Source organism: Parachitinimonas caeni (assembly GCF_030129945.1).
Taxonomy (GTDB): domain Bacteria; phylum Pseudomonadota; class Gammaproteobacteria; order Burkholderiales; family Chitinimonadaceae; genus Parachitinimonas; species Parachitinimonas caeni.
This window is the reverse complement of sequence record NZ_JARRAF010000003.1, coordinates 1-57,671: the sequence shown is the minus strand read 5'-3', so window position 1 is coordinate 57,671 and position 57,671 is coordinate 1. Positions and strand designations below refer to the sequence as shown.

General features: G+C 56.6%; 40 protein-coding genes and 2 pseudogenes (1 of these 42 running past the window's edge). 21 read left to right on the top strand and 21 right to left on the bottom strand.

The window, feature by feature from the left end:
• The 7 genes and pseudogenes from glmS to PZA18_RS03220 all read left to right on the top strand — a co-directional run.
• Positions 1–1,093, top strand: partial view of a glutamine--fructose-6-phosphate transaminase (isomerizing) gene (gene glmS / locus PZA18_RS03245; protein ID WP_284099354.1) — the 3' portion only. The gene continues 734 nt to the left of window position 1, outside the view; 1,093 of the gene's 1,827 nt are visible here — the last part of the coding sequence; its start codon lies off the left edge, out of view; the stop codon is at positions 1,091–1,093.
• 132 nt (positions 1,094–1,225) lie between these two features.
• Positions 1,226–2,044, top strand: coding sequence for a TnsA endonuclease N-terminal domain-containing protein (locus PZA18_RS03240; RefSeq protein ID WP_284099353.1), 819 nt, complete (start codon positions 1,226–1,228; stop codon positions 2,042–2,044).
• On the top strand, positions 2,028–4,103 hold the full coding sequence (locus PZA18_RS03235) for a Mu transposase C-terminal domain-containing protein (RefSeq protein ID WP_284099352.1): 2,076 nt from the start codon (positions 2,028–2,030) through the stop codon (positions 4,101–4,103). The genes PZA18_RS03240 and PZA18_RS03235 overlap by 17 nt, the downstream gene beginning before the upstream one ends.
• Positions 4,100–5,755 (top strand): AAA family ATPase, encoded by a 1,656-nt coding sequence (locus PZA18_RS03230; protein WP_284099351.1) that lies wholly within the window; start codon positions 4,100–4,102, stop codon positions 5,753–5,755. The genes PZA18_RS03235 and PZA18_RS03230 overlap by 4 nt, the downstream gene beginning before the upstream one ends.
• An 8-nt stretch (positions 5,756–5,763) precedes the next feature.
• A pseudogene (locus PZA18_RS25445) lies at positions 5,764–6,213 on the top strand (TniQ family protein); the annotation flags it as partial.
• An 87-nt stretch (positions 6,214–6,300) separates the two neighbouring features.
• A complete protein-coding gene (locus PZA18_RS03225) occupies positions 6,301–7,275 on the top strand; it encodes a TnsD family Tn7-like transposition protein (protein WP_284099350.1) in 975 nt (324 codons plus the stop codon).
• 3 nt (positions 7,276–7,278) lie between these two features.
• The gene (locus PZA18_RS03220) at positions 7,279–8,874 is read left to right on the top strand and encodes a Tn7-like element transposition protein TnsE (RefSeq protein WP_284099349.1); all 1,596 of its coding nucleotides are present in this window, start codon (positions 7,279–7,281) and stop codon (positions 8,872–8,874) included.
• 500 nt (positions 8,875–9,374) lie between these two features.
• Here PZA18_RS03220 and PZA18_RS03215 read toward each other — a convergent pair.
• Together PZA18_RS03215 and PZA18_RS03210 are read right to left on the bottom strand one after the other, a co-directional pair.
• Positions 9,375–10,096: pseudogene (locus PZA18_RS03215) on the bottom strand (IS5 family transposase); the annotation flags it as partial.
• Positions 10,097–10,298: 202 nt separating this feature from the next.
• Positions 10,299–10,976, bottom strand: a complete 678-nt coding sequence (locus tag PZA18_RS03210; protein WP_284099348.1) for a Wadjet anti-phage system protein JetD domain-containing protein — start codon at positions 10,974–10,976, stop codon at positions 10,299–10,301.
• 51 nt (positions 10,977–11,027) lie between these two features.
• On the opposite strand from PZA18_RS03210, the gene PZA18_RS03205 reads away from it, so the two are divergent.
• Positions 11,028–12,211, top strand: a protein-coding gene (locus tag PZA18_RS03205; protein ID WP_284099347.1) for an IS3 family transposase whose coding sequence is annotated in 2 segments (ribosomal slippage) — positions 11,028–11,295 and positions 11,295–12,211 — 1,185 coding nt in all. Because the reading frame shifts where the segments join, the coding sequence is not laid out codon by codon here.
• On the opposite strand, the gene PZA18_RS03200 is transcribed toward PZA18_RS03205, so the two are convergent.
• From PZA18_RS03200 to PZA18_RS03180, 5 genes are all read right to left on the bottom strand, one after another.
• Positions 12,170–13,222, bottom strand: a complete 1,053-nt coding sequence (locus PZA18_RS03200; RefSeq protein WP_284099346.1) for a hypothetical protein — start codon at positions 13,220–13,222, stop codon at positions 12,170–12,172. The two genes, PZA18_RS03205 and PZA18_RS03200, sit on opposite strands and share 42 nt — an antisense overlap.
• 370 nt (positions 13,223–13,592) lie before the next feature.
• On the bottom strand, positions 13,593–14,552 hold the full coding sequence (locus tag PZA18_RS03195) for a ComEC/Rec2 family competence protein (protein ID WP_284099345.1): 960 nt from the start codon (positions 14,550–14,552) through the stop codon (positions 13,593–13,595).
• Between the two features lie 30 nt (positions 14,553–14,582).
• Positions 14,583–15,758: a patatin-like phospholipase family protein gene (locus PZA18_RS03190; RefSeq protein WP_284099344.1), complete on the bottom strand. Its 1,176-nt coding sequence runs from the start codon at positions 15,756–15,758 to the stop codon at positions 14,583–14,585.
• Positions 15,755–18,070 carry a ThiF family adenylyltransferase gene (locus PZA18_RS03185; RefSeq protein WP_284099343.1) on the bottom strand — a complete coding sequence of 772 codons (2,316 nt, stop codon included), beginning with the start codon at positions 18,068–18,070 and terminating at the stop codon, positions 15,755–15,757. The genes PZA18_RS03190 and PZA18_RS03185 overlap by 4 nt, the downstream gene beginning before the upstream one ends.
• Positions 18,071–19,207 carry a hypothetical protein gene (locus tag PZA18_RS03180; RefSeq protein ID WP_284099342.1) on the bottom strand — a complete coding sequence of 379 codons (1,137 nt, stop codon included), beginning with the start codon at positions 19,205–19,207 and terminating at the stop codon, positions 18,071–18,073. It lies immediately after the preceding gene.
• A 130-nt stretch (positions 19,208–19,337) separates the two neighbouring features.
• On the opposite strand from PZA18_RS03180, the gene PZA18_RS03175 reads away from it, so the two are divergent.
• Entirely contained in the window at positions 19,338–20,243 is a 906-nt protein-coding gene (locus PZA18_RS03175) for a helix-turn-helix transcriptional regulator (protein WP_284099341.1), read from the top strand.
• A gap of 818 nt (positions 20,244–21,061) precedes the next feature.
• On the opposite strand, the gene PZA18_RS03170 is transcribed toward PZA18_RS03175, so the two are convergent.
• Positions 21,062–22,933, bottom strand: a complete 1,872-nt coding sequence (locus PZA18_RS03170; RefSeq protein ID WP_284099340.1) for a beta-1,3-glucanase family protein — start codon at positions 22,931–22,933, stop codon at positions 21,062–21,064.
• A 325-nt stretch (positions 22,934–23,258) separates the two neighbouring features.
• On the opposite strand from PZA18_RS03170, the gene PZA18_RS03165 reads away from it, so the two are divergent.
• Entirely contained in the window at positions 23,259–23,999 is a 741-nt protein-coding gene (locus PZA18_RS03165) for an ATP-grasp domain-containing protein (protein WP_284099339.1), read from the top strand.
• A gap of 38 nt (positions 24,000–24,037) precedes the next feature.
• Positions 24,038–24,268, top strand: a complete 231-nt coding sequence (locus PZA18_RS03160) for an ATP-grasp domain-containing protein (RefSeq protein WP_284099338.1) — start codon at positions 24,038–24,040, stop codon at positions 24,266–24,268.
• A 36-nt stretch (positions 24,269–24,304) separates the two neighbouring features.
• Here the strand turns inward: PZA18_RS03160 and PZA18_RS03155 are convergent, their stop codons facing one another.
• Together PZA18_RS03155 and PZA18_RS03150 are read right to left on the bottom strand one after the other, a co-directional pair.
• On the bottom strand, positions 24,305–26,746 hold the full coding sequence (locus PZA18_RS03155) for a YbcC family protein (protein ID WP_284099337.1): 2,442 nt from the start codon (positions 26,744–26,746) through the stop codon (positions 24,305–24,307).
• 12 nt (positions 26,747–26,758) lie between these two features.
• Positions 26,759–28,276: an NADH-quinone oxidoreductase subunit L gene (locus PZA18_RS03150; RefSeq protein ID WP_284099336.1), complete on the bottom strand. Its 1,518-nt coding sequence runs from the start codon at positions 28,274–28,276 to the stop codon at positions 26,759–26,761.
• Between the two features lie 91 nt (positions 28,277–28,367).
• Here PZA18_RS03150 and PZA18_RS03145 point away from each other — a divergent pair, with 91 nt between their 5' ends.
• On the top strand, positions 28,368–29,258 hold the full coding sequence (locus PZA18_RS03145; RefSeq protein ID WP_284099335.1) for a LysR substrate-binding domain-containing protein: 891 nt from the start codon (positions 28,368–28,370) through the stop codon (positions 29,256–29,258).
• Positions 29,259–29,578: 320 nt separating this feature from the next.
• Here the strand turns inward: PZA18_RS03145 and PZA18_RS03140 are convergent, their stop codons facing one another.
• The 4 genes from PZA18_RS03140 to PZA18_RS03125 form a co-directional block, all read right to left on the bottom strand.
• Entirely contained in the window at positions 29,579–30,439 is an 861-nt protein-coding gene (locus tag PZA18_RS03140; protein ID WP_284099334.1) for a M48 family metalloprotease, read from the bottom strand.
• Between the two features lie 18 nt (positions 30,440–30,457).
• Positions 30,458–31,222, bottom strand: a complete 765-nt coding sequence (locus PZA18_RS03135) for an SH3 domain-containing protein (RefSeq protein ID WP_284099333.1) — start codon at positions 31,220–31,222, stop codon at positions 30,458–30,460.
• On the bottom strand, positions 31,219–33,075 hold the full coding sequence (locus tag PZA18_RS03130) for an adenylate/guanylate cyclase domain-containing protein (protein ID WP_284099332.1): 1,857 nt from the start codon (positions 33,073–33,075) through the stop codon (positions 31,219–31,221). Before PZA18_RS03130 ends, PZA18_RS03135 begins: the two co-directional genes overlap by 4 nt.
• Before the next feature lie 135 nt (positions 33,076–33,210).
• Positions 33,211–33,936: a YebC/PmpR family DNA-binding transcriptional regulator gene (locus tag PZA18_RS03125; protein ID WP_284099331.1), complete on the bottom strand. Its 726-nt coding sequence runs from the start codon at positions 33,934–33,936 to the stop codon at positions 33,211–33,213.
• 327 nt (positions 33,937–34,263) lie between these two features.
• Between PZA18_RS03125 and PZA18_RS03120 the strand changes: the two genes are divergently transcribed.
• On the top strand, positions 34,264–41,256 hold the full coding sequence (locus PZA18_RS03120; RefSeq protein WP_284099330.1) for an AAA family ATPase: 6,993 nt from the start codon (positions 34,264–34,266) through the stop codon (positions 41,254–41,256).
• 5 nt (positions 41,257–41,261) lie between these two features.
• Positions 41,262–42,170, top strand: coding sequence for a diguanylate cyclase domain-containing protein (locus PZA18_RS03115; protein ID WP_284099329.1), 909 nt, complete (start codon positions 41,262–41,264; stop codon positions 42,168–42,170).
• 54 nt (positions 42,171–42,224) lie between these two features.
• Here the strand turns inward: PZA18_RS03115 and PZA18_RS03110 are convergent, their stop codons facing one another.
• From PZA18_RS03110 to PZA18_RS03095, 4 genes are all read right to left on the bottom strand, one after another.
• Entirely contained in the window at positions 42,225–43,451 is a 1,227-nt protein-coding gene (locus PZA18_RS03110) for an oxygenase MpaB family protein (protein ID WP_284099328.1), read from the bottom strand.
• A 724-nt stretch (positions 43,452–44,175) separates the two neighbouring features.
• Positions 44,176–44,739 (bottom strand): GNAT family N-acetyltransferase, encoded by a 564-nt coding sequence (locus PZA18_RS03105; protein ID WP_284099327.1) that lies wholly within the window; start codon positions 44,737–44,739, stop codon positions 44,176–44,178.
• Between the two features lie 118 nt (positions 44,740–44,857).
• On the bottom strand, positions 44,858–45,178 hold the full coding sequence (locus tag PZA18_RS03100) for a c-type cytochrome (protein ID WP_284099326.1): 321 nt from the start codon (positions 45,176–45,178) through the stop codon (positions 44,858–44,860).
• Between the two features lie 12 nt (positions 45,179–45,190).
• Positions 45,191–45,517, bottom strand: coding sequence for a c-type cytochrome (locus PZA18_RS03095; RefSeq protein WP_308447321.1), 327 nt, complete (start codon positions 45,515–45,517; stop codon positions 45,191–45,193).
• 954 nt (positions 45,518–46,471) lie between these two features.
• On the opposite strand from PZA18_RS03095, the gene PZA18_RS03090 reads away from it, so the two are divergent.
• Complete coding sequence (locus tag PZA18_RS03090) at positions 46,472–47,395, top strand: MerR family transcriptional regulator (RefSeq protein WP_284099325.1); 924 nt, start codon at positions 46,472–46,474, stop codon at positions 47,393–47,395.
• A gap of 16 nt (positions 47,396–47,411) precedes the next feature.
• On the opposite strand, the gene PZA18_RS03085 is transcribed toward PZA18_RS03090, so the two are convergent.
• A complete protein-coding gene (locus PZA18_RS03085) occupies positions 47,412–48,200 on the bottom strand; it encodes a class I SAM-dependent methyltransferase (protein ID WP_284099324.1) in 789 nt (262 codons plus the stop codon).
• Here PZA18_RS03085 and gloB point away from each other — a divergent pair.
• The gene (gene gloB, locus PZA18_RS03080; RefSeq protein ID WP_284099323.1) at positions 48,199–48,957 is read left to right on the top strand and encodes a hydroxyacylglutathione hydrolase; all 759 of its coding nucleotides are present in this window, start codon (positions 48,199–48,201) and stop codon (positions 48,955–48,957) included. The genes PZA18_RS03085 and gloB overlap by 2 nt on opposite strands.
• Before the next feature lie 164 nt (positions 48,958–49,121).
• Positions 49,122–51,020, top strand: coding sequence for a lytic transglycosylase (locus tag PZA18_RS03075; RefSeq protein WP_284099322.1), 1,899 nt, complete (start codon positions 49,122–49,124; stop codon positions 51,018–51,020).
• A 169-nt stretch (positions 51,021–51,189) separates the two neighbouring features.
• On the opposite strand, the gene PZA18_RS03070 is transcribed toward PZA18_RS03075, so the two are convergent.
• Together PZA18_RS03070 and PZA18_RS03065 are read right to left on the bottom strand one after the other, a co-directional pair.
• Positions 51,190–51,672 (bottom strand): GAF domain-containing protein, encoded by a 483-nt coding sequence (locus tag PZA18_RS03070; protein ID WP_284099321.1) that lies wholly within the window; start codon positions 51,670–51,672, stop codon positions 51,190–51,192.
• A gap of 49 nt (positions 51,673–51,721) precedes the next feature.
• Positions 51,722–52,378: a response regulator gene (locus PZA18_RS03065; RefSeq protein ID WP_284099320.1), complete on the bottom strand. Its 657-nt coding sequence runs from the start codon at positions 52,376–52,378 to the stop codon at positions 51,722–51,724.
• Between the two features lie 616 nt (positions 52,379–52,994).
• Between PZA18_RS03065 and thrS the strand changes: the two genes are divergently transcribed.
• The 4 genes from thrS to PZA18_RS03045 all read left to right on the top strand — a co-directional run.
• Positions 52,995–54,899 (top strand): threonine--tRNA ligase, encoded by a 1,905-nt coding sequence (thrS, locus tag PZA18_RS03060; RefSeq protein ID WP_284099319.1) that lies wholly within the window; start codon positions 52,995–52,997, stop codon positions 54,897–54,899.
• A 179-nt stretch (positions 54,900–55,078) separates the two neighbouring features.
• Positions 55,079–56,392 carry a sensor histidine kinase gene (locus PZA18_RS03055; RefSeq protein WP_284099318.1) on the top strand — a complete coding sequence of 438 codons (1,314 nt, stop codon included), beginning with the start codon at positions 55,079–55,081 and terminating at the stop codon, positions 56,390–56,392.
• Between the two features lie 118 nt (positions 56,393–56,510).
• Entirely contained in the window at positions 56,511–57,269 is a 759-nt protein-coding gene (locus tag PZA18_RS03050) for a LytR/AlgR family response regulator transcription factor (RefSeq protein WP_284099317.1), read from the top strand.
• Positions 57,270–57,364: 95 nt separating this feature from the next.
• A partial coding sequence (locus tag PZA18_RS03045; RefSeq protein WP_284099316.1) for an IS5 family transposase occupies positions 57,365–57,671 on the top strand: 307 nt, incomplete at its 3' end.

Genomic DNA, 57,671 nt, shown 5'->3' with positions numbered 1-57,671 from the left:
GGGCTCATACAGCCACTTCATGCAGAAGGAAATCCACGAACAGCCCAAAGCCTTGGCCGATACCATTGAGCCGATACTGGAAGAAGGCTTCTCGCCCGCCTTGTTCGGCGCAGCGGCGGCCGAAGTGCTGCCCAAGGTCGAAGGGGTGCTGATTCTGGCTTGCGGCACCAGCTACTATGCCGGCATGGTGGCGCGCCACTGGATCGAATCGATTGCCAAGCTGCCGTGCCAGATTGAAATTGCCTCGGAATACCGTTACAGCGAAACCTTTGCCAAGCCCAACTGGCTGGTTGTCACCATCTCGCAGTCCGGCGAAACCCTCGACACGATGGAGGCACTCAAATTTGCCTTCAGCCTGGGCCACGACAAATCGCTGTCGATCTGCAATGTGCGCGAAAGCGCCTTGCCGCGCGCGTCCAATCTGGTCTTCTATACCCGCGCGGGCGCTGAAATCGGGGTAGCGTCAACCAAGGCCTTTACCACCCAGCTGGTGGCCCTGTTTGCGCTGGCAGCAACGCTGGCCAAGCTCAAGGGTCAACTGTCGGTTGACCAGGAAAAGCAGCATCTCGATGCCCTGCGCCTCATCCCCGGCAGCGTGCAGCATGCGCTCAACCTCGAACCGCAAATCAAACTGTGGGCCGAGCGCTTCTACAGCAAGCACCATGCCCTGTTCCTTGGTCGCGTTCTGCATTACCCGATCGCTCTGGAAGGTGCGCTCAAGCTCAAGGAAATTTCCTACATCCACGCCGAAGCCTATCCGGCAGGCGAACTCAAACATGGCCCGCTGGCGTTGGTTGATCAAGACATGCCTATCGTCGTGATCGCTCCTAACGATGCCTTGCTGGAAAAGCTCAAATCCAATATGCAGGAAGTCCGCGCCCGTGGTGGTGAGCTGTTCGTGTTTACCGACCTCGACAGCCACTTTACCGAGTCGGAAGGCGTCAACGTCATCCGCACCCCGCGCCACGCCGGCGTGCTCAGCCCGATTGTTCACGCCATCCCGGTGCAACTTTTGGCCTACCACACCGCCCTGCAACGTGGCACCGACGTCGATAAACCCCGCAACCTCGCCAAGAGCGTAACGGTAGAGTAGCCGCTGATTCGCAATCGGGCACGCTGTGGGATACAAATAAAGTTGGAGACTTTGAAATAAAGATAGTAACTTAAAATAAATCTGGTAACTTTTTCATGCGTCTTTACGCCATGTAGGCTGGAGGTGTGGAGTATGAGCAGTTTCGATCTGGATCCCCGTTCCCGAAAATGGATAAAGCAGGGGCGTGGAACTGGCACTGGAAAAGATTACCAGCCTTGGTTAACGGTTAGAGACCTGCCTTCGATGGGCAGGTCTCATCGCATCTGGGGGTCTCAGACTCAGCGAACACATCATCTGCTTTCTGACTTGGAGTTAGCGGCGTTTTTCCTGTTCGACTGGAACTCAAACGTTGTTGATATCCGAGAGCAATACCCCCTTAGACTTGATGAGACACACGAGATAGCTATGCAAGCAGGCATTCGCCATCCGGAGATGAGGGGAAAGATTCAGGTGATGTCCACCGATTTCCTTGTGGATACCAGCATTCCGGGTGCCCTGCGAATGGCAATTCAGGTCAAAACGTCAGCGGATCTTTTCAACCCAAGAACAATTGAAAAGCTGGAGATTGAGCGTCGCTATTGGGCGGGGAAAGAAATCCCTTGGTACTTGCTGACCGAGAAGCAAATACCAAGGGCAGTGAGCGCAAATATTAGCTGGCTATATCCAGCTCAAGCTGTTTCGGAAGCATTTGAGGACTTACTCAACTTGGCGCCGCTGTACCTGCAGTTCTTCTCGACAAATCAAGCGTTGCGAATTTCTCAGGCTGCAATGATGTTGGATCAAGCGTATGCACTTGCGCCAGGGGAGTCGTTGCAAAATATCCGCACAATGATGGCACTTCGGATCTTGCTGTTCGACATTTACACGCCATGGTCAACCTTGACCGTGCAGGAGTTGAGAGCTTCATCAGATCTGCATGCGTTGAGGGATCGTTATGCTGCAAATCAATGATGTGTTCATCCATGACGAGACAAAGTATCGAATTCTGGATACGACGGCAGACGGATATGTATGGATTGATATTCTTTCCGATACTGCTCTTCCCGAAAGCATTTCCCTCTCCGCAGTTGAATCAGCAATCCTCTCTGAAGAACTGAGAAAGGCTGAAGATCCTTACAAGCACCTCGCTACTGTACTGCCTGCTGAGGGTTCAATTGCGAGGCAAATCCGAGATAAGCGAGTAGAGGCGATTAAAGACTTGATTCGCCACCCTGGCATCTACCAACGGAAGGGCCGTGGGGCGTTGGTCTTACAGGCTACCCAAGACAACGGTATTCCTAAAAAGACCATCTATGCCTATCTCCGCCAATACTGGCAACGCGGGTGTACTCCGAATGCCTTGCTTCCAGATTATGAAAATTCGGGTGGGAGAGGTAAGCCACGTACCGGTACCGGGAAGAAATTGGGGCGGCCTAGAAGCATTGCCCCAGGAAATGGTGCAAGAGTCGATGCAACGATTGAGCGCATGTTTCGCATTGTGCTTGATCGATACTACCTGATCGAAAATGGTCATTCTCTACCGTATGCGCATCGTCGTTTCGAGGATATGTATGAAGCGGCCCATTCCGATGTGGCAAAAGCAGACTTCCCTACTGTCGCCCAACTGCGGCATTTCTACGAACGGGAGTACGTGCGGCCAGAACGCATTCGACTAAAAGCCAACAGAATTGATTACCAGAAAGACGTCCGCCCTCTGCGGAGCACGGCAACCTCCAATGTGCATGGGCCTGGAGGGCGATATGAGATTGACGCTACCGTAGCGGATATCTATCTGTTATCGGCCGACAGGCAAAAGATCATTGGTCGCCCGACTTTGTACATTGTTGTCGATGTATACAGCCGGCTGGTATGCGGATTTTATGTAGGACTTGAAAACCCATCCTATGTAACCGCCATGTTGGCCCTGATCAATGCGATGACCGACAAGACAAAACTATGTCAATCATATGGTTACAGCATAGAACCAGAGGAATGGCCTGCTATCGGGCTGCCTGATGCAATACTTGCCGACCGGGGAGAGCTACTGGGACACCAAATCGAATACCTGGAGCAAGCGTTCGGGGTCCGAATTGAGAACACCCCACCGTATCGCGGTGACGCAAAGGGCATTGTTGAGCGTTACTTTCGCACGATCCAGGCGGATTTCAAGCCTTTTTCGCCAGGCGTGGTGACTGGAAGCACGGCAAAAAAACGCGGGGGGAATGATTACCGACTGGATGCAACATTAACACTGGATGACTTTACCAAAGTCATTTTGGGCTCCATTTTGCACCGTAATCTGAGTTCCGTACTGGCGAAATATGATCGAGATCCGGATATGCCGGATACTCTCCCCGCTATACCGATTCATATCTGGCGTTGGGGCATCCAACATCGTAGTGGGCGCTTGAGAAATGCTTCGGAGCTCGCCTTAAAAGTTGCCTTGCTGCCACGTCAAAAGGTGACTCTCTCTGATCATGGCATCCAATGCTTCGGAGTGTATTACACAAGTAGCGAGTTACTTGCATCCGGCTGGTTGCACCGCGCTGGGCAGCGACGGCCGGGGCCATTTAAAGCGGCTTATGATCCCGCCATCGCTGATCGAATATATTTCTTTCCTGATCCGAACAAGTCTGAATACTGGGAATGTTCATTGACGGATCGTTCGCGGGGATACCGAGGTAAATCCCTATGGGAAGTCTGGGAGAGCCAGCAGCAGCAACGAAAAACAACGGCTTCCGCCAAGTTGCAGGCAGGTGAAAGCAAAAGGGCGCTGGAAAATTTAATTCAGACAACCATTTGTAACGCAGAGAAGCTTCGCCCTGCCCATCTGGGTGAATCCAAGACCGAGGCACTTTCAGGAATTGGGAAGAACCGACAAGAGGCGCGCAAACTCGAACGGCAACAGCGCCAAAATACAGCGCAGCTTGAGCCGAAGTCCCAAAAAGCTAGCATTACATACCTGCATACACCACCAGAAGACGGTGCATTCCCAGATTTTCTTGACGACCTGTTCGGAGAGCGCGAATGACATTACCAAAGGGAATGGTTCACGCGGTATACAAGGACACAGGGATCAGTCGATATCATGGAAATCCGTTAATTGAGGCGCTACCTCCCATTCTAGATCGGCATCAACTACGGGAGGGCTTATCCGGCCAGATTGCAATTCGCCCAACGGATATTTACCTTGATGGCCAGACACGAATTCACGTCATTTCCCAACTCTTGGATGGTTTCTTTCAGCCGCTGTCACGCCATATCGAACTGGAGTCCAAGTTGTCGATCATGCTCCGGCAAGGTTATATAGGCAGAAATCTGGCTACCGGTGAATTGAATGCTCATATCCAGAATGGCTATGAGCGGGTCATGCAGGGAGATCTTGGGGTTTTCCGATTTGAACATGTGGAATCTACCGCCAAAAGCTTAGCTTTCATTGGCTGCTCGGGATCAGGAAAAACAAGTTCATTAAATCGTATTCTGGCAACCTATCCTCAATTGATTTATCACGAACGCTATAACTTCACCCAGATTGTCTTTTTGAAAATTGACTGCCCGCACGATGGATCTCTAAAGAGCTTATGCCATAACTTCTTCCGAGAAATTGACTCGGTACTGGCAACCAATTATGTGCGCCGGTATGTCGAGAAGCGGCATAGCGTAGAAACGCTTCTTGCGGTGATGGCCCATATAGCTAATACCCATGCGATTGGTCTTTTGGTAATAGATGAAATTCAACACTTGAACGTCCGGCACTCGGGCGGCGCAGAGCGAATGCTCAACTTCTTTGTCACGCTGGTAAACGAAATCTCAATTCCAGTTGTTATGGTAGGAACACCAAAAGCCAGACCCATCTTTGAATCAGATCTGAGATCAGCCCGTCGCGGTGCTGGCTTCGGATCTATCTTGTGGGAGCCATTGAGCAAGCCATCTCCCGATGCAGATATATTACGTACCGAATGGGGGGCTTTCACCAGTCGATTGTGGAAGTATCAATGGCTTACCAAGGCATCAACAGAGATTTCAGGTGAGATCTGTGAAACTTGGTATGACCTTTCCCAGGGCATTATGGATGTTGTCATCAAGCTATTTGTTTTGTCTCAGATCCGTGCCGTGGTAACCGGTGTTGAGTGTATTACGCCGATATTGATGAAAAGGGTATACCAAGATGAATTGAAACCCATTCATCCCATGATGGATGCCTTACGATCAGGGGACGTGACAAAAATTGCTCGCTATTCGGACCTTACGATCCCCGATATTGATAAAAAAATCCTGGAGCTTGGCAACTTACTACGTGCCAAACAGGGAAGTCTGGATGGTACGTGCAAGTATCGAGGAAATGAGCAAGCCATTCGTTTACACAATATGCTTGTTGATATGGGGTATGAGTCAGATTTGCTTGAGCCATTAATTAGTCGTGCTTTTACGGATCATCCTAATTTGGTGATGAAGGATTTGATGCCGTTGATCCTCAATTGGTACCAGGGTGCCAAAGAAGAAAAGCCGACAATTTCTACGTTTAAAGCGACTGCTGTGAAAAAGGAAGTTTGGCACACGCTGGATTCGCATGATCTTCGTTTTCTTTTTTCCCAGGCAGCCAATGAAGAAGAGCTACACACATCGCTAAACAAGGCTGGGCTGTTTCTTGATACAAAACTTTGGATTAATGCTCTTGGGTAATTGCGGCGTTGAGTTTTCCACTGCCTTATCCCGAAGAATTGTTATATAGCACCCTAGCCAGAGCGGGTATCCGGTATGGTCTGACTAGTCCGAAACAGCTACTGGATGAAATATTTTCGTCCCGCAGTGTTATCGCTACGTTGGATTTTCCGAACCATCTCTCAATTGTCGCTAATTGGTTGCCCGATGCATTCAACCCAGAAAGGCTAATAGACCATCACACGTTATTTCCAATTTACTCGCCATTTGTACCCGAGGCTCGGCGCCTGCAGTGTATTAAATGGATGCTGGGGAAATCGCATGGTGCGGTACATCTAGCGCTGGGAGTCGTAGCTTCAAGAATTAAGATCCCACGTTTCATTCGCTATTGCCCAGGTTGCTTAAGGGTACAACTTAGACAGTATGGAGAGTATTTTTGGTTGCGAGAGTGGCAAGTCTCGGGCGTTGAGGCTTGCCCGGAGCATGGTCGTTTGATCGATTCGCATATAGCGCGGCCTCTGCAAGACCGTCATCGGTTTGTGGCGGCATCACCTGAGAAGTGCCTCTTGGTAAAGCAAAGTGCAGGAAATGTCGAGTCAGCTCGGATTGGTGATCAAGTACGGCAATTACTTAAATGTCCCAATCAACCATCCCCAGCTTTTTCTCAATGGACTCACTATTATCAGAGTTTAGCGCACTTAAATGGTCTTTCTCGCGGGGATGCACAGATTAATCACCACGCTGTTAGCGAAATGATTTTGCAAGCTTGGTCTGCAGCCTGGCTGGCTCGCAATAACCTTGCATCGGGTGTTTCAGGCTACGGTGAATCTGATTGGCTTCGGGCGATGTTTCGGAAGCACAGAAAGGGCTTCAGTTACTTGGAGCATATCATTGTAAATTATGCTTTTCTCGGCAATAACTTTCAGATAGTCGAGGTTCTAGAAAAAGTCCGCCAATATCCGGTGGAGGATCTGCATTCACAAATTCAGACTGGCAAGGATGAAGATCAGGGCCTCTCTATTGATCAGGAGGATTGGCTTCATCATTTAAAGTCTTACTTACCCAAGCAGGCCAGAGTAGTCTCGCCAGCGTTATATGCCAGGCTCTATCGAAGACACCGCGACTGGCTACAAGGAGTGAATAGCAGACGTCACATTGATGGACATGTCTTGCGCAGAATTGGTCGCCTGAACTGGGGAGAGAGGGATCGGGAATACCTGGATATGCTTCTTCAGTGCGCTAAGTTAATGAAATCCGATCAGGCCGGGCCAAGGCGCTCAAGAGCCTATTACCTACGAATGATCGGCAGCAAATCGACGATTGAAAAAAACCTGCATCGAATGCCACTTTCCCAGAAGTTTCTGGTAACTCACTCTGAGAGTGTAGAGCAATACCAAATCCGTAGGCTAAAAAATGCTTATCGTGCGCTTAGAAAACAATTTGACGTGCCACCACGATGGCGGCTACTCAGAGCCGCAAACTTGAGTGAAGAGAGGCTGGCAGATTCTGCAAAAAAGTATTTGGAAGAATTGGAAATTTAGCGGATGAAGTTCAAAGATCTTGCAGATAACAGTACGATTAAAGAAATTGGCTCCCTGTTTCGCCGCCTGAATAGTGCGGATTGGTATATAAATATAAAATTGGCGCCGAATCAAAAGAAGCTGTATTTCAGTATATCGCAGATCCCCGTATTGGCTAGGCGCAGAGTACTTAATCCAACGGAAGAACTTCAACCTGCCGGTTTTCTGTCCCGCATTGCAGTGACGAGTACTCGCAATTGGAAAGCAGAATTGATTAAAACTTGTCCTATTTCTGCAGTAAATAGGGCTGGCGACTCGAATCAGTGGTGCTTTGTATTTGAGCATAAAGGGACAAGGTATTACTTGCCGCAACTAGAACTTGCCCGGGTTTTATTTTTCCATCATGCTTATATTGCACGTCTTTCTATGAATCAAAACGGGCTTTTGGAGGAGTTTGATATTCAGTGCATGAGTAAGTTAAATAAAGCGCTGATCAATATTTTACCGACCTGCACTTTTCCCCTTTATGCAAGAGCCGATTATGCACTTAGGAGAACATTAGCTTGGATTCTATTGGATGATGATGCACGACAGTCATTTGAAAGTATTGCTCGGTTCCAAGTGAAGGAGGGTTATGATACTGAAAAATACCATTTATGGCGTTTTCAGTTTAATCCTCCATTACTGGAGGGTGCTGAGCTGACCATTCGTGGTCATTTCGATCAGAATTCCAATGTGTTTTTCGTTTATGAAGTGTACGGCGTATCCAATCTATTTTGTAATTGCCCGGCCTATGTTGATTTCTTTGACCCACGATACACCGAACGGCAACAAGGGCAGGAGCATGTGGTTCGGTCAGGCCAGTCATCTTCCTTGGATGTCATCGTTGATGATGAGCAAGAACCTGACTTGGATAAAGCCGAGCAGCGAATTGAAACCGCTATGGTTGCATTTGAGTTTAGAAATCCCTTTTTCACTACGAGAGGCGGTAAAAGGAAAGGGACTGCTATAGGCGGTCGAACGGATATCAACGAATCATCAACACCTGCTGTTAGTTCAGAGGTTAGTACCAACGATGCAACTGTGAAGGGCTGTTTGTCCCCGGCTGACTATGACGGGGTGGATGATCAAAGTGCCGATACGCACTTGTATGCCGACAAGTTTGAAGCATTTGAGGCGATGGTTACCAAGTTAGCTGCAATGCCCAATTGCCATCATGTTGGAAAGGAAATACGGAAGCTTCCCAGGATGGAAGGATATTCAAAGTATCTACTCGCAGATGGAAATCCACGTTGCATGGCATTCCATCTCATATGTCACGGTGGCGCAACCTATGCGTTGCTCGAAGTGGATACCTCAGACAACAGAAATAGTTTGTCAACACTTTTGCTGAAGCAGCCGGCCATACTCTTTGACTGGAGACATCAGATTTGCGAGTTAGAGAAGCGGTTGCTGAAGCTTTCGCTGGCCTGGCCAACTGCGTTGCTTGATAATGTATTTGGTGTTAGTTATAGGCGTATTCCCCATCAACGAATGCTCTCAGAAAGTAAGATGCTTTTGGAGCAAGACTCTATTCATCGTTGGGCAGAGCGTGTGTATTCTGAAATGATTTCACTATAGCACGCTGTTGAAAAAAGTGTCACGACGCCCCCTCAATAGGGCCTCCGCACTCGAATGGCATAATAGTTTTCGGGTCGATTTAGCCTAAATTTTAGGCAATAACTCCGAAGTTTTGGGTTTACGCGACTTTTCTAATCTGATTGGCTGCTCAAATTTTGAGCAGTTGTGCCGGTTGTATAGCCCAATATCTTCCGCTCCCATGCCACACGGCCCCCTCTCTTGGCAAATCAGCAAAATATGCCATTCGAGTGCGGAGGCCCTGACCCCCTCAAAAGCCCGTCACGAACTTTAAAAGGCAGCCTCATTCTCTGTTCAGGACTCAGCACCCTGATTTCGAGCTGTTTTGTTGCCCGTTTTCGGGCATTTGCCGCCGTTCTGCGGCTTCAGGACGAATCGGCTCTATGTAGCAGCCTCTCGCTATCCGCACAGCGTTATCATGCGCGTCAGATTCCATACCGCAAAGGTTATTAGCGCCTGGGCTTGCACTTTCGCGGTGCCAATGTGCCGGTTGCCAGGGTGGTCTCGACATCCACCACCAAGCCGTTCCGGTTCCCCATCAGAAGGTGATTCAGGTGACGCAGCTCTTGGCCTCGGCAAACTTTGCTTTCTTGTGCAGCCGCGCATCCGGGTCAGTCTTCGACTGATGCGTGGCATTGCTGAAGGTCTCTCCCTTGAAATCTACCTCCGCATTGCTACCGCCCGAGTCACCGGACTCATCCGGTGGATCGTTTCGATCTTTGCGTACCAAACTCTTGTGGGAGGCCCAAGCTTCAATCATCGTGCCATCGACACTGAAATGTTCATCAGAAACCAAACGGGCCCAATCAGCCAGCGCCAGTACCCGGTTAAAGAATTCTCGCAGCAGCATTTGCTCCAGCAAGCGGTCTCGGTTAGCGCTGAAGGTACTGTGATCCCAGACCGGATCATCGACGCCCAGACCGACAAACCAGCGAAACAGTAGGTTGTAATCCAGTTGCTCTACCAGCAGGCGTTCACTGCGGATGGTGTAGAGCGCCTGCAGCAACAGCGCTCTGAGCAGCCGTTCCAGGGCAATGGACGGTCGGCCGACCAGAGCATAACGGGCATCAAACTGCGGACTCATCGACACCAGAATGAAATCAACTGCCTGCTTGAGCCGCCGTAGCGGGTGGGTGCACGGCACGCGCTCATTCAGATCAACGTAGCTAAACATCGCACCTTGGTTGGCATCGCTTCCGCGCATGAGAATCGGGACTTATCTTAATAAGGAGATTTGGATTATCTCATCCCGCCAATCTAACTCGACTGCGTGGAATGGATGGGTTTTTCAACAACCTGTTAAATGTTCATGCGACTTGTTTTTTCGGATCGGGATAATGGCATGTCGAGCGATTTTCTCAGATTAAATAGGAAGGTAGGCTTTCACACATCGGGGAGTCAGGGAGCTAGCTGTGACTAACGATCTCCTGCACACTGAGCGCTTCCTGATCGATTCCTCTTGTTTTGCACAAGCGAGCCAACTCGTCAATGACAGGGGCACAATTCAGCTCATCTGGAGTGATCGGAGATTGGCCAGCCTTGGCCGTGAAGCAGTTGTAGGAGTGGCCCCGACCTTCAAGTAGGCGCTGCTTCATTGGTTCATAGAGTGAACTCAACTCCAGTGTGGGAAGGCGCTTCTTGAGCCGCAGGTAAATGCGCAATCCCTCTGGATCAAGGTCACCCCAGAATTCCAGGGGAGAGTGGTGCAACAGTGTCGATAGATCTGGGGGATTGCCGTATCTTCGTAATTGCACGAGGCCTTCCGTACCAGACTCTATCTGCCGAGCCAACTGTCGCCCAAAGGCATCACCACCTCTGGTTAGTCCGTATCCAAAGGTCACAACCAGTGCGTCAGTTACTGCCAACCCCGCAGCGATGGCACGTTCGAATGCCCAAGGATTCTCGATGAGAATTGTCTTCTTTGGGGCTTCGGGTCCGGCGGTCACCACATATGAAATCTGGTCAGGCCACTCCGGATCAGTGCCAAGAAAGCGCTTCAGGACCGCTGTTGGGATCTCGCTCAGAATCTTCGAAGAGGAGAGCAGGTAGCGCGCACTCACAATGAACTGTGTGTAGTGGTCCAATAATTTCGGACACCTCGATGAGTGGATAATCCACCAACAGAGGGAAGTCACATGACAGATAAACGTAGAAGTTTCGACGCCAGCTTCAAGCTTCAGGTTGTCAAGATCGTCAAAGAACAGGGCGTGAGTATCCGCCAGGTAAGCCAGGACATGGGGCTGGGAGAAACCGCCGTGCGAAGCTGGGTAAAGCAATATGAGGCAGAGCTGGCTGGGCAACCTGGAATTGGCAAGCCATTGACGATGGAGCAGCAACGCATTCGCCAGCTCGAAGAAGAGAATCGGCGGTTACGGCAGGACGTTGAAATATTAAAAAAGGCGTCGGCCTTCTTTGCACGAGAACTGAAGTGAGTCAGCGGCTCGTTCAGCAGTTGCAACAGAAGGCCATTCCGGTAAGCCACGTATGCCAACTCCTTGGCATCAGCCGGTCGGGCTACTACGAAGCGCGTCGTCGTCAGTCGGGTCGAGAACAGACGACCTGTGTGCTCAGCACGCAGGTCAAGGCGTCCTTCCATGCGAGCGGGGCGTGCTACGGCAGTCGCCGGATCGTGGCTGAACTCTCCGGTAAAGGCATCAAAATCAGTCGCTACCGCGTTCGCCGCCTAATGCACGAATATGGGTTGCGGGTATGCTGGAAGCGGAAGTTCGTTCACACCACCGACAGCAAGCATGCTCTGCCGGTGGCTGAAAATATACTGGACCGCCAGTTTGAACCGGCAGAGCCGAATCAGGCCTGGACGTCGGACATAACGTATATTCGAACTCGTACAGGCTGGTTGTATCTGGCGGCGGTTCTCGATCTGTATTCCCGCAAGATCATCGGCTGGGCGATGGCCTCAACCATGCCGGCAACGCTGGTCAGCACCGCTTTGCAGATGGCGATTGCACAACGGCGACCACCGGCTGGCCTGATCATGCACTCCGACCGTGGCAGCCAGTATGCGAGCGCTGAGTATCAGGCGCTACTGCACCGACATGGATTGCGTTGCAGTATGAGCCGCAAGGGCAATTGCTGGGACAACTCAGTGATGGAGCGCTTCTTCCTCAGCCTGAAAATGGAGCGCGTCTGGCGACGGGATTATGCCAATCAGGAAGAGGCAATTCGTGATGTTGCCGACTACATTGTTGAGTTCTACAACGGTCGTCGGCTGCATTCACATTTGAACTACCAGTCACCCAATGCTTTCGAGCAGCCTTCAACGGCCGAAACACTTAGCGCTGTGTCCGGAAATACTTGACCACTGCACATTGGGCATCCAGGGCAGTACATCGGACATCGCTGAATCAAGTTGGGCCGCCACGCCATCCGGGCGGGCTGTAAGAGAACGGGCCATGTCCAGGAGACGCATGACAGGCGCACGCACGGTCTGCGCGCGCTGCGCATCCTTCACGAACTTTACGAATCGTCGAGACAAGCTTTCCGTGCTTTGCAGCACGATCTCTATTTCTGCTTGCAGGTTCCCTAGCTCATAGGTGATGCCCCGCGTTGCGCGCCACAGGGTGAACGCATCTTCCGTCTGCTCGGAGAAGAGCAATGACATGGCCGAAAGCACCAGTTGGGAAGCTTCGTGCAGCGTCTCACTGATCTTTGCGCCGTCGCTGATCAGCGCATCGCGAAGATCCACAAGGGTCGGTCGTTCCGTGGCGTCCGCGATCTGGCGAGCCTTTCCAGCGAGGTCTCGCACCATTTCTCTGCAGAACCGTGGCACGTCCTCGAACTGACCGCGTTCGATGGCCTTGAGCAGCCGCTGAGCGTCAACGTCACTGTAAAGCCAGCTTTCCTTGAGCGACCCCACACGCAGGAGCAGGCGTGCGTTTTCAGTGAGCGCAACTTGATGCAGACTTTGATCGAAGACAACCAGTGCCGTAGTGTCGCTTGTGTGCGCAAAGGTAATCTCTCCCGTGCCAGCCATGAGGCCGTAGCGAATCTCACGCGGCATCGCTAGGGAGGCAACGCAATAGGATAGCTCGTCAATCGAGACCTCGCCGGCCTCGCTCTGCAACTCGGTAGCAAGCGCCTTGAGCGATATCCGCAATTGGCCCTGCTCGATTTCGACCCTCCCAAGGGTTTGGAGTACCCCTACGGCGAGGAAGAGATTTCGACCGGCAGTGTCTGGCACTTCCGGAACGGTGATACTGCTACCGCTGCTGCGTGACTGATGGAAATCTAGCAATCGCGAAACCGCCGCAACCAGTCGGATTTCCGCCGGGACTTGGGTATTTATGACCTGAGGCATGTGTCGCAGCACTGAGACTCTTGCAGCACTTGGCGATTCTGCAGCCGTGTCACTTACGAAAAGATCCACAGCTGCACCTCGGTAAAGTTGACCAATGTCCGCGAACAACTCGATGGAAGAAGGATGCCCAGGAGCGTAGGTATCAGTAGGTCTTGCGAAGTGTGGGCAGCCAACTAATCCACCCAATCATTAATTTCAATCTCGTCCGACTCGTGGGGATTGATCTCGACGAGTACGAAAAAATTTCGATATCTACCGCCATCTTTCTCGCCCATCTTTACTCCCCGGACACTCCAATGGATTATTGTTTTCTTTCCGTCAGCCGTATCGCAATTGATAACTAATTTTCATTATTTTCCGCAATGCATCACATTACCAATCCCTAATGTGGCCAGTTATTTTTCTTGGCTAGAACATTTCGGATGGTATCGGCATTACTGCACAGTAACTTGGATTTTCTGGAGCGGAAAGTGCGCTCAGAGGAAATTTTAGTGCTATTTGCACAATAGTTAATTACTTTGTAATCCATCGTGTGGCCACCAATACTCGCAATTAGCACATCTCCAGTCTTGGTAGTGAAAAGTGGTATATTTTGCTCATAGAGCATGCTCCGAATTTCTTGCCTGGGATGGTCGAACTGATTGTCATAGTTGCTACTGCAAATCGCCACAGAAGGCGACAATTTCCTCAGCAAGTTCTTCGTGGTGAAACCATTATCTGCACCATGGTGCGCTAGAATCATGACATCAAGCTCTGCGCAAAGAATTGTCTTGCACCGTTTGAGCGATGCAGCAATGCTTGGGTCTTCGACGTCCCCGAGACTCAATACGTTGAAGCAACCACTGCGAAATAGCTTTATTGTTGAATTGTCATTGGAGTCTTCTCTGAGCGCTCTTGGGTGATAGTAGATATTCTTATAAAGGAGCTCACTGGCATTATTGAGCGTATCGATATATGTCGGGGTAATAGCCTGAATTACTACGGCAGAATCAATTTTATTTCGCGTGGCCTGGTACCGCTCAATCTGAACCCGACAAGTCTCGCCGCTGTCGGTGTGAGGTTCATACCCAGGCATCTCAACCCGTGTTGGGCGAAGTTCATTAAGTATCCACTCCAACCCATCAGGGCTACAGTGATCCCTATCCCAACTCGTAATGTGCAATGTATCAATTGAATTCTTGCCACATTCAACCAACTCGGCCTTTAACTGTGGCTCATTAACTTCCGTTATCATTGCCTCAATGAGCGTGAAATGGTCTTTGGCGAAATATGAGAAAGACGAGCCAGCCGTGCCCAATTGGTAAGCCCGAAATCTTGTAATAACAGAATTAATATTATTCATTTGAATCCCCAGTAACTATATACAGCACACTCACGACGCCCGCTCTACCTGAGACATCAGGCTCAGATTCCACTTGGCAGTTTCATACCCATGTCGTTCAAGTAAATTAAAGATGGGCATACTCAAACGCCTTAACGTCGTGTCGTAGGTTGCAGCCCGCTCAGCATCATCGGAGGATAACCATTCATCGACCAGCAGTGTCTCAGCGAGTGCCTCTTTTCCCCTGGCGTGTTTCCGGATTGACGGCTCTGCTGCTGCACCAATACCGACATACGCTCCAGCCTTCGGATAAACTTGCAAAAAATTCACAAATGACCGAAGTCGTAAGGCCCGGCACTGGTCCAGTGCAATATCTGCAATACGCTTAAACCGGAATGGATTTAGTGGATGAGGAATAGTCTGGCGAGCAAGGGGAGCTCCGCCGTCGGACACTAGCAGATAGGCTACATCTGCCTTTAAAGTCGCATCCCTCTTCAGCAACTGCCGCCCAACATCAAACATTGGTTCAATCCCAAGGTTGTCATAAAGCCCACCGTCGTAAAGGTGCAAGTTATGAAATGGAGATTGATAGGGCTCGGGTGAGCTGCCGCTCCAATCTTTGCGTTTCATCCAACTGAACCTATCAGATTTAATTGTCAGCGGGCCAATGCCTCCTGGGAATGCGGCAGAAATAGCCATTGCACTAGCAAGGCCGAAGTCATTAACACCGGCATAACCAAGTTCATAATCACCCATCGTTCCATTCTTGAAACGATAGCGCCGACCAGTTTCACCTGTTGTGCAGTTAATCGACCAGACAGGGGTAACTCCAATCTCGCCAAGGGATACTTTTATTCCCCACAAGCTTCGTATGGCTTGCGCGAGCACGTTCGCACGAGAAAGAACGAAACGCCAATTCAATGGATTGAAAATCAACCGAAGAATAGCTGAACGCTGTAGCGATTTTGAGGTTAACGTTTTCCGAACATGAGGCAGGACCTCGCCCAAATAAATTTCCGAAGTTGGCCAATTGTATTGGCAATACTGAAAAACCAAACCAACAAACAGGCTTCCTCCAGAAACAGAGGAAACATGGACGATCTCTTCGATAAGTTTTTGCTCAGCCAAATACCTTAGAACTCCAGCATGAAAGGCGGCTGCACGAACGCCTCCACCCGAAAGAGCCAGGCCGATAGGACCGGAAACCACTTTCCCATCTTCGTTCACTTAATTTTCCCCTCGCCCAGAGAAATTGAAATATCTGTTTCACCAACAATAACCATCAATGCGGGTACTCCATCCATGGCAAGTATTTCCGCCAGATAAGCCAATAGCGCAGCGTCTACAGCGCTTGGTGACGCACAGGAGTGCTTGGGATGAGAGTGCCATTCTCCGATGTAGCCAACAATGTTGGCGGTCAGTGCCGCTGAATTTGCAATTGCCTCCGAAACACCGAGGGCCCCGCGAGTGAAGCCAGTCTGACTCGAGTTACTATCCGACGGAGCCAACAGCACATCCACCAGGTGGATGGCCTTCCGTTTTTGGTCCACATAACCCAGGATGACCCCGCCGGTTTCATTTGGCAGAAACTCATCACGAATATTGTTGAGTTTCCGAGTAATGCCTTCGTCCCAGAAGACTTGCCATTCGCCCAAGATTACCTTTTGAGGGACCTCTACTGAAACAACCGTGCTTTCCAAAGCACCTGTCTCATTGTTCAAAGACCAAACGTAAATCTGGGCATCGGACTTCGCTGTCAGCAGTCGAATTTGTCGTGCAAGCGTGGCGCCATGGATCTGCACCAAATCATAGGGCAGCACGCCCGAAAGATCCCTGCATCCGCCACCCACCCAGTAAGCCCCGTGATGACCGTCCAAGTGTGACTTACCCCACTCGCTGGTCAAAACGGCACGGTAATACTGAGCTTCGATTGAGCTAAGCCGAGCTTTGCGGCCGGCATCCTCCAGCATCAGGACAGAGTCACGACCGGATGGGGTAAAGAAGACCGACGCCATACGCGGACTTTCATCGCGATCAGACAAATCGCGCGGCACTTCCAACGTCGTAGTCGCATCGACGAGTAGGGTAGCGCTCATAATGGCTTGCTTGACCGCGTCATTGCCCAGGGCCGAGGCCTTCGCGAAGATCGCAACCGGCTTAGGTGCGTTTGGCCAAGTCTGCTCCAAGAGCTGGGTGACTGCATCGACTTTCGCCCAGCCGATGTGCCAGTCCCTAGCAATATGACGCACCAAGTTATGTGGGTGTACTACATCATCGTCGATGTATGTCCACCGCCCCCAGCCGGTACGACACCACAGGTCTGCCATGCAGCTTCCTAGGGCCCCCACGCCAGCGAGCACTCCGTCGAACTTAGCCCCATCATTCTTAACGCCAGAAGCCCTGCGTGCATCGCTCGACATAAAGGTATGCCGCACATCAACCGGCTCGAGAGTTAGCTTGCGCCAAGCCTCCATGACGGCTGAAACGGCGCTTGCACTCTCCAGGAGTTGAAGGTTGTTGACGTAGGCCCTGCCGTCTTTGCCATCTATAGCAGCGTCGCATGAGATACCCAGACTTGCGAGATTGGCGCCATGGATGATGAAACCTATGACATCAACCCGCTCTGGGTCAGCGCCAACTTCACGGACAACAGGGATCCGCAACAGCAAGAGCGTGTGCTGCACATTGGGGTTGTGGATAGATAGTCCGGTGCTTGGAATAAGCTTTTTCAGGGTCTCCACTAGGCCCAACAGAAATTCGGAACCACGCGTTACAAGCTGATCCTGAAGAACACCCAGTGTCCCTGGATACCGTTCGATACCGGCGGCCAAAGCCGACGGAACCTGAACTGCCAAAACATCTAACCCTGGATTATGGTCGTCGCCCCGTACTATGCCGTTGGATACGAACTCTCCACGAAGTACCGTCCCGGTTGCTCTCGCACCTGCTTTGGTCAATCGCAATATTTCATGCGAACTTGCCGAGCGAGTGTGGAAATCTGCCGGGAGAACAACCAGGTAGTTCGACACGAAATACAAACGCTCAAGTGGCTGATCGTTTCGATGCAGGGTTCCTTGCGCGGTTTCACGCAGCCACCAAAGTATCCGCTCCAAATGCCTTTCTGGTGTCCAAGTTCTTTCCACTGCGCTCCAGGTCTCGAAATACAAGCATAGGCAAGCGGGCTCGTCTGGCAGCGCATGGTTCTGATGAGGGGTAGCTGGGAAGTCAGATCGTAATGCCCAAACTTCATGCGGTGTTAGCAATCCGGAGCCATGCAGTAACAGTAGGCGTTCACGGTTCTTGATACCTACCGAGTTGCGAGACGGGATCGTGCCATCGCAGCACTCGACGACAATTCCGTCAATGACGTCTAGATCGTTGTCAACCGTCTTCCCACCATTCAAACGACGCAGCTCCACCACCTCGAAGGCGTGGTGCCGCTGGCATGCAGCCAGAAGCTGACGAGCCCCTTCGTGTGCCAAATTGCGTGGATCAGTATCCGGGAGCAGCTCCCCTGGAGCGCAATAATTGGCAGCCACTCAGCCTGCCCTCGGCGCCGGCCTGGATGTAATGATGCTGGCGGCTGAGATTGCTGCCCGTGATAGCGACACACCGTGAGCATCAACGGTAAATTCCAAGGGCTCCGGCCTGGTGGCATTCGGCTCCTCCATCGTCACAAGGAACTTGGCACCGTCAACTTGCCGTAGGTAGCGCTGGTAGCACTTTTTCGCTTGTAGATGTGGTGGCTGAATCTGTTCCCGACCTTCCTTCGTGTCGAGAATCGGATCACTCGAGCTGACGAGGTAGCCGCCCTCCTTGCCAGCGAGGAGAATCTCTTTGGCTCCCGCTTCAGGCTCCGTCTCGTACTCGCCCTTTTCGTCACTCAAAGCCTTGTAGCTGCAGTGGTGTGGGATGTTGTACAAATCCCAGGCGAGACGATCCATGTTTCCGTGAGCTCTGGTCGTTTCAACGATGTCTTCCAGAACCGACCAGGTAGAGTCGCCAACTGCGAGATAGTCGTAATCATTTCCGTTCTTGCGGAAACGTACGTTGAAAATCAGCGATGCGTCGTTCCGCAGGTCATCCCCTTCGTCAACATGCTTGATGAAAGGCGAGTGACAGAAGAACTCAACACCATCGGTAGCAATATCGAAGTCCGGTGCAACCTGACCAGCATCTGTAATGAGATGGCGCCGCGAGGCCAGCGTCATACCATTTTTCTCAAGCCAGTCCTTGAGCTTTTCTGGCTTGGAAAACACCCGAATGCCTTCGCCTTCCTTAAGTCGGTGCCGTGCCTCCTGACGCCAGATGACAAACTCTGATGACTGTTCGTCATTGGTAGCCGTTTCAAGAACCATCGCAGCCGGCACCCAGAGTGTCCTAATCTTGATGCGCCCCTCTCCCTGATACTTCGCAGCATGTAGGAGCTCAAAGAACTCTGTACTGTTCTCGATGTGGTCTTTGTCTCCATGCGTGAAGGCCACAACGTCATAGTAGTCGCGCCCGACATCCTTGAGCTCCTGTTTAAGGCGAGCCTTCAGATTGATCTCCGGGCCTGAGCCATCCTCGGTCTTCTTCAGATGGCGGTAGTCCATCAGGATACGTTTACCGTTCTCAAGGACGACTTGACTGGTATCGCCGTTACCAATTGGGTAAAAAATGATTCGATGTGCCATTTTCCTCTTCCTAATCAGAGTCAATCCTTGACCGCATCACGACCCTGGTTCTTCGATGGGTGTGCGTGTAATTATTATACGAATATTTTTTATTCCTGTATGGTTTTTGTTCTAATGCTATCATGCTGCGATGAGTAATCTGAAACGACACGGCCTTGAACAGCCTCAGACCAAGGTAAATGTACGATGGGGGCAAGACCGACGTCTTGCATTCATCGACTTTCGTCTGCAATGGGACGGCCATATCAACCGGGGTGACCTGACCGAGTTCTTCGGTATCTCAATACCGCAGGCATCGCTCGACATAGCCCGCTACACAGAAGTCGCACCACAGAATCTCGCTTATGACCGAAGCTCTCGGGAGTATCGAATCACGGAGAACTTTCAGCCTATTAGCTCAGAGAGTCAGCCTCAGCGGTACCTGAGTGAGCTTCTTGGTTCTGCGACAGGAATCTTGGATTCAGGTGGGAGTTTCATTGGATGGAGCCCCCCCGTCGAAAGTATTCCTCGCCCTGGTCGGATAGTTGAAGCCATAACATTGGCCGCCATATTAAAAGCCATTAGAGTGGGAACTGGCCTCAAGATTGTCTATCAGTCCATGTCCCGCCCTGAGCCGAGCACTCGGATCATTTCGCCGCACGCTCTCGCTAATGACGGCTTTCGTTGGCATGTACGCGCGTACTGTCATTTGCGTTGTGAATTCCGTGACTTCGTATTAGGACGGATTCTCGAAGTGCATGAGGCTGAACCGGCCGGAAAATCTCCAGCAGAAGACACCGAATGGAATAAGGTTCTAACCTTAGTCCTCGCTCCGCATCCAGAACTATCTAGTGGAAAGCGTCGTGCTATCGAGATGGACTATGGGATGCGTAACGGAGAGGTCAAATTGCAGTGTCGTCAAGCGCTACTCTTTTATACGCTGCGTAGCTTGGGCCTAGAGAATCGCGATACACGCTTGCCGGAGGTACAGCAGATTATTATTAAGAATCAATATGATATTGACAGCTTCCGTTCACCACCTTCTGCCATAGTGTGAATCGTCCCGACGTTCCTAAATATTCACGATCTACTGTAGATAGAGGTACAACTCACTTCTTTCTCATTGTTTCACTGCTCAGGTACGTGACGTACCATGTCGTCAGCGCTCAACGCATCCCACTGCTTGGTTGCAGAGGTCCGGTCGTGACGTACGGACCGACGCGGCGCTGAATGCCTGTTCCTCAGTCAGGCCCGGTACTGCCCACGACAGGAATCTTCGGTAAACCAGCGCCGCTGGATCTCAATCCGGCTTTTGGGCAGGGATTGGCGGTGGCTTGAGGCCGGTCAGTAGGTTTAGTCCCATAATCGGCCCTTCCAACCGGGCATTTGGGCGAGCAGGGCACGGCAGGCACCGTTGGTGGGAGGAATACAGTATATACGTAAATAGCATGACAAGCTGGCGTGCAATGTGGTGCCGAAATATGCTCCAGCCGTTTAGCTGTCGAATTGCTGGAGATAAAAAGTCACCGCCTTGGGTTATCGTAGTTACCAACTATTTTCCGTTGGAAGTTGGAATACCTTGGGTGCGAATGAAATGAGGTTACGAACTATTTTTCTAAATTTCACCTTGAGACTTACCAACCATTGAGGTTTTTGGGGGTGGGTTTGTCACCAACTTTATTTACTTCCTACACACGCTAGTGGGCTGCCCCGGTCTGAGTACCGCGGAACAGAAAAATGCCAGTCAGTAAGCACTGACTGGCATTTGTTTTATGTGCCGCAAACAGGCTCCGGGTGCGTCGTGGTTTGCAGATCGTGTGCAACGGGTATGCGCAGGTGGCTCAGGCCCAGAACCCGAGCCTGCCGCTGACAGGCTTACCACCCGGCGGTAACGACCAACGCTTTCGGATTGGGATGCTCCAGCAGGCTGCTGTGGTTGCGCACGTCGTCGTAGCAAAAACCATAGGCCAGCCCGTCGATGCTGTACTGGTGCCAGAATCGTGCAAAGTAGTTTGCTGGGCCTTGCTGGTAGTAGTAGCTGGCGTTGCTCCAGTTGGCCGGGTCGATACTGACCAGCAGGTGTCGATTGAAGGCGGCGGTGATCTGCGCTTGTACGACAAGCTCAAGGGGATTGCCGCTGGCCAGATTGCCCGAGCCTTCCAGAATGGCTTCAGTGGTTGGTTTGCCACGGATGTACAGGTTTTGCGGGCCGCCATCCTTGCTGAAAACAAAGTCGTTGCCAATGACCCGGCCGCGAAAGGTACCGGCTTCGGCCGTGAATACCAGATCCCGGTTACGGTAGGTCTCCCAGACCTGATCGACATAGCGGTCGAAATAGTTGCTGTAACGGCCACCATGTCCGAACCCTGCTTTGCCCGGCGCAACGATGCGATAGGGACGTTTGACCAGCTTCTGGAATTCAGGGGGGACCTGACTTTCAAAAGCGGACAGCAAGGATTCCCGGCTGGCTGTTTCGCCCAGAGTGCGGTCGTAGCCATCTTTGCCTACCAGTCGGGTGCGGATGGGGAAACCGAATTGGTCAACACGGGTGGAGTTGCCGTGGTAACCATACTGGTCAATGGTGAATTCCACCCACTCAAAGTAAACGTCCTGATTGGGGTCGGTAGGGTTGCCAAGATCCGGGCCGGCAAAACCGGTGCGCCCATCGGCGGCGGTATTGATCTTGATGTACATCGGCGAGCCAAGGCTCAGAAACATACGGCCAGAGTCGATGCGCGGTAGTGAAACCCAGTTCAGATCTGACAGCTTGTGAAAGTAGTTGGCGTAGCTCTGGCCATTCTTTACCAGATGGTTGCTGGCTTGGTTGTCATTAACCGATGCGGGTATCAGATTGCCCTGGCGATCCACCCAGGAAAGCTGGCGAGTAATCGGGTGATAGCCGATCACCGACCAATAGACCTGGTTATCGCCATAAGCCCCACTGGTAGCATTCTTGATTTGCAAGGTCATGACCTGATTGCCAACCGGGATTTCATTGCCGTTGCTACCTGCGGCAAGCAGATTGATCCAGTTCAGATTCCAGCCAGCACCTGTGGCGTAAAGGCGCAGGGTCTGCTGCCCGGCAGGCAGGGCAACGCTGGTGCGCACGGTGGTCCAGTTTTGCCAGCCGCCCGTATTGGGTACGGTCATTGTTGCCAGCGTTGCGCCGCTGGCACTGCGTAGCTGAAATGCCCCATTGCCCCCCAGGCTGGCCACGCGGAAGTCGAGCAGGTAAGTGCCAGCGCTAGCAACGTTGAGCCGGTAATCCATCCAGTCGCCAGCGTCGATCCAGCCCACATTCTTGCCGCCGCCATCCGTAGTGTCTTCGGTCTGCACACCACTCATACTCAGCCAAGCCTCGGCTTCGACCTTGCCCGGTATGGTATGCACAGGCCCTTCCGGTAGTGGCGTGGTTGTCGATCCCACCACATAGTTAAAGCGCGGTGTGTCGTAAGCAGCGGGGCCATTGTTGTAGGTGAACCAGTAATTCACCTGATTGCCGGTTGTGGCCGTCAGACGGTACTCATAGCGGGCAGTGGTGGCATTGGCCGCCATGCGCACATTCTGCTGGGCGCCACTATTGATGCTGTAGTGCAGATCGGCCCAGCGGGTGTTGACATTCGACTTCAGCCAGATCGTTGCACTGCCATTGTCGCTGCTGCCGCCGTGGGTGTAATCCGCCGCAGCGGCTATGGTGGGAATGCCGATCAGCACACCCACCAGCCATGTTTTCCATATACCTGCCATGCTATTTCTCCATGTTGTTTTCACGAGCCGGTTGAGATCGACAACTCAGCCGCCCTCCAGGGCCGGTAGATTATTAATCGACGGTCTATGACGTTGTCAATGCAAATGGAATTGGCAATCACTTGCATTTCCGCCAAGGCGAACCAGTGGCCAGTCAAGTGGAGGATGGCGTGTGAGACTGCCAGTGCTTGGTGGAATATGGTGGGACAACGGTATTGCCATGTATCGCCTAGCAGCGGTGAAACCGGTCAGAATCGAGCCAAGAGCATGGACTGCGACGCGATGACATGCTTACTTACAACTTTGAGCCAGATGGACCAATACGATGCCAACACTGATTTTTACTCCACGCTATACCGTGGATTCCCAAGCGCTATGGAAGGCTGCCGGTAAGATTGGCTGGCGTGTTGAACGGCTGGCAGGCTGGCGGGTACCAGACCACTTGCGCGAAATTCCGGATCCGATCTTTTACGGGGAAGCCTTGTTTGGACCTGTGCTGGCTGAACAGCTGGGCTTGGCTCTGATCAGCCCATCCGAAGACTGGCTGGTCAATCTGCCGTTCGAATACAGATCACGCCAGATTTCAATGACTACCCTCGGCCTGGCGCGGCAAAACTCACAGCCACGGTTCGTGAAGCCGCCCAACGACAAGAGCTTTCCTGCCAGTGTGTATCGTGGGTCTGAATTACCGACTGAATACCCGGACGACATGCCGGTTCTGGTGTCGGATGTGGTGGTCTGGCAGAAGGAGTTTCGCTGTTTCGTTCTAAATCGCAAGTTGATGACCTACTCGATTTATTCCCGCTTTGGCGAATTACAGGAAGCGCAGGGGTTTGCCAGCAGTGTTGATGAACATCAACAACTGGAAGCGTTCCTGTCCCGTTTGCTTGCCGATCAGCGCGTGGAGTTGCCGGTTGCTACGGTCGTTGACGTTGGCACCATCGCGGGGGATTGGGCCTGCGTCGAGCAGAATGCCGCTTGGGGCGCGGGTATTTATGGTTGTGATCCCGCCAAGGTTCTGGAGGTGCTGGCCCATTCCTCCCTCAGAGTTTCGTGCAACTCATGAATACACGGTAGGTCAGGCACAGAGGCAGGCTTGTATCTATGAAAGCCAGCCAGAGGTTGGTGAAGTGTGGAAATCGGGTTCTGGAGGCGCAGCGCCTCAAGGTGCCATTTTTGGTTGTCGATATTGCCAAAATGCAGGATGGACGCTGGATCGTCATCGAATGCAACGATGCGCAGGAGTCCGGCTATACCGGGATAGTGCCCCAGCTGCTGTGGCGGCAGGTGCTGCAGGCCATTCCGCCCACAGAACATTCAGGCAATGGCGGATAATTTTACGCGCCCGGTGCGGACTCCCGCCATCGACTGTCAACCGCCGTACCAATGCTGCCAGCCACCGGTGCGATACACCTCAACCATGCGGCCATCGAGCCGGAACAGGTGGAGCCAGTGGTTGCCGACCAACTGCTGCAGCGTAGGGTGACGGCTGAGAATGGCGTCGATGCGGGCGGCAGGGGCTTCAACAAATACCGACAGCCGCAAGGGTGTGTGGCGCCAGTGCCCACCGTCATGTACCGATTGCAGCGGCAGGCCGATGCGCAGATCGCCGGCATTCCCTTCAAACACACCGATGTGACCACCTACTACGTTGTGCAATAGCTTGTTGCCGCTGCCATAGTGCAGCGGGTCCACGGTCGAGGCGTGGTACTGCATGTTGATCCAGTGCGCGACGATAACCGGCGCGGTCAGGATCTGTTCCAGCAGAAGGCCGTTCACGTCGGCACTGGCATCGTAATCATGCAGGAAGGCCCGCGCCTGTAGCGGCAAGCCGTAGCTGCGGGCTCTGGGGGCAGCAATGAAGCAACCGTTATTAACCAGTCCCCACTCGGGGCGGGTTTGCGCCCAATCGTTGGCTCGGCGGCGAAAAGCCTGGTCCAGCTCGGGTGTGGTCGCTAGGCCGATCTGACTGGCGCGTTCGGCGCGTGCCCGAGTGGCGGCCGTTGTCAGGGCCTGGCGCAGGCGCTGCAGGTCGGCCGCGTGGCTGTTGGGGAGCGCGGTGGTATCGAACAAAGTGATGTCATCGGTGGTGGTGTTGTGCAGGCCAGCCAGAAAACAGGTGCTGTCGGGGATGTCGATGGCTCGCCGTTGCAGTGCCTGCCGTAACGCCGCATCGTTAAGAAGGGCCGCCAGCGCCCGGGCATTGACTTCGCCGGTCTGGCCGCAGCAGGCCCCGCAGTGCAGGCCGGCGGCATGCGGGTTGTTGGCACTCTGGCTGCCGTGGCCGACCAGTAGTACCAGCCGGGAAAGCCGGCCCGTCATCCCCATTGCCCGCAAAACCCGCTCGGCCAGATCCAGCGCTGGTTGCGGGTCGTCTTTTGCAAATTGTAGTGTCGGTCGCAGCTGGCAAGATTCTGCAGATGACAGGCCGTCATCCTCTCCTGACTGCAGCGCCCGCTGCGAGGGCAGGCTCTGTTGCAGCAACTGTCTCAGGTAGCCCAGCCCAAGCGATTCAACCAACGCAAAACTTGCTGCGGGCAGGCGTCGGAAAGGGTTCCAGCTGGCGCGTCGCCGCAGGCGTAATTGTCGCCGCTGGCTAATGGCGGCATCGGCCAGGGGGTCTCCGGTACTGTCGCTGGCCTTCAGGCAGGGGGCTAGTAATCCCGGTAACTGGGGGCGGCTGGCCGTGGTGCCCAGCGGGGTGTAGGCAATGGGCAGACCGAAGAAGCCAGCATAGCCGTGGGTGTGGATGGCCGGATCGGTCTGCTCCAGCGCCCGGCGGAAGACTTCTGAGCGGACGTCAATGCAGAAGACGGCCTGGACGCTGGGTTCGGGTAGCGCGGTGGGAGTCTGCTCCGCCAACTGGCGAGCCAATGGCTGCTGATAGGCAACTTCCTGAGCGCGCTGCCACAAGGCAAGGGGCGGCAGATGGGGCGCCGGCGGCACGACGGGCTGCGCGGCCCAGCGCTGCTGCCACTGATGCCATACCGAATCAACCCCACGCTCCCCATCATCCAGTAGGCATTCCCATGCCAGTCGGCAGGCCAGTAGCTCAACGATCTGCTGATCGTCGCCAGCGTGCAGTCTTGCCTGCCAGCGCAGGTAGGCACACCAGGCGGCCCAACCGTTGATGCGTAGCAACAGCAGAGTCAGGTAATCGCGCAGACTGTCAGCAGGAATGGCCAGTTTCTGCACCGCCCAGCGGATCAGCCCGACAGCATCGGCGGGTAGCGCTGTCGCGCGTTGGCGGAGTTGGTGGGCGTGCATCAGCAGGCTGACGCTGTGGTCTTGCTGCACGGATTTCCGCCAGCTGACGTAAAGCTGCCCGGTGTGGGCAGGGTGCCAGTCGGCTTGGTCCTGATCGAAAAACGCCGCGCAGAACTGGCTCAGTTGCTGGGTAATGGCGTCGCGCCAAGCGGGGTGATGCAGTACCTCGCACTCGAAATCCACCAGATCAGAAAGCAGGGGAAGAGAGGTGAGGGCTGGGGTGTCCTGGTCCAGTGCCGCCAACAGGGATTGCAGGCTGTGCGGGTGCCCGGCCTCATCCATCGCCTGCTGCAGGTGTTCGGCGCGAATCTCGCCGGCCTGCCAGGCCTGGCGGTAATACGCGGCCGGCATGGTCAGGCGACTGCCATTCAGCCGTTCCAGTGCCTGGCTGGCCTGATGGAAAGGCCGGTCTATCCAGTTCCAGTAAGGGCTGACGGCAATCAGTCGGTCGAGTGGCCAGTTCGGGGCAATCGCAGCACAGGCTTGGTCGATGGCGACCAGCAGCTTGGCCTGGTCGGTGACGTCTGGGTGTTCTGGTGCAGTCATGATGTTTCCCCTTCAGTTCGCTGGCGTGGCCAGACGGACTGGCCAGACTCGAAAAACAAAGCGTGTATAGCGTTCATCCAGATAAAACCCGGCGTAGGCCCAAGGGTAGAGGCGGCGACTCAGAGCACTGTCGGGGTGGCTGCGCAGCCAGCTTTGCGCCAGATACAAGCCGCCCAAGCTCGTGATCACCCACAAGGTAGCGGGCCATCCGGGAGCGTGATGCGTGGGCACTAGCTGGGAAAAGGCCAGATGCCAGAGCAGATAAAGCTGGGTGAGCGCCAGCAGCCGCAAGCAGCCGGTTGCCAGGCTTGACCGGCAGTGTGGCGCCACGGGCCAGAGCAAGGGTGCCAGACCGAGGCTGAGCACCGCGATCGCGACGACGGGCGGGGCAAAGGCCGGTTGCCACAGTTGCCAGCCATAGGCGGAGCCGGCAACCAGCAATCCGGACAGCACAGGCGCCGCCACGGCCCACTGCCATTGGCGGTCTGGGCTGAGCGGAGACTGGTCTGACACCAGCGTGCGCTGCTGGTGCAGCTGCACGGTCTGGCCCGCTGTCAGAAAGGCGTGGGCCTTGTAGAGCGAATGGGCGAGCAGATGCAACAACGCCAGTTCGTACAATCCCAACCCGCACTCCATCAGCATGAAGCCCATCTGGGCACAGGTTGACCAGGCCAGCCGGACCTTGATGCTGATGCGTGTCATCATGACCAGCCCGGCCAACACGGCGGTGACGCTACCGAACCCGATCAGCAAGACTTGTGCGGCAGGCGCCAGAGACAGCAGCTCGGCCAGCCGGATCAGGACAAACCCGCCCAGATTGACGATGCCCGCATGCAGCAACGCCGAGACCGGGGTGGGGGCTTCCATCACCTGAATCAGCCAGCCATGCAGTGGCAGCTGCGCCGACTTGAGAATGGCTGCCAGTGCTATCAGTGCGGCCGCCAGATGCAGACCGGTTGTGAGCTGGTCGAGCGCCGCCAGATGCGAGGCCAGATCGGCGAGCCAGAGAGAGCCGGTGTCGCGGTGAATCAGCCACAGCGCCAGCAGCAGGCAGACCTCGGCCATACGGCTGACCAGAAATTTCTTGTGCGCCACGATCTGGGCTGGGACCCGCTCGCGATAGAAAGTCAGTAGAGGGTGCAGCCCCAGGCTGCTGACGGCCCAGGCGGCAACCAGCATGCCCAGATGCGGGCTCAGAACCACGCTGCTGACCGCCGCCAGCGTCAGCAGCAAGGCGCTCAGATAGCGCAATTGGCCTGCCTCGCCCATCAGAGAGGTGCGCGAGTAGCGAACGATGATCCAGCCAAGCAGCGCGATCAGGCCGGCAACCAGCAGGCCCGGCCAATCCTTGGGGGCGCCGGCAGGTTGCACGATTTGCACCAGCGCGGTGACGGCCACACTGGCCAGGCCTGCCAGTGCGCCAGTTTCAGCCAATTGCCAGCTGCGTGACGGCCAGAGCCGGGCCAGACCCCAGGCCAGCAGGTAGCCAAGCGGGAGCAAGCCACACAGCCATTGCATTGCCAGTGCCATATTGCGTTCCTTGAGGTGGCGGTGATGGCGGCATGTTGGCCAGAATTGGCGTATAGGTAAAATAGATTGATATGCACAAAACGTTCTGTTTATGAGAATCAATATCCTCAAGCGCCTCAATTTCCACCATCTGTTCTACTTCTGGGTCGTGGCCAAGGAAGGGCACCTGACACGGGCGGCAGAGCTGCTGCATGTGTCGCAATCGGCCTTGTCCTCGCAGATCCGGCAGCTGGAGGAGCAGCTTGGTCACCCACTGTTTCTGCGCAGTGGCCGCGCTTTGCAGCTGACGGAGGTGGGTAACCTCGCCCTGAGCTACGCCGAGAGTATCTTCAGCCTGGGCTCGGAACTGATGATGACGGTGCAGGCTGGCGAGGGGCCCACGGTGCAACGCCTGCGCGTGGGCGCTGTAGCCACTTTGTCGCGGAATTTTCTGGAGAATTTTCTCAAGCCGGTGATCAGTGCCGATGATATGCACCTGATTCTTGAGTCGGCGAGCCTTGAGGATCTACTGGAACGGCTCAAGGTGCACAAGCTGGATCTGATCCTGTCCAACCGCCCGGTGACGGCCGAAGGCCAGCACCCCTGGCGCTGCCGGCGGATTGGTCGGCAGACGGTTTGTCTGGTCGGCCCGCCGCGTGATACGGCGACCCCTTTCCGCTTTCCCGACGATCTGGCGACAGCCAGACTGCTGCTGCCAGGGCGTAGCAGTGATATCCGCAGCCAGTTCGATATGTTTTGTGACGAGGCGGGGCTGGAGATCCGTCCTTTTGCTGAAGTCGATGATATGGCGATGCTGCGGCTATTGGCGCGGGATACCGGCGGCCTGGCCGTTGTGCCCGAAGTGGTGGTGCAGGACGAGCTAAGGTCGGGCGTGCTGCAAAAATACTGCGCGGTGCCGAAGGTCTATGAAAACTTCTACGCCATCACCACGCGTCGCCACTTTCAGCCCAGTGCGCTGAAAACGCTACTGGCCAAGTCTTGAGGCAAGGCGTATGCCTTGCCTTCGTGCCATATCGGGCGGAACCCTGTGTCCCCGCAAGGCTGGGAGCGATGGGTGGTGCATGGCGTCGTTAGGGTTCGTTTATTTAGCTCGCTAGACTGCGCTCACCCTGCCTAGCCCTGCCCCAAAACTCGGCCCGGCGCGACCGGAAACAAAACGTCAACAGAGCCTAGACCACGCGCACCCTGCCGTACGTGGTGGTTGGGGCGTTAGCCCCTTATCCGCTACGGCCTGCACCTTGCGGGTATCGCTCTGCTGCAAACCTTGATCCGGCGCGACGCTAAACCTTACGTCAACAGAACCTAACGCTTGAAGCGGCTGAAGTTACCGCTTTCACTGGTTTTGGTGTAGGCATCAAGCTTGTCGCCCATCGCGGCGTCCAGTTCGCGCAAGCGATCATCCAGCGACGGATGGGTGCTGAACATCCAGCTGACGGGGCCATCTTCGCGCCGGTATTGCTGCAAGGTCTGCAAAGTGCCAATCAGCCCAAACGGGTTGTAGCCTGCCCGGGCGCACAAGACCACGCCGATGCGGTCGGCTTCGAACTCCTGCTTGCGATCAAAACCCCGCAAGGCCCATTCACCGACAAAACCCTTGATCATGTTCTTGCTCATTTCGGCCCGCTGATTGGCATCGAGCGAGCCGGAATTGCGCGAGTAATTGCTGGCTGCGGCATCCAGCGCCAGCGCCCCCAGTTCATATAAGCCTTCATTGGCCTTGGCGCTGGCGTGGTGGCGCTGGGTGACGTGGGCGATTTCGTGGCCCAGGACACAAGCCAGTTCCGATTCATTACGCAAGGTCTGATACAGGCCCCGTGTGATGAAAATGTAGCCGCCAGGGCCACTGAAGGCGTTGATCTGAGGCGCATCCAGCACGCCAAAGCGCCAGTGCAGCTTAGGCTGATCACTTTGTAGTGCCACCCAGGTGCCAACCTGATTGACGTATCGTTGCATGGCCAGATCGCGGTCGAGCTTGGCGGCCCCCAGCAGACGTGCCGAGAAGTCCATGCCCAGTGTCAGATCGACGGCCGGATCGTTCGATTTGGCCTGCGACATCTTCTGCAGGGCGGTCAGCCCCTGGTTGACCTGATTGACGTTGACATTGGCACAGGCGGCCAGCGCCAGCACGCTGCTTGCGAGAGTGAGTTTGAATATCCCGTTCATGAGGTAGGCTCCGGCCGCTTAGCGGGCTTCAAGATAATCAATGCGACGCTGCTGCAGCCTGGCGCCCCGGGCAAAGGCGCGCGCTTCGCTTTCACTGGCGTCTACCTGATCAAGCTTGGCCAGCTCCTTGTAATCATGCACGGCGCTCTTGAATCCTTCCGGGTCGAGTGCCTTGCCGGCAGTGCCGGCTTCAGAACCCGATTTGCCGGTCTGCATGACCTGGAACACCTTGCCCACGCCGCTATCTCCTCCCTGACCGGTTGAGAAGTGGACCTCCGGCAGCTTGAGCCAGCCTTGCTGGTTCATGGCGATGACCTGCACCCAAGGGTCTTCCTGCTTGATGACGGTCAGCTCGGTATTGGCGGGCAGGGTGGCAACCACCTTGGTATCCCTGGCGGGGCCCGCCTGCAGTCGGACCTGGGTAACCACCCGGCCCTTGCGGGGGCGGGCGGCTGGGGCAGCCACGGGGGGCGGAGCGGGGGCTGCCTTGGCTTCGACGACTTTTGCCTCGGGTCTGGCATCGGTCTTGGCCAAAGGGGGCGGGTTGACGACGACCAGCTTGTCACTGAGCCAGCCGGTCTTGCCATCCTTGAGTTTGACTTCAACCCAGCCGGGTTGGCGTTTGCCGGTGGTATCGACCTGGGTGCGGGCGAAAATCTTGACGACCGATTTACCGTCTTTGGCCGGCGTGGCCTTCAGCTCGGTCACCTGGGTGACGGTGGCTTCATCGGCCGTGGCCAGGGCACTCAGGCTTGCAGCCAGGGCGAATGCCAGATATTTCATGTTTGTCTCCTGATTGGCTCAAACAATTCAACCTCCTGCTCGCGGCCTTTGACGTGATGCTGGCCTTTATCGACGAAATCAAACGCATCCAGACAGGCGGCGCGCGTGGCATCCGAGACCAGCACCCGTGCCACACCCTTGGTCTGGCCTTCGATCCGGCTGGCGAGGTTGACGGTATCGCCAATCGCCGTGTAGTCCAGACGCTCATTCGAGCCGATAAAGCCGACCACTGCCGGCCCGGTGTGCAGGCCGATGCCGATGTCGAAGTCGGCGCCGAGGTCGGTCAGTTCGCGTTTGAAGCGCTCCAGCGCCTCGGCCATTTCGATGGCAGCTGCTACGGCGTGGCGGGCGTGTTCCGGGTCACTGACCGGTGCGCCCCAGAACGCCATGATGGCATCGCCGATAAACTTGTCCAGCGTGCCGTGGTGCTTGAACACGATTTCGACCTGCATGGTGAAATAACGGTTCAATAGCGCGACGATGTATTCAGGGCTGCGGGTTTCCGACAACGTGGTAAAGCCTCGGATATCGGAGAACAGCACCGTGATTTCACGGCTCTGCGCATTCTGGCTCTGGTCGATTTCACCGGTATTGACCAGCTGGCCGACCACGCGTGGATCTAGAAAACGCTGAAACAGAGCAATCGCGGCTTCGCGCTGGCGTCGCTCTCGAAAATAGGCGATCAAGGCGCAGCCCCAGTAGCCGATCCAGCCCCAGGCCAGCACGCCTGATAGCGGGATGAACCAATGACGCCCCAGCCACCACCAGCTGGCGGCGGCGCCACTCAGGGTGGCAATACCCAGTGCCAGACCGATCCGCAGCGGTGAATGCGCTCGCTCGAACGCCCACATCACCAGCATGGCCAGCAGGATGGCCATGAAGGCCAAAGGTGGACGCGGCACCTCGCGCAGCCAGTCCTGATGTGCCAGATTGCTGATGGCCGTTGCCAGCACTTCCGGGCCTAGTGTCAGCGTGGACATGGGCGTGGCGTGTCGGTCGCCGAGTGAAGCCTCCTCAATGCCGATCACCACGATCTTGCCGTGGAATTCGTCTTGAGGACGCAGGCGCTGGCCGCGCTCGAAATCGTCATACAGCTCGGCGAATGACACATGCTGCCAATGCTGCCGCCAGTTCAGGCGGATCTGCCCGGCCTCCACCGGCACGTCCCAGCGCTGCATTTGCGCCAGTTGCGCCGGCAGGGACAACAAGCGCCAGCCCTGATCCTGCTTCGATAAATAATAGTGGCGAACCACGCCATCTGCACTTTGCAGCCGGTCTACCAAACCGCCTCGCCAGCTGGTCGGGTCGCGTAGCACGGTGGGTAAGAGCATGGCCGCATCTGCCTGGGCGTGGGCGATCGGGGTGCGGCGAATCCCCAGCGTCGCCGGTAGCTCGGCGTAGCGCAGCAGGCTGCCGTCGGCTTTGGCTGTCTGGCGGCCGGGCATGTATTGCACGGCAACCAGCACTTCAGGGTGGCGGGCAATCACATCGGATAGATAGGCATCCTGTTCGGGACGGGCCAGGTCGGGTTCGTTCAGCAGCAAGTCCACCACAATGGCCCGGGGTTTCTGGGCGGCTATGCCGTCGATCATTTCACCCAGCAAGGAGCGCGGCCACGGCCATTTGCCGGCTACCGGCTGCATCCGGTCAAGGCTCTTCTGGTCGATATCGACCAGAACCATTCCGGCGTCGGCTGGGCGCTGGCTGGCGTGCAGCTTCTGCCAGAAGTCGCCCATGCGGGTATCGACCGGATTGCCAAATCCCAGCAGTGCATAGTCCAGGCCAATGGCGAGTACCAGCAACAACAGCCAGAGTCGAAATGACTCGGGCTTCCAGCGTTTGGGCATCTTCATGTTTCCCCCGCAGCAGCACAAAAGAAAAGGGGCTTGTTGCCAAGCCCCTATCTGCTACGCCCTGATTCATCGTCGCTGCCGAGTCTGTCTTGTCCCAGTCTGCAACGGCTGTCATGAGGGCTCCTGAACCGCTACTTACTCTTCCAGAATGGCGGTGGTGTAAACCTCTTGTACATCGTCGAGGTTTTCCAGCGCATCCAGCAGCTTCTGCATCTTGGTCACGTCATCGCCAGTCAGCACGGTTTCGGATTGCGGCTTCATGGTGACTTCCCCAAATTCGGCCTTGAAACCTGCGGCTTCAATGGCTGATTTGATCTGCACGAATTCGTAGGGCGGGGTGATGACTTCGATTGAACCATCGTCATTGGTGATCACATCTTCAGCGCCAGCTTCGAGTGCGGCTTCCATCAGGGCATCTTCGGCCGTGCCGGGTGCGTATACCAGCGTGCCGCAATGCTTGAACTGGAAGGCCACGCAGCCATCGGTGCCCATATTGCCGCCGTATTTCGAGAAAGCGTGGCGGACATCTGCGACGGTACGGGTACGGTTGTCGGTCAGGCAGTCGACCATCACCGCAGCCCCGCTGATGCCGTAACCTTCGTAACGGCATTCTTCGTAGTTGACGCCTTCCATGCTGCCGGTGCCGCGATCAATCGCGCGCTGGATATTATCCTTGGGCATGTTGGCGTCGAGCGCCTTGTCCACCGCCAGGCGCAAACGCGGGTTGGAATCAGCATCGCCGCCGCCGAGCTTTGCGGCTACGGTGATTTCTTTGATGAGACGGGTAAAGACCTTGCCGCGCTTGGCGTCGGCGCGTTCTTTTTTGTGCTTGATGTTAGCCCATTTGCTATGGCCAGCCATGGATATCCTCTGGAAGTAATGTGCAAAACCGTTGCCTGACGGCATGAAGTGCCTGACAGAGCCGACAACCACCCGGCAAGCCGTTATGCGGTCGTGTACCGCTGCGCAATGGGGTGGAGCTTCTGAAAAACCGGCTAATTGTAGCACGCCGCCTGTACGCTGATTTTGGCCTGGCGCTACCATGCTGAATGGTTGCATACAATGAATGGCTGCCGGTCGGGCTCTCGATGGGTGGTGGGCATCGCGGGTGAAGCGATCTGCAAACCTGACGTCAGCAGAGCCTGGGCGCCATCTAAAAAACCAACGTCAACAGAGCCAGGATATCGGATGCGAACGCAAAGTTTTCCTGAAGGTTATCTCCCCCTTGCGCCGTTGGCGGCGGGGGCCCGCACGGCGGTGTATCGGGCGCGGCGGGAGGCTGATGGGCTTGAAGTGGCGATCAAGCTGGCCCTGCCTGAACGGCCGCTGGGGCGTGAGCGCATACGCTTTCATCACGAATTTGCCATCCTGTCGAAAGCCCGCTCAACGTTTCTGCCATCGGCGCTGGCCATGCTTGATGCCGGTGGCCTGCCTGCATTGGTTCTGGATCTGATTCCCGCCGAGTCCCTGCGGCAGCGCTTGCTGGCCACCGGCCCTTTGCCGGTTGAAGAGGCTGTCGCACTGGCGATCCGCACCACCGAAGCGTTGATTGATTTGCATGGACAGGGCCTGCTGCATCGCGGTTTGAGTGCCGGCAACCTGCTGTGGGCGCCGGCCACCGGTCTGCTCAAGCTGGTTGGCCTATCGACGGCAGGGCGCTTTGGCATGGTTGATGCCGACTACCGCAATCCTTCAGAGCTGGAAGGGGAGCTGGCGTATCTGGCGCCGGAACTCAGTGGCCGTCTGAATGTACCACCTGCCCCGGCCACCGATCTGTATGCGCTGGGCGTCATGCTGTACGAGGCGCTGACCGGGCATCGGCCGTTTGGCAGTGCCGACCCGCTGGAACTGGTGTTTCAGCATCTGACGCAGATTCCCCCGGCCCCGCACGAGCTGGAGAGCCGCATTCCCTTGCCGCTGTCCGCCGTGGTGATGAAGCTGCTGGAAAAAGAGCCTTCGCGTCGCTACGTCAGCGCGGCAGGTCTGATGGCAGACATGGTCGAACTGGCCGGTCAGCTGGGGTCGGGCGCAGTGCGGGATTTCGAGCCGGGACGGCACGATGTGGCCGACCGGCTGGTGTTCAGCGGCCGCTTGTACGGGCGGCAGGAAAGTAGTGACCAGTTGCTGGCGACGTTCGAGCGGGTGAGTACCGGCGCGGCGGGTGCCGCCTTGGTGGCCGGGCCGGCGGGTGTTGGCAAGACGGCGCTGGTGCAGACGCTGCTGCGGCCGTTGACGGCTCGGCGCGCCTTGTTTGCCAGCGGCAAATTCGATCAGCTGCAACGGGCGCTGCCCTTGTCGGCGCTGACATCGGCCTTGAACCAGCTGGTGCGCCGTCTGCTGACGCTGAGTGATGCCGAGCTGTCGTATTTCCGGTTGCGGATCGAAGCGGCCGTGCCGGCCGACCGACAGATTCTGCTCGATATCGTGCCGGCCTTGCAGGGCATCATGGGTCCGCAACCTGCTTTGCCGACCCTGCCGCCAGCCGAGGCGGCAAATCGATCCGACCGTGTCTTTCAGCGTTTCCTGCAGGCGCTGGGAGGGCCAGAACACCCGCTGGTGCTGTTTCTCGACGATATGCAGTGGGCTGACGACACCACGTTGCGCCTGCTCAAATCCCTTCTGACCGATCCCGACTCCCGCCACATGCTGGTGCTGCTGGCCTGCCGTCGCAACGAGGTGGATGCGGATCATCCGTTTGCCGGCTTCATGCAGACCCTGCAGGGCGCAGGTCGTCTGCTGGCCGAGCTGGAATTGCGTGAACTGCCCGAGCCCGCCATTGTTGCCATGCTGGCGGATGCGCTGCATCGCCCAATGGAAACCCTGCGGCCTTTGGCGCGATTCGTCCGGAGTAAAACCGGGGGCAACCCTTTGTTTGCCCAGCAATTTGCCTTCGAATTGGAACGGCGGGGCCTGCTGCGGTTTGACCGGACGGCACGCCGCTGGCGCTGGAATCTGGAGTCGATCGCGGCGGTGCCGATGACCGACAATCTGGTCGATCTGGTGGCGCAACGATTGGCCGAATTACCCGCTGCCACCCGGCAGGCATTAGCGATTGCGGCCTGTGTCGGGGCGCAATTCGATCTCGACTGGCTGGCCCTGGCGCTGGATGGCGACCTCCCGGCTGCCTGGCAGGTGATTGCCCCGGCGATCGAGGCGGACTTTCTGCTGGCCAGTGAGGAACGCCTGGTCGAGAGTTCGGGCCAGACGCTGCTGGTGCGCCAGCAGCTGCGCTTTCTGCATGATCGGGTACAACAGGCGGCGCTATCCGGGCTGACGGCCGACCAACGGCTGGTGCTGGAGGCGCGAATTGGTCAGCTGATGCTGGCGGCGATTGACGACCCGGAACATGATTCCCGCCTGTTCGATGCCTTGAGTCACCTCAATATGGCCGCACAGGCGGTGCCGGCTGCGCAACGGCTGGCATTGGCCCGCTGTAATCTGATTGCCGGATGTCGGGCGCGTGATGCCTCGGCATTTGATGCGGCGGCCAGCTTTTTTCTGGCCGGGCTGGGCTTTGTTGGGGAACAGGGCTGGCAGCATGATCATCGGCTCTGGTTTGAGCTGTCGGCCGAGCACGCTCTGGCCGAGCTGGCGCAGTCCCATTTCGAGAGCGTGGCCGAGCGCGTGGCGGCGATTCTGCCGCATGTTGGCCAAGCACTGGATCGTGCCCGCCTGCTGGTGGTGATGACCCGGCAGAAGGCCGCGCAGGGGCGCTTACCCGAGGCGATTGCCCATGCCCGCAATGCCCTGACCCTGCTGGGCTTTCCCTTGCCGGAAGGGGATACCGGGCCGACTTTTCAGGCCGAGATCGGCGAGGCGCTGGCCCTGGTGAAAAGCCAGTCAGTGGCCATGATCGAGTTTCTGCCACAGGCGACAGACGAGACGGTGCGGCTTGCTCTGGAGCTGATGACTTCGCTCAAGGCCACGACCTATCTCTCCGACCCCGGACTGTATGTGGTGATTGTCGAGCGGGTGTTCCGGATGACCTTGCAGCATGGCATCGACCGGGATAGCGCCTCCGGCGTGACCTCGTTCGCAATCCTGCTGTCAGGGCTGTTCGGCGAATACACGCTGGCTTTCGAACTGGGACAGTCGGCGCTGCGTCTGGCTTCGCGGCTGGGCAATACCTATCAGCAGGCGTCTGTCGAGTCGATTCTTGGCATCTTCCTCACCCATTGGGTGCAGCCTTTCCCGCAGGTGTTGGAACACCTCGAAGTGGCGGTGCGGGTGGGGCATCTGGCCGGTCATGCCGAGTATGTCCGCTATACCCTGTTTCATCAGGTGGCTTTTCTCTGGTCTCGCGGTGAGCCGCTGGAGCTGGTCGCCGCCCAGCTGGAACGTGCTTATGCCTACTGTGCCCGCACCTTCAACCAGCTGGTGCCGGTGACTTATCACGCTTTCGACATGCTGCGCCGTAACGTGGCGGGCGAGACAGCCGGTGAGCACGTTCTCGACTGCGGTGAGTTGTCCGAGGCGCGCTATCTGGAAACCATGCGGGCGCAGAATTTCCGCTACAGCTTTTTCTACCTGAACACCTATCGCGCCATGCTGGCCTGCCTGTACCGCGACTTCGAGCGGGCCTGGCAGCATTGTCAGGAGGCCGCCAGGTTCGAGCGTGCGGCCATCAGCCTGTATGTGCAGGTGGATTATGTTTTCTGGCGGGCGTTGACGCTCTGTGCCCAGGCGGCAGTCCAGGCCGAAAGCGAGGCGGAAATCGGCCAGCTGCTGGCCCGTCTGCGCAACTGGGCGGAGCGGGTGCCGGAGACCTATCGCCAGAAAGTCTATCTGATTGAAGCCGAGATGCTGCGGCGTGCCGATCGGCCGCTGGCCGACTGTCTGGATGGTTACGAGCGCGCTATTGCTGAAGCCGAGCGCAATGGATTTCTGGTGGATCTGGCAATGGCGCACGAACTGACGGCCCGCTATCTGATTACCGCTGGCCGTGAGCGGATTGCCCGGCCATTTCTGGAGGGGGCCTGTCAGGCGTATCGACGCTGGGGGGCCCGCCGCAAGCTGGAACAGCTGCTCGCGGAGTTTGGCGATCTGGAACAACCCGCCGCCGTGGCGGCCTCGGTTGAACTGGCGGATGTAGACCTGCTGGCAGTGCAGCGCGCACTCGAAGCCATTTCCGGCAGCCTGCGACTCGATGAGCTGGTGTTCGCCCTGCTGGGCACCATGCTGCAGTTCAGCGGTGCCGAGGTTGGCGCCGTATTGCTGGAGCGAGCCGGGCTGGCAGTGGTGGTGCGTGGCGGCATGCCGGGTAGCTATGACCAGCGCCGGTTTGATGCCGACCCGGTGGGCGGTGGCCTGAGTGCCATGCTGGGGCTGGCGCCAGAGCTGGCCGAGCCGGTTTTACGCTACGCCATCCGGCTCGATGAAACCGTATGTGTGGATGATGTCCGCAACGATGAACGCTTCGCCGTGCCGGGTATCCGCGCCCGTTCGGTTCTGGCGCTGCCACTGTTGCACCAGGGGCGTCGCACCGGCCTGCTGATGCTGCAGCACATGAGTTTGCCACAGCTGTTCACGCCCTCCCGGCTGTCGGTGCTGGAGCTGATTGGCCGGCAAGCGGCGGTGTCGCTGGAAAACGCCGTGCTGTATGGCGAGCTGGCGAGCCGCTATGAATTTGAGCGGAGACGGTCTGAGAGCGAGTTGCACGATGCGCTGATCCAGCTGGCAGAGCGCGAACGTCACCTGCAGACCATTCTCGATTTCTCGCCAACGCCGATCTGGGTCAAACGGCTCGACGGCAGCTACCAGCAGGTTAATCCGGCCTGGAGCAGTTTTTATGGCATTGAGCGGGAGATGGCACTGGGCCATGGTGACCGTGAGTTGTTTGGCCGTGAGGTTGCCACCCGCCTGGCCTTGCACGACCGGATGGCGCTGGATGGGGAAGGGCCGCTGACCGTCGAAGAGCGCGTCCCATCGCCCGAGGGCTACAAAACAACGCTGACCTGCCGTTTCGTGCTGCGCGATGCCAGTGGCAGCCCTTACGCCCTGTGCGGCATGGCAACCGACATTTCCGTGCGCAAAGAGGCCGAGCTGGTGCTGGGCCGTGAGCGCAGTCGCCTGCAGGAGGTGATTGACGCGGCGGATGCCATCATCACCCTCAAAGACCGGCAGGGGCGGTATCTGTTGGTGAACCGGGCATTCGAGCAGGCGGTCGGCTTACCCCGTTCGGCGGTGGTGGGCCAGTCGGCGCGCGGAGTGCTGCCGCTGGAAGTTGCCGCCAGGGTGGAGCGGGCCGACCGCGAGGCGCTGGCCGAGGGACACCGGATCAACTACGAGGAAAACCTGCGTTATGCCGATGGCAGCCAGCGCGTCTGCCTGATCAACCGTGCGCCCTTGTTCGATGCCGATGGTGAGGTATGGGCCTTGTGTGCGCTGGCAACGGACATCACCCGCTTGAAGGACGTTGAAACCGAGCTGGTGGCGGCTCGCCAGCAGGCCGAAGCTGCCAGCCGCGCCAAGAGCGAGTTTCTGGCGAATATGTCGCATGAAATCCGCACACCGATGAATGCAGTGATTGGCTACGCGCAATTGCTGGAGCGTGACGCCGCTTTACCGGACCGCCAACGCGAGCAGGCGCAGATCATCAAGAAAAGTGGTGAGCACCTGCTGGCATTGATCGACAACGTGCTTGAAATGAGCAAGATCGAAGCCGGGCAGCAGACTTTGACGCTGCAGGCGTTTGATCCGCACGGCATGGTGCAGGATATTTTCCGGATGTTCGGCTTACGTGCCGAGGCCAAGGGCTTACAGCTGGCCTTGCGGGTGGCTGACGATATGCCGGGCCGCTTACGCGGCGACGAGCGCAAGCTGCGGCAGATTGTGATCAATTTGCTCGGCAATGCCCTCAAATTTACCGAGCAGGGCGGGGTGGAGCTGCGGCTGGCTGGCCATATGGTGGCCGAGCTGTTCCGGCTGCGGCTGGAAGTGCTTGATACCGGGGTCGGCATCGCGCCGGAAGACCGGTCCAAGGTATTTGCCCGGTTTGAGCAGACCTCCAGCGGTTTGCGCATGGGCGGCACAGGTCTTGGGCTGGCCATCTGCCGCCAGTTTGCCGAGGCAATGGGCGGCCACCTGGACTTTGACAGCGAGCCGGGGCGTGGTAGCCGCTTCTGGCTGGTGCTGGACTGTGCCGTTGAGACGGCGCCGGTTCATGTGGCGCCGGTGCTGCGCACGGTCCGCCGTCTGCAAGGCCTGCGGGTGCTGGTGGCAGACGACAATGGCTTCAACCGTGATCTGGCCCGCGATTTGCTGACCGAACTGGGCGCCGAGGTGGCGACGGCGGAAGACGGTTTGCAGGTTCTGGCGCAGGTGGCGGGCGAGCCGGAATTCGACATTGTGCTGCTGGATCTGGACATGCCGCATCTGGGGGGGCTGGATACCGCCCGCACCCTGCGCCAGCGGGGCTGTCGCCTGCCACTGGTGGCGTTGACGGCAGCGGTGCTTGATACCCAACTTGCCGGTTGTCACGAAGCCAGTATCGACGACATTCTGACCAAGCCTTTCCGCGTTGAGGCGCTCGAAGCCATGCTATGCCGCTGGACGCAACGCCCGGTGCCGGAAGGCGATGCCGGTGCAGTCGTGCCACCGTCGATCAGCGGTCTTTGGCCGGTCTTCGATCCGGATGATGGTTTGCAGCGAACCGGTGCCAATCTCACGCGCTTTGCCCAGCTGATCCGGCGTTTTCAGGCGCGGGCAGCCCGGCTGGCGCAGGAGTTTGCCGCAGCAGGGGAGAGTGGCGATCTGGCCGTGCAGCAGCTGGCACATGCGGTGCGCGGTATTGCCTTGCAATTGGGCGTGGTCAGGCTGGGACGCTGGAGTGAGCAGATCGAGCGCACGGCCGCCGCAGGCGAGCCACTGCAGGCGCTATTGTCTATGCTGCCTGAAGTGGTGGAGGAATGGCGGCAGGCCGCTGCGGACTGGCTGGCCGCGCATCCCGAACCTCCCTCGGCACCGCAGGCAACCATCGACCGCGATGGTTTGCCCGTACAATGGCTGGCCCAACTGCAGACAGATCTGCAAGCGCAGAGTCTGGATGCCCTGGCAACCATGGCGCTATTGCAGCCGCATTTTGCTGATCAGGCCCAGGCTGCAGCCTTGCAGCGCCTGATCGAGTCTTTGGATTTTGCGGCCGCCCAGGCGCTGTTGCGTCAACTAATTCATTCGAGGTGAGCGTGGTGTCTGTTGCCGTAAGGCCAGTTGTGCTGATTGTGGATGATGAGGTGGACAATATCCTGATCCTGCGCGACTTCTTCAAGGATGATGGCTATCAGATCATCTTTGCCCGTGATGGTCAGCGGGCCATTGAAATGGCTATGTCGCAGCGGGTGGATCTGGTTCTGCTGGATGTGTCGCTGCCGATGATGGATGGCTTTCAGGTATGCGAGCGTCTCAAATCGCTGCCGGATTTTGCGGTGGTGCCAGTGCTGTTTCTGACCTCGCGTACCGATGCCCCCGCAGAAGAACGTGGCTTTCGCGTCGGCGGGGTTGATTACATTCATAAACCCTTTACCCCACGGCTGGTGCGCGCGCGCGTGCAAACGCATCTCACGCTGAAAGCCCAGCACGATAGGCTGGCTGCGCTGGCGCATGCCGATGCGCTAACCGGTCTGCCCAATCGCGCCGTGTTTGACCAACGGGTGGAAGATGCCCTGCTGCGGCGCGCCAGCGATGAGCTGGTGGCAATGTTGTTTGTCGATCTGGATGACTTTCGCACGCTCAACAGCGAGCGCGGAGCAGCTGCGGGGGATGCTGTGTTGCTGGCGGTGGCACAACGCCTGCAACGGTCAATCGACCCGTCGGGCACGGTGGCGCGTTTTGGCAGCGATGAGTTCGTGATCCTGCTGCCGGCGGTGCCGACAGCCGCTGCCGCCCGCAAGTACGCCGAGCAGGTGTGCCAACAACTGTGCGAACCGCTGATGCTGGATGGCGAGTCATTGTCACTGGGCGCTAGCGTAGGCATTGCCCTGGCGCCGGATCATGGCGAGACGGCTTCAACCTTGCGTCGGCATGCCGATCTTGCCATGTATCGCGCCAAGTGGGCCGGCAAGCGACGCTGGCTGATGTACAGCAGTGATATGGCCTGAGCGCGGTTGACGTTTCGTTTTGAACCGGAAACAAAACGTCAACCGCGTCGGGTCTCAGTGTGCGGTGTGGCTATCACGAGCGTTGAGGGCACACATCTCCTGCAATCCCTGTTCTGCCTGCTGTTCGCTGGGTACTGCAAACGGTCGAGGTGCGGCCTGGCTGTTCCAGAACGCCTGCAAGGCAGCCCATAGCTTTTCCGCGTTGTGGTCTAGCCACTGTTGAAGCGGTTCGCTGGTGTCCACTAACCGCTCTGTCAGCCCGAACAGCAGCCGGGTGAAGGTAATCATCAGTCCCCAGATACCCGGCCTTGGTACGTCCAGCATGGTTACCGCAATCCGGTAACCCATCAGGTAGCGCATCAAGGCTGCGTCGGTGCCGCGCAGGGCTTCGTGCAGCAGGGCATCGCCGTGTGCCAGCTTGCTGATGAATTCGAGGTGGGCGGCTGTCAGCAACCTGCCGGCCTGGCTGGCACCGAAATTGCGGTCGTCAAAACGATTCCAGAGCAGATGCGCCTCTTCAACATTGGCCGGCATATTGGCATCGACGATTCCCAATACATGGCCAATCACCTTCCACAGGTGCAGCAGGTCTGACTCTTCCTGTCGGGTCACCGGGACATTCAGTTTGCGCAGGCCTCCCGCCGCAATGGTGCTGAAGGCGAGCATGGTGGCGGTCAAGGCTTCCTGGCTGATGGGGACTCCCCACTGCGGATTCCAGTAATCCTTATCGCCGGGGCAGCGGGCGCTCTGGGCAAAGTGACGGATGGTGGCATGCATCAACCGGACTTTCTGGGTGGTCCGTATGCCACGCCCTTGTGGCCCAAGACCATCTTCGGCAATCACATCCCGCACAAAACGCAGTGTCTCTGAAACGCGGCGCAGAAAATGCTCGGATAGCTGGCCGGTCATCGCCAGTGTCTGTGCGCCACCAATTTTCCAGGCGTACAGAATGGGGAGCGACAGGAACAGCAGAACGATGTTGTAGCGCACGCCATGCGTATCGATGAAGCGGTAAGCGCGGTCGAGTGTGGCCGTGTCCGCCCAGCTTGGCAGTGTCTGCGAGGCGGCCAGATAAGCCTGCAGCTCTATCGGGGTATCGCTGGGCCATTCACCGGGCTGATGCAGGTGGCGCAAAACCTGATTGACCATCTCTCGGTCGCCGCGCTTGAACAGCACTTCCACCGTGCTGTCGGCCAGAGGGTCTCCTGCGTGACGCATGGCATTGAACCGGCTTTCTGGCCACGATTGGGTAAACCAGCCTGGATAGTGGTGGCGGGGCATATCGTTGTTCTCCTCCTGAACACAGCGATGCTGCTACGGCAAACAAGCTGCTTGCATAAGGTAAATGGCGCCACAAACCGGGCGTATGGAGCGCACCGCATGGCGGCGTGGCTTGCGCGCTGCGCTGGCCGCTCATCTTGCATTGGAATTCTCGGCTCTGTTGACGTTTTGTTTCCGGTCGCGCCGGGCCGAGTTTTGGGGCAGGGCGAGGCAGGGTGAGTGAGGTTTAGCGAGCTAAATAAGCGAACCCTAACGACGCCATGCCCCAAAAATCGACCCGGAAATAAAACGTCAACAGAGCCTCAGATCACCGAGGTGCGCGGCGGTCTGTGCACTATCCATCGAAGGACCACTACCTGCCAATTCTGCAAACAGCTATGCAGGCGAGGATCGGTATGGAATCACGCTATCGGTGGAGTATAGGCTCTAGGTGGGCGGGCGCCAGCCGTCAACCCCGCCTTGTCATGGGATACCGGGCGTTCTTGGCGGCAGGTTAGGCCAGATATACCTTCGCAGCGGCCTGCCCGGAGGGCGGGCCTGGGTATGGGTTGTGCAGAGCCTGGCGGCCTGTCGGACTTTCGATGCACGGGCGGAACTCGCGGGTTGAACAGCCCATTTTTTGCTGACTTTTCGTTGCATGCGCTCACTATGCGCCTCAAAAGCCAGCAAAACGGGTCTCGCTCTCCCGCGTTTCCGCCTGCGCGCCGGAAAGTCCGACTGGCTGCTAGCGTGCCTGCCAGTCCGGTTTGTGCAGCGAGGTCAGCACATGATCTCGCCATTCCCCATTGATGCGCAGGTAGTCACGCGCATAGCCTTCAACGGTAAAACCCAGACGCCGCAGCAGACGACCGGAGCGCTCATTTTCCGGCATGTAGTTGGCCATCAGCCGGTGCAGATTCCATTCGTCGAATAGAAACTGGATGGTGACTTCCAGTGAGCGACGCATCAGACCCTGCCCCCACTGCTCTTGCGACAAGGAATAACCGAGGAAGGCCGCATGGAAAGGGTCACCGACCACATTGCTGATGCCGATTTTGCCGAGTGCGCGCTGGCTATCGCGATCAAACAACCAGAACAGGGCACTGCGCCGGTCATTAAAGGCGCTGCGAGCCTGGGTGAGCACGACCATCCAGTGTTCGGCGCTGTAGTAGCTCTCTTGGCGCACGGGCTCCAGCGGCGCCAGAATGTCCCGGTTGCGTACCGTCATATCGACAATCGCCGGCACATCCTCCAGCCCGGCAGTGCGGACCACATAATGATCAAAGGCAAATTGCGGGTAGTGCTGCATGGGGGATTCCTGAGAAAGGTCGAATCCGCTTGTCGCCGGCATTCGGCAGCGCAGGATCGGCCGTTTGAAATGAAAAAGGCCGGTATCAAGGCCGGCCTTGGGCTGACAGCGGCAGAGCCTAGCGAGACATATTCAGTGGCCCGCTCTGACTGGCAAACCAGGCAGCGAGCGACTCGATTTCCGCCTTGCTCAAAGGCTTGGCCATACCCGCCATGATGGCGTTGTTACGGGCGCCGCTTTGATAATCCTTCAGCGCTTTGATCAGATAGTCTTTGTGTTGCCCGGCCAGGATCGGATACTGGCCGTTGCTGCTCTTGCCATCGGCACCGTGGCAGCTGGCGCAGACAGTGGCTGCTTTGTCTTTGCCCAGATCGGCATTGGCGGCTTGGGCGCTACCTGCTGCCAGCAGGCAAGTGGCGATAATCAGGCTGATACGCATGGTCGGATTTCCTTATTGCGGCTTCCTGGAAGCGTAATAGGCCGCCAGGTCTTCGATGTCTTTGTCAGAAAGTTGCGCTGCGATGCCCAGCATTGACGGGTGCTTGCGCTGTCCGGCTTTGTATGCCTTGAGGGCCAGAGCCAGATATTCGGCATGCTGACCACCAATTTTGGGGACGTGATAGACATCGGGGAAGGCTGTTTTATAGCCATCGACGCCATGACAGCCCACACACATGGAGTTCTTGTTCTCCCCCGCCTTGGGGTCGCCCGCTGCATGTGCCAACAGAGGGGCACAAAGCGTCATGGCCATGGCGGCCAGCATCTTTCTGTAGTGCATGTTATCTCCCGTTTTTTAGTATGAAGCCGCCTGCAAAAGGGCAAGGCGAACCGCGTGCCTGTTTAGAAAACTGCGAAAGGCTACCTGATGAATGCCGGTTAGACGAGGGGTTGGCTCACCAATATTGCCTGATCCCGCCAGAGGGATAATCCGCGCAAACGAATGCCGTGTGGTGCGAATGCGCTATACAACCATTTCTGTGTGAATTGAAACAAACCACACCATTTCGTCCCGTTTTGTATTAGGCAAATAAAGACGTATTCAAATACATGTAATAAAAACCTGCCTCCAGATTCAGCGGAACACTGCGCCGACACGCTGCTCAGCGGCCAGAAGTGTTCAATCGGGACAAAAGCGGTTTGTTGCCTGGCATTTCTCAAACGAATTGAATGGGATTGTAACATCGAATCACTGCATTTTTGTGCAAGCCAAGCCTTGATGCTGCGCAAGGGTAGGATAGATATTTGTCGTGCAGAAGTGGCCATTCAGTGCTTTGTTTTCGATGGGATTGTCGGTATTCAAATCTTGGAGAATTGGCAGCGATGTGCTTTAGTTTCAATATTCGTTCGGGTTTGTATGAGGGTGAACGAAAAATCTTGATATGGACAATCCGAAGTCGGATTGAAATGCCATACGAGGAGAGTGCTGAATCCCCACTGGCGAATGAATATCAGGGATTATTAATGTTTGGCCATGAGCCTTGGGGTGGCATTGCTTGAGGATTTAAATCCGGTATTTGCTGGGTGCTTGAATGGGTTCAGATGAAAAACTGTCAAATCAGTAAGGTAGGGCAATGCTTGTAGGGGAATGACTGCCAGCTTGTAATCATCCGATATAGATAAATCTAATTTGAGGAGCGGATGTCATTGACCATACGGGAAAATCCTGTATGGCTGCGGTCATTGTTTTTTGAATCAGGCTCTTGGAGCAACCAGTATAAGGCGGGTCAGGACGATGAGTTATCACCATCACAATGAAATTGCCGGACTTAACATTGCTGCCGTCGAAAGGGAGACCGGTATATCCAAAGATTTGCTCAGGATGTGGGAGCGACGATATGGGTTTCCTCAGCCACAGCGCGATCGATTTGGTGACAGGGTATATCCGCTGACTCAAATAGAGAAATTGCGTCTGATTCGCCGCTTGCTGGATCAGGGAATGCGGCCGGGGAAAATCGTATTACGCAGCACCGACGAGCTGACCGAGTTATTGGGCGGAATTGCATCGGGTTTGCGCCAGCCCAGAGATGATGCAGACCAACTCGATCAGCTCATTGAATTATTATTGCTGCACGATATTCCACGTTTGCAGCGGTTTTTGCAGGCGCAATTCGTCAATCGTGGATTAAGCAACTTCGTATCTGATTTTGTGGTGGCGGCAAACCGGCGGGTGGCCGAAGCTACCCTGGCAAGCGAAATCAGTGCTTGCGAGGCACACTGCTTTTCTGAGCAGGTGCAATCCATCATCAGGCAGGTGATTTATGCCTTCGGCCAATCGGAGCTGCGTCCCAGAGTGTTGCTGACCACCGTGCCGGAAGAGCCGCATACGCTCGATTTATTAATGGTGGAGGCCTTGCTGCGGGCGCAGAACTGCCAGGCGCTACCGCTTGGTACGGCACTGCCTCTGACTGAAATTGCCGCAGCGGCCAACCGCTATCGCGTCGATATGGTGGCCCTGGCGTTTGGCGCTTCGTTTGCCGCGACCTCGATTCTGTCCACGCTTACCGAGTTGCGTAGCCGCTTGCCGCAGGGAATCGAGCTATGGGCGAGTGGGGCAGGTGTCGCGGGCGTCAGACGTCATTTGCCGGGCGTCGAGCTGTTTGGTGAGTTGGGGCAGATTACCCTGGCGGTGGAAACCTGGCGTAAACGCCTGGCTTAAGCAGCCCAGTCGTCTGTCAGCTATCGGCAGGCCCCACCCGCTTGGATGCGGGTGGGGTCGCAGCCGTCTGTGTTCGCGCAGGCTCTGCGACCGCAACCGGTATCGGCTTCGGCACACGCCATCCGGGCGTGATCAGCCGCACGCTACGCACGCGCTTGATGGCTTCCAGGCAATAGACGGCGCCGCCAACAGGCCACCAGCGGTCGCCGGCAAACTCCATGAAATCAAACTGCTCACGCCATGAGGCGCTGGCAAAGGGCGGTGCATAGCAATAGATGCGACCAGCCGTCGGCTCAAGCCCCAGCAGCGCCAGCCAGTCCTTGATGCGGGACAGCGAGTGGAAGTTACCCTGCCAAGGCATGCCGCGCCGTCTCTTCAGTAAGCGGCTGGCGCCCCACAGGCTCCAGGGGTTGAATCCGGTAATCACGACCCGACCTTCTGCAACAAGCACCCGTTCGACTTCGCGTAGCACCTGATGCGGGTGGCTATGAAAGTCGAGTACATGCGGCAGTGCGACCAGATCAATACTGTGGTTGAGCAGGGGTAGGTGGGCAGGGTCACAATGCAGGCTACAGCCGGCAGACAGGCCGGCACTGCCCCGCCAGGACATGCGGTTTGACCGCAGAAAGTCGTAGACCGGCAACTCTACCTGCAAGGCGTAGTAGCCGAATATGTCGGCAACAACGTGATCGAAAAAATTTTGTTCCCGTTCAATCAAATAACGACCCAAAGGCGACTTGAGCCAGTTGGCGAACGAGTCCATCGGCTGCAGGGCAGGGATGGCCGGGTCGGGAGGTGAGTGCATGATAGAAGTGAGCCCGGTTCCAATCTTTACTGATAATTATATCTGGGTTTTACACAATGGCCGGAGCGCGGTTGCGGTAGATCCCGGCGATGCCGAACCGCTCAGGCAATGGTTGCAGCAAAAGCAGCTGCACTTGGCGGCCATTTTGCTGACGCATCATCATCCTGATCATACCGGCGGGGTGACTGCGCTGCTGGCTGATCGGGCGGTGCCGGTTTATGGCCCACCCGATATCGGTGTGGTGACTCATCCTGTGGCGGACAAAACAAGGGTTGATTTAGCCGATCTGGCCCTGAGCCTGGAAGTGATGGCGGTGCCAGGGCATACGCTGGATCACTTGGCTTATTATTCTGCGCCGATGCTGTTCTGTGGCGATACCTTGTTTGCCTGTGGTTGTGGTCGCTTATTTGAAGGCACGGCGGCCATGCTCTGGCAGAGCCTGAGTCGCCTGTCGCAGTTGCCTGACGATACCCTTGTGTACTGCACTCACGAATATACCTTGTCAAATCAGCGCTTTGCCCTGGCAGTCGAGCCCGGCAATCCGCAGCTGCAGGAGAGGGCGCGTGCGGATGCCTTGCGACGACAGCAGGGTAAACCGACGCTGCCAACGACGATCAAAGAGGAACGGGCGACCAATCCATTTCTGCGCTGTGAGGTGCCAGAGGTTGTCGTGGCAGCCCAGCAACGGGAACCGGATGCCGTCAAACCTGTCGATGTATTTGCCACAATTCGACGCTGGAAAGACGGGTTTCGCTGAGCAATTTCAAGGATTCCAACTCATCAGGACCAACCCCTCTGTGTGGCGTTTTTCACAGTGGAATTCGCATGCATGTTGTTAATTTGACAGGATTTTTATTTGACACTGCTTAATTGGCCCCGCTACCATCCCGACCTTGTAAATCTTCCAGGGCGAACCACACCATGTTCAAACTGAACCTGATGTTGCTCGCGCTGTGTGCTGCTTTCTCTGCGCCAACTGCCGTTGCAGAAGAAGGGGCAGGCGTAGGTAAACTCGACTATCAGCTCGATACCGGCCGCCATAGCACAACAGCCAAGCTCGCTGCGGCAGATCCTGCCGTGACCTCCAATCCCACTCAGAAAACCCTAGATGACGCCGGTGCTTCGCCAGAATCACCGCCGCTTGAACTGAAGGTCGAATCCCGCCCAGCCGAAACACGTACGATTGAAGTGGTTGGTGATGGCGTTAAGTCTGAAGCAAAAGCTACCAATAAGCCTGAGGCAAAGGCTGAGGTAAAACCGGAATCCAAACCGGATGTGATGACCGGCTTCCGCTTGAATAACCGACCGGATGCGCTCCAGGCCAATACCTCGGCGGGTATGGATGAATTGTCCGGAGCGAGCCCACTGGCTTCGGGCACCGATGTGGATCTCTGGAACCGCATCCGTGGCGGTTTTGCCATCCAGCAACTGGATGACCCGCTAGTCCGACAGCACGAGCAGTGGTATGCCAAGCGGCCGGATTACATGAAGCGCGTGATCGACCGTAGCAAGCGCTACCTCTACTTCATTGTCAGTGAAGTGGAAAAGCGAGGCATGCCCACCGAAATTGCGCTGCTGCCAATCATCGAAAGCGCCTTTAACCCAAAGGCCGAGTCGTATGCGGCAGCGTCGGGCATGTGGCAATTCATACCCTCTACGGGCAAGCGCTATGGCCTGGAGCGCACCTGGTGGTACGACGGCCGGCGGGACGTGATGGCGGCTACCCGGGCGGCGCTGGACTACCTGCAGACTCTGCACGATATGTTTGGTGACTGGCAGCTGGCCTTGGCGGCATACAACTGGGGTGAGGGTGGGGTGGCGCGAGCGCTGTCGAAAACCCGTGCCCAAGGGATAGAGGGGAATTTTTCCTCAATCAAGATGCCGGACCAGACCCGCAATTACGTGCCAAAACTCTTGGCGGTCCGCAATATCATTGCGCACCCGGAGCAATACGGCGTCAAACTCGACACCATCCCGGATCAGCCGTATTTCCAGCCCATCAGTACCGGCCGGCATATGGACGTCAAGCTGATTGCCAAGCTGGCAGAGACCTCGATGGATGAACTATTGCATCTGAATCCAGGTTTGATCCGGCCGGTTTTTGCCTACAAGGACGACCGCAAGTTATTGCTGCCAGCCGACAAGGCTGAGGTGTTTCAGGAAAACCTTTCCCAGTACAAACAGCCTTTGCTGTCCTGGCAACCATACGTCACCAAACGTGGTGAGGCTTTGGATGCCGTGGCCAAACGCTTTGATATTTCGCTGGCTGAGTTGAAAGATGTCAACAAGATCCCCGTCAAACAAGCCAAGGCCGATGGTCAGACGATTCTGGTGCCGATTGTCGATGGCGTAGATATCTCGGCGCGTCAAACCCTGGCAGCTGCGCTGGCAGGGGCCAAGCAGGCAGAACCGGAGTCTACAGTAGCAGAGGCCAAGCCCTCCGCTGCTAAAAAGCCGACGAGCTATACCATTCAGCGTGGCGATACCCTGGCATCTGTCGCCAAGCGCTTTGATACCAATGCGGCGGAACTGAAAAAGCTCAACAAGCTGAAATCGGAAAAGCTGGCGCTGGGGCAGGTCATCAAGCTTGTAGAAGCGTCGTCTGCGGTCGAAGAAAAAGCCGGGAAAGGCAAAGGTCGTGACAAGGCGGATAAGGCGCCCAAAGAGCAGCAGTATGTTGTTCAGCGTGGCGATACGCTTGCTTCGATTGCCCGTAAATTCAAGGTGGAAGAAGCTGCCTTGCGCAAGTGGAATCAGCTCGGCAGCCGCCAGGCTATCCGTGCGGGTAACAAGATGGTGATCCTGGTCGCCGCAAAATAAGTGGTTGATCAACACCCCCAAACAACAACGCCCCGATTTCGGGGCGTTGTTGTTTGGGGCATGACGTCGTGAAGGATCGCTTAGTTGAGCGCGCTTAACCGCTCTCACGCAGTCTCGCCCCGCCCCAAAATCCGGCCCGGTGCGACTGGAGACAAAACGTCAACAGCGTCTAGAAGTCGGTACCATCCAGCAGGATCTGGCACAAACGCTCCAGGCCGGTTTGGTCATCACTGGAAAAGCGATCAAGCTGTGGGCTGTCCAGATCCAGCACCCCAAGCAATCTGCCTTGTTTGATCAGGGGGATCACGATTTCTGAATTCGATGCCGAGTCGCAGGCAATGTGGCCAGCGAATTCATGCACATTAGCAACGCGCTGAGTCTGGCGGGATTGAGCGGCCGTCCCGCAGACACCTCGTCCTAAAGGAATGCGTACACAAGCAACTTTGCCTTGAAACGGGCCAAGAACCAAGGTTTCGGCTTCGAGCATGTAGAAGCCTGCCCAATTCAGGGCGGGTAGTTCCTGAAAGAGAAAGGCGGCAAATTGCGCGGTGTTGGCAATCGGATGGCGTTCCCCGGCCAGCAGCGCAGAAAGCTGGGCAGCCAAGCGGTCGTAGACTGGGGTGTCGGCAGCCAGAGTGGGTAAAACTTGCATCAGGTCACTTTCAAAATGGGAAGGGAGACTGCAGCTTGGTGTGCAGCGCCTAATCTGTACTCAAGCTACTACGTGCGATTTCATCATGTTCCAGCGCATATTTCACCAGTTCGGCGGTGCTACCAACGTTGAGCTTCTCCATCAACCGATTTTTGTAGGTGCTGACCGTCTTCGGACTCAGGCTGAGCTCATCGGCAATCTGATTAAGTGCGTGGCCACTCGCGATGCGCTGAAAGATCTGATATTCGCGTTCGGATAGTGCCTCGTGCAGAGGACGGTTCTGATCGGGGCGGTCATGGCTTAGCAAGGCATCGATCAGATCCGGGTCGATTACCCGCCCACCCTGAGCCGTACGGCGGATGGCACCGCCGAGTGTGTCGAACGGAATATCCTTGCTCAGGTAGCTATTGGCGCCGGCACGCAGCACGCGGGCCGCAAAATGGGCGTCCTTGTGCATCGACAACACCAGCATCGGCAAATCAGGCCGTCGCCGGCGTACCGCGCTGATGAGATCCAGCCCATTGGCGCCAGGCATCGAAACATCGAGCATGATAAAGCTCAAGCTTGGGTTATCGATTTTTTCCAGTACTTCCTGCGCCGACATGGCTTCATCGACGACTTCCAGATCCGCCTCGTCGCTTAGCAATTTTTTTAGCCCATCGCGAACGATGGCGTGATCGTCTGCCAGCAATATTCGAATTGTCATGGTTGTCTTGTCAGGTAAATCCTACAAACAGTGATGAAACTTCCTACACCTCATTCGGTATAGCCTGATTCCGATCGCGCCGAACATGGCGCATCCTTGTACCCATGATCGAAGCCTTACCAGTTTCGGTCTGTCATGCCCTCCTCCTGGCGTGACTGATTTCCCCGCCCATCGCCCTTCCCCATAAGGGCGTTTTATGAAGAGGCGCCGTGTTGAGGCGCCTCTCTTTTATTTTGCGCGCCAACCGCGTAATTCGCATCCCTTCTTATGGCCTACATGCGCATTGGCGCCTGGCACGGCGAGTCAGCCGAAAACGCTTGCAAGAAGTGGGACTAACCTCGCCACCGGTCTTGTAAAAAATACCAGCTGTCTGATAGGGTGTAGCGCATGAACTGCCAGAAACAATCCTTTTTGTGTGCTTGCCAAGCCATTTCCGACAGGAAGTGGGTGGGCGCACGTCTGTCGGTTTTGATTGCTGTAACCACTACAACCACCACCACCTCGATGGCTACCTAGCCCGAGTGGAGGTAGCCGCAACGGCTGCCTCCCCCGGTGATTCAGTGCTTTCTACCCGGCGAGTCAGCCGATGAGGAACTGAATCAATAGGAGTCACGTCATGCCCAGAATCATTCTTCCCGATCAGTCCGAGCTGTGTTTTGCCCAGCCGGTAACGATCCATGCCATTGCTGCGGCGATTGGACCGCGGCTGGCGGCCTCTGCCGTTGCAGGCCGTGTTGACGGCCAGCTGGTGGATACTCGCCATGTGATTGCCAACGACGCACGAGTTGAAATCATCCGGCTGCAGGACGAGCCAGCGCTCGACCTCCTGCGTCACTCCTGTGCCCATTTGCTGGCGATGGCGGTCAAATCCCTGTTTCCGGAGGTACAGGTCACGATTGGCCCGGTGATCGAAGATGGCTTTTATTACGACTTTGCCAGCGAACATGCGTTTACTCCTGATGATCTCCTGCAGATCGAGTCGCGCATGCGTGCGCTGGCTGCGTCAGACCTGCCGATTGAGCGGCGTGAGCTGGCGCGGGATGAGGCCGTTGCCCTGTTTGCCGCGCAGGGCGAGTACTACAAAGTGGAGCTGATTAATGCGATCCCTGATGATCAAAGGGTCTCGCTCTACCGGCAAGGGGGCTTCGAAGATCTGTGCCGAGGGCCGCATGTCCCGTCCTTGGGCTGGCTAAAGGCATTCAAGCTGCTCAAGGTGGCCGGTGCCTATTGGCGTGGTGATGCCCGTAACTCGATGCTGCAGCGGATCTACGGCACCTGCTGGCGTAACGAGTCGGAACTGGCTGCCTATCTGCAGCGGCAGGAGGAAGCGGTCCGGCGGGATCATCGCAAACTGGGGGCGCGGCTGGATCTGTTCCACTTCCAGGAAGATGCGCCGGGGGCAGTGTTCTGGCATCCCAAGGGTTGGACGCTCTTTCAGCGCCTGGTAGCGCATATGCGTGCCGAGCACGAGCGGGAAGACTATGTCGAGGTGAACACGCCAGATGTCATGGATCGATCCTTGTGGGAGGTGTCGGGCCACTGGCAAAACTATCGTGAACATATGTTTACGACTGAAACTGAGGATGGCCGGGTGTTTGCGCTCAAGCCGATGAGTTGCCCCGGTGCCGCAGCCTTATTCCGACATGGTTTGAAAAGCTACCGCGATCTGCCGATCCGCATGGCGGAGTTTGGCAAGGTGCATCGTTACGAACCCTCAGGGGCATTGCATGGCCTGATGCGGGTACGTCACTTCACTCAGGATGATGCCCACATCTTCTGTACGCTTGATCAGCTCGCGGACGAATGCAGCAAGGTCGTGCGCTTTGTGCTGCAGTTGTACCGCCAGTTCGGGTTTGAGGATGTCAGGATCAAGCTTTCAACCCGGCCGGATAACCGGATCGGTAGCGACGCCGTGTGGGATCAGCTGGAGGGCGCATTGAAGTCGGTGCTGCAAGACCAGCAGCTCGACTGGCAGCTGAACCCAGGCGAGGGGGCGTTTTACGGCCCGAAGCTGGAGTTCGTGCTGCGTGACGCGATTGGTCGGGATTGGCAATGCGGTACCTTGCAGGTCGATCTCAATCTGCCGGAGCGTTTCGACTTGAATTACGTTGCGGAATCGGGCGACAAGCTGCGGCCGGTCATGCTGCATCGGGCCATTTTCGGCTCACTGGAGCGCTTTATCGGTATTCTGATTGAGCATTGCGCCGGTAATCTGCCCGTCTGGCTGGCGCCAGTGCAGGCGGTGGTGTTGCCAATCAGCGAGGCGCAGACAGCGTATGCACAAGCGGTGCTGCAGCAGCTCAAGGCCAGCGGCATCCGTGCCGAGGCTGATCTGCGCAACGAAAAAATCGGCTTCAGGATTCGTGAGCAGACGCTTAACCGGGTGCCGTATCTGCTGGTCGTCGGTGCGCGCGAAGCGGCACAGCAGCAACTGGCGCTCCGCAGTCGGGATGGAGACGATCTGGGTAGCCTCTCTCTGGCCGACTTCCTGCAGCAATACGCACCGGTTTTGCGGGCCTAACTGGAGGGGCCGGGATGCTTTGACATGGGTTCCATGTAAACCAGCTGCCGACAGTGCCTTGTGTTCGTGCTGGAAAAATCGGGGTTTGTCGGCAAATTCCCCCGGCTGGTCGCATCTTCGCTATCTTTCGAGGCCAAGCTGTACCGTGTACAAACTCACTCACTTATCTGGTCTTGATCATGACTAACCCATCGTCCGCAGATATTGCAGCCCGAATCGAGCAGCCCCTTCCTACTGAAGTCAGCGCGCACAGTGCGGGCTGGTTCAGTCGGTCGCGCAGCTATCCGATTTTCAGCTTGCAATGGTTTCGTTATCGCACCCTGGCGCTGGGGCTGATGGTGACCATTCTCTGCGGCATGATGTTGATGAGCATGCTGGTAGGCAGTGATGCACCTGCTCTGCGCATTGTTAAAGCCACTTTGAATGTTTTTCTCCGGGGCTGGTTTCTGATTTTGCTGGGGCCGGGTCTGGCCGTATGGGTACGACGCCAGGGTTGGCCCGAGAAAAAAGAGCGGACGGCGCTGATTGCGGCGATTTTTTTGGGGTTGGCGGCGGCATTCGGTTTGGGAAAGCTGACCGGGCATCTGCTGCACCCCGGCGCCAATGAGCCGAAGTACCGTCTGACTGCTGCAACGATCATCAAAGATGCCGAGCCAGGCTCTACTTCGGCGACTCGCCCGTCTGAGCAAAACGTGCGGCCTGCGACTGGCGAGCAGCCGGATGATGGGGGGAGCACCCTGCCGTATTACTTCGGCCAGATCATCGAATGGTTCATGCGATTCTGGCTGGGGAGTGTGTTCCAACTGCTGATGTTCTTCCGACAGCAACGCCAGTTGAAGGAAGTCCTGCAAAAGCAGGCCCTGGCCAAGGCTGAGGCCGAGCGCAATCAGGCTGAACTGAAGCTATCGGTGCTGGCTGCGCAGATTGAGCCGCACTTTCTGTTCAATACACTGGCGGGGGTACGATCGGCCATCGCCTCTGACCCGCAGCGGGCGATCGTCATCGTCGATCATCTGGTCGATTATCTGCGGGCGACAATTCCCAAATTGCGCAGCGATGGGGGAAGTTCGCAAGGGCGCCTGGCGGCCCAGCTGGAGGCGGCCAAGGCGTATCTGGGGCTGATGCGCGCGCGCATCCCCCGACTGAGCTTCGAAATCGACGCAGCGCCCGACCTGCAGACGGCAAGCCTGCCGCCGCTGACCTTGATTTCGCTAGTCGAGAACGCGGTGAAGCATGGTATCGAGCCCAAGGTAGGGCAGGGGTTCATCCGCGTCCAGGCCCGCCGGCTGCAGACCGAGCAAGGTGAACAGCTGGAAGTCAGCGTGCACGATGATGGGGTCGGGTTTGGCGGTAGCAGCAGCGGCACCGGCATTGGGCTGGCCAATATCCGCGAGCGGCTGGCAGCGCTATATGGCTGCACAGGCGGGCTGACACTCAAAGCCAGACCGGAAGGCGGCGTTGCCGCGATCATCACCGTACCTTTGCGTTTCTGACGTTTGCGGTGGGGTGAGCCATCGACGAACCTAGGCTCTGTTGACGTTTTATTTCCGGAAACAAAACGTCAACAGAGCCTAATTCAACCAAAATCAAATACAACAGGGAGTAGACCGCATGACGACAGCGATTATTGCCGATGATGAAGATCTGCCTCGCGCCGAGCTGCGCAGGATGCTGGCGCAGGCTTGGCCAGCGCTGCAGATTGTGGCGGAGGCGGAACATGGGGCGGATGCGCTCGAAGCGATCCAGCAGCATCGCCCGGATATTGCGTTTCTCGACATCCGCATGCCGGGACTGTCTGGGCTGGACGTGGCCAATGCGGTGAATGGCCAGTGCCATACCGTGTTTACCACGGCCTACGATAGCTACGCGATCGACGCTTTCAACGCCGGGGCGCTTGATTACCTGCTCAAGCCCATCAACCCGGAGCGGCTGGCTCAGGCGGTGGAGCGCCTGCAAGAACGGGTGGCCGCAGCCCTGCCGGCGCCTGATCTGAGCCAGCTGATGGCGGAACTCGACAAACGCCTGCGCCCGGCGGAAGAAGCCAAACGTATTCGCTGGATCAGCGCCAGCGTTGGCGACACCATCAAGCTGTTTCCAATTGAACAGGTACTGTTTTTCGAGTCGGATGAGAAATACACGCGAGTGGTTTGTGTGGATGATGAAGCGCATGTGCGCAAACCGCTGAAAGAAATGATCGCCGGTCTCGACATGGAACAGTTCTGGCAGATTCACCGGGGCACCGTGGTTCGCGCCGATGCCATTGCCCGCGCCCGACGTGATGAGTTGGGGCGCATCACCGTCGAGCTACGTGGCCACGCGGCTGTGCTGAAAGTCAGCCAGGCCTACGCCTGGCGCTTCAAGGCGATGTGACGCCTCTGGCAAATGGCTGATTGGGGGGCTAGATAGTGTCGTCACGAGTTAGGATTTAGTCGAATAAGAGTATTTTGCGATTTATAAGGATTGACATGAGCAGCCTCCACCGGCATGACATCAGCGACGCCACTTGGGCCTTGCTGGCCCCTCATCTTCCGGGCCAGGCAGGTCAGTGGGGAGGCGTAGCCAAAGACAACCGATTGTTTATCAATGTTGTGTTCTGGATTCTGCGCACAGGAGCCCCTTGGCGAGATCTGCCCGAAAGTTATGGCGACTGGAATAACACCCACCGTCGCTTTGGCAGATGGCGCGACAAGGGCGTGTGGGAAAAACTGCTTGAGCTACTGATTGTTGATCCGGATTTTGAGTGGCTGATGATTGATGCCAGTCACTGCAAAG

What these genes read in the sequence shown, in the direction of transcription:
- PZA18_RS03240 (WP_284099353.1), top strand. Translation starts at nt 1,226, where the DNA reads ATGAGCAGTTTCGATCTGGATCCCCGTTCCCGAAAATGGATAAAGCAG.
- PZA18_RS03180 (WP_284099342.1), bottom strand. Translation starts at nt 19,207, where the DNA reads ATGGCACATCGAATCATTTTTTACCCAATTGGTAACGGCGATACCAGT.
- PZA18_RS03095 (WP_308447321.1), bottom strand. Translation starts at nt 45,517, where the DNA reads ATGCACTACAGAAAGATGCTGGCCGCCATGGCCATGACGCTTTGTGCC.
- PZA18_RS03055 (WP_284099318.1), top strand. Translation starts at nt 55,079, where the DNA reads ATGACTAACCCATCGTCCGCAGATATTGCAGCCCGAATCGAGCAGCCC.
- PZA18_RS03220 (WP_284099349.1), top strand. Translation starts at nt 7,279, where the DNA reads ATGAAGTTCAAAGATCTTGCAGATAACAGTACGATTAAAGAAATTGGC.
- PZA18_RS03130 (WP_284099332.1), bottom strand. Translation starts at nt 33,075, where the DNA reads ATGAAGATGCCCAAACGCTGGAAGCCCGAGTCATTTCGACTCTGGCTG.
- PZA18_RS03195 (WP_284099345.1), bottom strand. Translation starts at nt 14,552, where the DNA reads ATGAATAATATTAATTCTGTTATTACAAGATTTCGGGCTTACCAATTG.
- PZA18_RS03235 (WP_284099352.1), top strand. Translation starts at nt 2,028, where the DNA reads ATGCTGCAAATCAATGATGTGTTCATCCATGACGAGACAAAGTATCGA.
- PZA18_RS03110 (WP_284099328.1), bottom strand. Translation starts at nt 43,451, where the DNA reads ATGCCCCGCCACCACTATCCAGGCTGGTTTACCCAATCGTGGCCAGAA.
- PZA18_RS03075 (WP_284099322.1), top strand. Translation starts at nt 49,122, where the DNA reads ATGTTCAAACTGAACCTGATGTTGCTCGCGCTGTGTGCTGCTTTCTCT.
- PZA18_RS03100 (WP_284099326.1), bottom strand. Translation starts at nt 45,178, where the DNA reads ATGCGTATCAGCCTGATTATCGCCACTTGCCTGCTGGCAGCAGGTAGC.
- PZA18_RS03230 (WP_284099351.1), top strand. Translation starts at nt 4,100, where the DNA reads ATGACATTACCAAAGGGAATGGTTCACGCGGTATACAAGGACACAGGG.
- PZA18_RS03065 (WP_284099320.1), bottom strand. Translation starts at nt 52,378, where the DNA reads ATGACAATTCGAATATTGCTGGCAGACGATCACGCCATCGTTCGCGAT.
- PZA18_RS03120 (WP_284099330.1), top strand. Translation starts at nt 34,264, where the DNA reads ATGCGAACGCAAAGTTTTCCTGAAGGTTATCTCCCCCTTGCGCCGTTG.
- PZA18_RS03140 (WP_284099334.1), bottom strand. Translation starts at nt 30,439, where the DNA reads ATGAACGGGATATTCAAACTCACTCTCGCAAGCAGCGTGCTGGCGCTG.
- PZA18_RS03135 (WP_284099333.1), bottom strand. Translation starts at nt 31,222, where the DNA reads ATGAAATATCTGGCATTCGCCCTGGCTGCAAGCCTGAGTGCCCTGGCC.
- PZA18_RS03170 (WP_284099340.1), bottom strand. Translation starts at nt 22,933, where the DNA reads ATGGCAGGTATATGGAAAACATGGCTGGTGGGTGTGCTGATCGGCATT.
- thrS (WP_284099319.1), top strand. Translation starts at nt 52,995, where the DNA reads ATGCCCAGAATCATTCTTCCCGATCAGTCCGAGCTGTGTTTTGCCCAG.
- PZA18_RS03165 (WP_284099339.1), top strand. Translation starts at nt 23,259, where the DNA reads ATGCCAACACTGATTTTTACTCCACGCTATACCGTGGATTCCCAAGCG.
- PZA18_RS03070 (WP_284099321.1), bottom strand. Translation starts at nt 51,672, where the DNA reads ATGCAAGTTTTACCCACTCTGGCTGCCGACACCCCAGTCTACGACCGC.
- PZA18_RS03090 (WP_284099325.1), top strand. Translation starts at nt 46,472, where the DNA reads ATGAGTTATCACCATCACAATGAAATTGCCGGACTTAACATTGCTGCC.
- PZA18_RS03150 (WP_284099336.1), bottom strand. Translation starts at nt 28,276, where the DNA reads ATGGCACTGGCAATGCAATGGCTGTGTGGCTTGCTCCCGCTTGGCTAC.
- PZA18_RS03160 (WP_284099338.1), top strand. Translation starts at nt 24,038, where the DNA reads ATGAAAGCCAGCCAGAGGTTGGTGAAGTGTGGAAATCGGGTTCTGGAG.
- PZA18_RS03085 (WP_284099324.1), bottom strand. Translation starts at nt 48,200, where the DNA reads ATGCACTCACCTCCCGACCCGGCCATCCCTGCCCTGCAGCCGATGGAC.
- PZA18_RS03105 (WP_284099327.1), bottom strand. Translation starts at nt 44,739, where the DNA reads ATGCAGCACTACCCGCAATTTGCCTTTGATCATTATGTGGTCCGCACT.
- PZA18_RS03175 (WP_284099341.1), top strand. Translation starts at nt 19,338, where the DNA reads ATGAGTAATCTGAAACGACACGGCCTTGAACAGCCTCAGACCAAGGTA.
- PZA18_RS03155 (WP_284099337.1), bottom strand. Translation starts at nt 26,746, where the DNA reads ATGACTGCACCAGAACACCCAGACGTCACCGACCAGGCCAAGCTGCTG.
- PZA18_RS03125 (WP_284099331.1), bottom strand. Translation starts at nt 33,936, where the DNA reads ATGGCTGGCCATAGCAAATGGGCTAACATCAAGCACAAAAAAGAACGC.
- gloB (WP_284099323.1), top strand. Translation starts at nt 48,199, where the DNA reads ATGATAGAAGTGAGCCCGGTTCCAATCTTTACTGATAATTATATCTGG.
- PZA18_RS03145 (WP_284099335.1), top strand. Translation starts at nt 28,368, where the DNA reads ATGAGAATCAATATCCTCAAGCGCCTCAATTTCCACCATCTGTTCTAC.
- PZA18_RS03050 (WP_284099317.1), top strand. Translation starts at nt 56,511, where the DNA reads ATGACGACAGCGATTATTGCCGATGATGAAGATCTGCCTCGCGCCGAG.